Origin of the sequence: Terribacillus sp. DMT04 (assembly GCF_019056395.1) — a bacterium.
GTDB classification, from domain to species: Bacteria; Bacillota; Bacilli; order Bacillales; family Amphibacillaceae; genus Terribacillus; species Terribacillus aidingensis_A.
Genome location: NZ_CP077639.1, coordinates 115,172 through 172,842, shown reverse-complemented (window position 1 = coordinate 172,842; position 57,671 = coordinate 115,172). Strand labels below are relative to the sequence as shown.

Sequence of the window (57,671 nt, the reverse complement as noted above, 5' to 3'; positions counted from 1 at the left end):
ATGCGTACCTTGACGCATAGAAGCACGTTGCATTAGTACAGCTTCGTGTAATACATGTGTGTGTGGCTCAATACCGAAAACGGAATCGTTCAATTCGATATCACCGACTTGAGAACCGCTTTGGTTGAATAGTGCTACTTTAGGCATGATATATCCTCCCTTCGTATTATGAATTAGTTACCTTTTACGGCACCTGATACTTTCACGTAAGATTTTTTCGCGCCAGGCACGTTACCTTTAACAAGGATAAGGTTGCGCTCAGCGTCAACTTTAACGATTTCAAGGTTTTGAACAGTAATTTGCTCTCCGCCCATTTGTCCTGGTAATGCTTTACCTTTGAAAACGCGCATAGGGTCAATTACACCCATAGAACCTGGTCTTCTGTGGTAACGAGAACCGTGTGACATTGGTCCGCGGGATTGGTTGTGGCGCTTGATCGCACCTTGGAATCCTTTACCTTTAGAAGTACCTGTTACATCTACAACGTCTCCTGCAGCGAAAATCTCTACGCTTAGCTCTTGGCCAACTTCATGTTCAGCTAGAGCAGCGTCACGGATTTCACGAATGTAGCGCTTAGGTGTTGTGTTTGCTTTCTCAGCATGGCCCTTCGCAGGTTTGTTAGCGTTGTTTGCTTTCTGATCAGCAAATCCTAGTTGCAATGCATTGTAACCGTCAGTTTCGACAGTTTTCTTTTGAAGAATTACGTTTGGTTCAGCTTGGATAACTGTAACAGCTTGAAGTTCACCATTTTCAGTGAAAAGCTGTGTCATGCCGATCTTGCGTCCCAAGATTCCTTTCGTCATCCGTTACACCTCCTATTTGTTGTTAAATTATAGTTTAATTTCGATGTCCACACCGGACGGTAGGTCAAGTCTCATCAAAGAATCGACTGTTTGCGGTGTAGGACTTACGATATCGATAAGACGTTTGTGAGTACGCATTTCGAACTGCTCACGAGAGTCTTTGTATTTGTGCACCGCACGTAGAACTGTATATACAGATCTTTCTGTAGGAAGCGGAATCGGACCTGATACGTTAGCACCAGAGCGCTTCGCTGTATCTACGATTTTTTCTGCAGACTGATCAAGGATTCTGTGATCGTATGCTTTTAAACGGATTCTGATTTTCTCTTTTGCCATTATTTTCCCTCCTTTATCGCCCTTATTTTTTAGGACATTCTCAGCGGAAATTAACTTGACCACCCTGCCATGGCAAAGGGGCCTGGTGTGCCAACAACCTCCCGCATCATCGCCTTTTAAATGACCAACATTATAATTATATAGAAAAAACGCGGTCAATGCAAGTCTTATCTAGATTTACAGTTTCTAAACAGTAATCTTTCATAAGATGACACTTTATGTATTATACAGAGGCTTCCACCTGTTTTCAAGTGATTTCGGCATTTTTTACAAATCAGCACCGCTGCCAATGTTTGGTTAAGGCAAATAAAAAAAACAGACAGCACGTCTGCTGTCTGTTTTTCTATATTGTTATATCAGCTTACGCTTCGATAACAGATACAACGCCTGATCCAACAGTACGTCCACCCTCACGGATAGAGAAGCGAGTACCATCTTCGATAGCGATTGGAGAAATAAGTTCTACACTCATTTCTGTGTTATCGCCAGGCATGATCATTTCAGTACCTTCTGGAAGGTGAACTACGCCAGTTACGTCAGTTGTACGGAAGTAGAACTGTGGGCGGTAGTTAGTGAAGAATGGAGTGTGACGTCCACCTTCATCTTTAGAAAGAACATAAACTTCAGCTTTGAACTTTGTGTGTGGAGTGATTGTACCTGGCTTAGCAAGTACTTGTCCACGGTTGATGTCTTCACGGGATACACCACGAAGTAGCGCACCAATGTTGTCACCAGCTTCAGCATAGTCAAGAAGCTTACGGAACATTTCAACACCTGTAACAGTTGTTTTCTTGTTCTCTTCAGCAAGACCGATGATGTCAACTTCGTCGCCGACTCTTACTTCACCACGTTCAACACGGCCAGTTGCTACTGTACCACGGCCAGTGATTGAGAATACGTCCTCAACAGGCATCATGAATGGTTTTTCTTTGTCGCGCTCTGGAGTTGGGATGTACTCATCAACTGCATCCATAAGTTCGAAGATTTTCGCTTCGTAGTCAGCGTCGCCTTCAAGAGCTTTAAGAGCAGAACCTTTGATTACTGGTACATCATCACCAGGGAAGTCATATTCGCTTAGAAGATCGCGAACTTCCATTTCAACAAGTTCAAGAAGCTCTTCGTCGTCAACCATGTCACATTTGTTTAGGAATACAACGATCGCAGGTACACCTACGTTACGAGAAAGTAGGATGTGCTCACGAGTTTGTGGCATTGGACCATCAGCAGCAGATACTACTAGAATCGCACCATCCATTTGTGCAGCACCAGTGATCATGTTTTTAACATAGTCAGCGTGACCTGGGCAGTCAACGTGTGCATAGTGACGAGTTTCAGTTTCATATTCTACGTGTGCAGTAGAGATTGTGATTCCACGTTCTCTTTCTTCAGGTGCACCGTCGATTTGATCATAAGCCATAGCTGTACCGTTACCAGACTTCTTGTGAAGTACAGTAGTGATAGCTGCAGTTAGTGTAGTTTTACCATGGTCAACGTGTCCGATAGTACCAACGTTAACGTGGGATTTGGAGCGGTCGAATTTTTCTTTACCCATTAGTAATTCCTCCTTAAATATAGAAAATATCATGTAATAGATAGTATGTTTCTTGTATTGCGGAAGCATACGCACGCGCACGCAGGCTTCCACTACAAGTTATACTTGATTACTGTCAAAAAATCAATTATTGACCAGCGTTTTTCTTAATAATTTCTTCTCCAACGCTTTTCGGAACTTCTTCATAGTGGTCAAATGTCATTGTGTAAGTTCCACGGCCTTGTGTGTTGGAACGCAACGCTGTTGCGTAACCGAACATTTCAGCTAGTGGTACGAATGCATTAACTACTTGAGCAGGTCCGCGTGTATCCATACCTTCTACACGGCCGCGACGGGAAGTGATGTCGCCCATGATGTCTCCCATGTATTCTTCAGGGATAACAACTTCCACTTTTACAAGTGGCTCCAAGATGACAGGCTGACATTTGTTCTTAGCGTTCTTAAGCGCCATAGAAGCAGCAACCTTAAAGGCCATCTCGTTGGAATCGACATCGTGGTAGCTACCATCAAATAGAGATGCTTTTACGTCGATTAGCGGATATCCAGCTAATACACCGTTTTCCATCGATTCTTTGATTCCAGCTTCAACAGATGGGATGTATTCACGAGGAACTACACCACCAACGATTTTGTTTTCGAACTCAAAACCGGCACCTTCTTCGTTTGGCTCGAATTTGATCCAAACGTGACCGAACTGTCCGCGTCCACCAGACTGACGTACGAATTTACCTTCGACTTCAGCAGATGCACGGAATGTTTCGCGGTAAGCAACTTGCGGAGCACCTACGTTCGCTTCTACCTTGAATTCGCGACGCATACGGTCAACGATGATATCCAAGTGAAGCTCACCCATACCAGAGATAATAGTCTGGCCAGTTTCAACGTTTGTTTCCGTTCTGAAAGTAGGATCTTCCTCAGCTAGTTTACCAAGTGCAACAGACATTTTATCTTGGTCTGCTTTTGTTTTCGGTTCAATCGCAACAGAGATAACTGGTTCTGGGAATACCATAGACTCAAGAATTACTAGTGACTTCTCATCACATAGTGTATCTCCAGTTGAAGTATCTTTCAAACCTACTGCTCCGGCGATATCACCAGCGTAAACTGTGGAAATCTCTTCACGAGTGTTAGCATGCATTTGCAGGATACGGCCTACACGCTCACGCTTGTCCTTCGTAGAGTTTTTCACGTATGAACCTGCATCCAATGTACCGGAGTACACACGGAAGAAGGTTAGTTTACCAACGAACGGATCCGTTGCAACTTTAAAGGCAAGTGCACTGAATGGCTCGCTGTCGCTTGATTTACGTACAACTTGTTCTTCAGATCCTGGAACAATACCTTCGATAGCTGGTACGTCAGTTGGTGCTGGCAAGTAATCAACAACACCGTCGATTAGAAGCTGTACACCTTTGTTTTTGAATGCTGAACCACAGAATACTGGGTAGAATTCAACAGAAAGAGTCGCATTACGAACTGCTTGTTTAAGCTCTTCGTTAGTGAACTCTTCCCCTTCAAGGTAGCGTTCCATAAGACTTTCATCTTGTTCCGCTACAGCTTCAATAAGGTTTGTGCGATATTCATCCACAAGATCCTTCATATCAGCAGGGATTTCACGAGTCTCGAATTTTTGTCCAAGATCGTCAAGGTAGAAATGAGCTTCCATTGTGATAAGGTCGATGATTCCTTCGAAATCATCTTCCGCACCGATTGGAAGTTGTACTGGATGCGCATTCGCCCCCAGACGTTCATGCATCGTCTTAACAGAATAAAGGAAGTCTGCACCTGTTTTATCCATTTTGTTGACGAATACGATACGAGGTACACCGTATGTTGTTGCTTGACGCCAAACTGTTTCAGTTTGCGGCTCAACACCGGACTGTGCATCAAGAACAGCTACCGCACCATCAAGTACGCGCAGGGAACGTTCAACTTCAACTGTGAAGTCTACGTGTCCTGGTGTATCGATGATGTTGATACGATGACCTTTCCATGAAGCTGTTGTTGCAGCAGATGTGATTGTGATACCACGTTCTTGCTCCTGCTCCATCCAGTCCATTTGAGAAGCACCTTCATGCGTTTCTCCAATTTTATGGATACGTCCTGTATAGAATAGAATACGCTCTGTAGCAGTTGTTTTACCAGCATCGATGTGAGCCATGATACCGATATTACGCGTATTTTCTAAGGAGAACTCTCTAGCCATGTAGTATATCTCCTTCCTAGAGTGAATTTAAGTTGAATCTTACCAGCGGTAATGAGCAAATGCTTTGTTTGCTTCCGCCATCTTATGCATATCTTCACGCTTCTTAACAGCAGCACCAGTGTTGTTAGACGCATCTAGAATTTCGTTAGCAAGGCGCTCTTCCATTGTTTTCTCGCCGCGTAGACGGGAATAGTTAACAATATAACGAAGACCTAGTGCTTGACGACGCTCTGGGCGTACTTCCACAGGAACTTGGTAGTTAGAACCACCAACACGGCGTGCGCGTACTTCAAGTACAGGCATAACGTTCTTCATGGAATTCTCGAAAACCTCCATTGGATCGTTACCGCTACGTTCTTTAACTAGTTCAAATGCTGCATAAAGAATCTTTTGTGCTTTACCGCGTTGTCCGTCAACCATGATTTGGTTGATCAAACGAGTTACCAATTTAGAGTTGTACAACGGATCTGGTAATACATCGCGTTTCGCAACAGGACCTTTTCTTGGCATATGTTCTCCTCCTTTCCTATAATGTTCATATTATTTTAGTTTTATTTTTTAGGGCGTTTTGTTCCATATTTAGAACGACCTTGAGCACGGCCGTCAACACCTGAAGTATCAAGCGCACCACGTACGATATGGTAACGTACACCCGGTAAATCTTTTACACGTCCGCCGCGGATCAAAACAACACTGTGCTCTTGCAAGTTATGTCCGATACCAGGAATGTAGGCAGTAACCTCAATTCCGTTTGTCAAACGTACACGTGCATATTTACGCAACGCGGAGTTTGGTTTCTTTGGAGTCATTGTACCAACACGAGTACATACACCACGTTTTTGTGGAGAAGACTGATCAGTCAAAGACTTCTTGAAACTGTTGTACCCTTTATTCAATGCTGGAGAGTCAGATTTCTTTGATTTGCTTACGCGACCTTTGCGTACTAATTGGTTAATAGTAGGCATGTTTTTTCCTCCTTTCAAAGCTTTTTGTAATACCACACATCCAGGTGGTTCATTTTTGGGCAAAAAACAAAGCTTTCACGAGCTGAGCTAGCATCAGCTGCGCCAAAACTATCTTTTAATTGCCAAAGTAGCTGTCCCTACATCTATGCCACAAGCTTCTCCTAATCGTTTCATAGAATCGACTTGGATTACTGGTATGCCTAATTCTTCTGCCAGCTTTCTTACCTGGCTGGTAATGTGCTCGGCAGCGTCATTTGCAATGACAACTGTTTCCACTTTAGCCTGCTTCATGGCTTTCAGTGTTTGTTTGGTTCCGATAACGATTCCCGTGTTAGCTTGTGCTACTTTTTCATAAGACATATGCATATCCTCCAAAGTATACAAGGAGAATCGGAAGCACCTTGAATATAGTATCACTCAAGTAAGGTAATTGTCAATCACCTTACGAGAGATTTACAGTGCTTCCGACAATTATTTAGTTTCCTTGCTTATTAAGGGCACCGTTACGGTGTAACAGATTCTAAATCCTGATCTTCTGTCGTTTCTTCAGGTACATCCAGTTTCGCTTTAATCTTACGATACTGCGGCATACCAGTACCTGCTGGAACTAGTTTACCGATGATAACATTCTCTTTCAGGCCGAGAAGCTCATCACGCTTACCTTTAATTGCTGCATCAGTCAAGACACGAGTTGTTTCCTGGAAGGAAGCAGCAGACAAGAAGGAATCAGTTTCCAGGGAAGCTTTCGTAATACCAAGTAATACTGGCTTACCGCTTGCCGGCTGTAAGTCTTCTTGAAGTACAGAACGGTTTGCTTCTCTGAATTGGTGAATCTCAAGAAGAGATCCTGGCAGTACATTCGTTTGCCCGGAATCGACAACACGTACTTTACGAAGCATCTGACGAACCATTACTTCTACGTGCTTATCACCGATTTCTACACCTTGCATACGATATACTTTTTGTACCTCTTTCAATAGATACTGCTGAACGCCAGCTACACCGCGGACACGAAGCAATTCTTTCGGATCGATAGAACCTTCAGTCAGTCCTTCACCCGCTTCAATTGCATCGCCTTCTGCAACACGCAGACGCGCGCCGTATGGAGCTGTGTATGTCTTCGTCTCAACGGTACCTTGAACAACAACTTCTTGTTTTTCTTTGACTTCGTTGATTTCGATGACAGTACCTTTAATTTCAGAGATAACCGCTTGACCTTTCGGATGACGCGCCTCGAACAATTCCTGGATACGCGGCAAACCTTGTGTAATATCATCTCCAGCTACCCCACCTGTGTGGAACGTACGCATTGTAAGCTGTGTTCCTGGTTCACCGATAGATTGTGCTGCGATGATACCAACTGCCTCGCCGACTTCAACGTCGCTGCCAGTTGCAAGGTTACGGCCATAACATTTCTTACAAGCTCCGTGTTTTGTATTACATGTAAACACAGTACGGATTGATACTTCTTCAATCCCTGCTTCAATAATCTGTCTAGCTGTATCTTCATTAATCAATTCATTCTTCGTTACGATGACATCGCCTGTTTCTGGATGTTTCACATTCTCAAATGCTGTACGTCCAACAAGACGGTCATACAATGGTTCAATCATTTCTGTGCCTTCTGTAAGTGCGCGCACTTTCAAGCTGCGATCCGTTCCGCAATCTTCTTCACGGATGATAACATCCTGTGCAACGTCTACTAGACGACGAGTCAAGTAACCAGAATCGGCTGTTTTCAGAGCGGTATCGGCAAGACCTTTACGCGCACCGTGTGTAGAGATGAAGTACTCGAGTACTGTCAGACCTTCACGGAAACTGGACTTGATTGGCAATTCGATGATTCGGCCGGCCGGGTTGGCCATCAGACCACGCATACCAGCAAGCTGCGTAAAGTTAGATGCGTTACCACGGGCACCAGAGTCACTCATCATAAAGATCGGGTTACGGTTGCTCAAGGATTTCATCAGACGTTCTTGAATGTCATCCTTCGCTTTAGACCAGATCGAGATAACGCGGTCGTAACGTTCTTCTTCTGTGATCAAACCACGGCGGAACTGTTTCAATACTTTATCCACACGCGATTGTGCCTCATCAAGAATTTCTGTTTTCTCTTTCAATACAACGATATCAGAGATACCAACCGTAATACCTGCTTTTGTAGAATAGCTGAATCCTAGATCTTTCATGCGGTCAAGCATCTTAGACGTTTCGCTGATTTTGAAACGCTTGAATACTTCAGCGATGATGTCTCCAAGGAAGCCTTTCTTGAACGGTGAGATAACATCGCGCTTAGCGATTTCCTCTTTAATGTTCGCACCCTTCTCTACGAAGTAGTGTGCAGGTGTTTTTTCTTCTAAGTTCTCGCGAGTTGGTTCGTTCATATAAGGGAACGAGCTCGGCAAGATCGTATTAAAGATCAATTTACCTACTGATGTAAGCAAAATCTGTTCATTCTGCTCTGCAGTAAATGTTTCGTTTTTCAGTGAACCTGCATGTACTGCTACACGAGTGTGCAAGTGTACATAGCCGTTCTGATATGCAAGCATCGCTTCGTTAACATCATTGAAAATCTTACCTTCACCGATGGCATCTTCGCGCTCAAGCGTCAAGTAGTAGTTACCTAGTACCATATCCTGAGACGGCGTAACAACTGGTTTACCATCTTTCGGGTTCAAGATGTTCTGCGCTGCAAGCATTAGAATACGAGCTTCTGCTTGCGCTTCTGCAGATAGAGGTACGTGAACGGCCATCTGGTCACCATCAAAGTCAGCGTTATATGCTGTACATACGAGCGGGTGAAGACGGATTGCACGGCCTTCTACTAATGTTGGTTCGAATGCCTGAATACCTAGGCGGTGAAGCGTAGGGGCACGGTTAAGCAATACTGGATGCTCGCGGATAACTTCCTCGAGTACATCCCATACTTCTGGGTGCAAGCGTTCGATTTTACGTTTTGCAGATTTAATATTATGCGCAAGTCCTTTTTCAACCAATTCTTTCATGATGAATGGTTTGAATAGCTCAAGTGCCATTTCTTTCGGAAGACCACACTGATACATCTTCAGATGCGGACCTACAACGATTACGGAACGACCGGAATAGTCTACACGTTTACCTAGTAAGTTCTGACGGAAACGTCCTTGCTTCCCTTTCAGCATATGAGAAAGAGATTTCAACGGGCGGTTACCAGGACCTGTAACTGGACGACCGCGGCGGCCGTTATCGATCAACGCATCAACAGCTTCCTGAAGCATACGTTTTTCGTTTTGTACGATAATGCTAGGAGCACCAAGATCAAGCAAGCGTTTCAGACGGTTGTTCCGGTTGATTACACGGCGGTACAAATCGTTCAAGTCAGACGTAGCAAAACGTCCTCCGTCAAGCTGTACCATCGGACGAAGCTCCGGCGGGATAATTGGAAGTACATCCAATACCATCCATGAAGGATCGTTTCCAGAATTACGGAATGCTTCTAAAACTTCCAAACGTTTGATCGCACGCGTTCTGCGCTGACCTTGTGCTGTTTTTAATTCTTCACGCAGTGTTTCTACTTCTTTTTCTGCATCAATATCAGAAAGAAGTTTACGGATAGCTTCCGCGCCCATTTGAGCTTGGAACGTATTACCGTATTTTTCGCGATAAAGGCGATATTCCTTCTCAGAAAGAAGTTGTTTCTTCTCAAGCGCTGTGTCGCCAGTTTCTGTAACGATGTACGCTGCAAAGTAAATAACTTCTTCAAGCGCGCGAGGGGACATATCTAGTACAAGACCCATACGGCTTGGAATACCTTTAAAGTACCAAATGTGAGACACAGGAGCAGCTAGCTCGATGTGTCCCATACGCTCACGGCGTACTTTTGCTTTGGTAACTTCTACGCCGCATCGATCACATACGACACCTTTATAACGGACGCGTTTGTATTTTCCGCAGTGACATTCCCAGTCTTTTTGAGGACCGAAGATACGTTCACAGAACAAACCGTCTTTCTCGGGTTTCAACGTACGATAGTTGATCGTTTCCGGCTTTTTCACTTCTCCGTAAGACCAAGAACGAATCTTATCAGGTGAAGCCAAACCTATTTTCATAAACTCAAAATTATTTACATCTATCAAGGGGCCTACCTCCCTTTTAGTATCCCGTTACTGCCCTGCAGTTGATGTTACGTCGCTTAACCTTCCTGCACATCAAGATTGATGCGGTCAGGTGCTTGCGTATCGTCTTCATCCTCGAGTTCGCGCAATTCTACTTCTTCTTCATCACCATTGAGGATTTTAACATCCATACCAAGACTCTGAAGCTCTTTGATCAATACTTTGAATGATTCTGGTACACCTGGCTCTGGTACATTGTCACCTTTAACAATAGCTTCATAAGTTTTCACACGTCCGACTACGTCATCGGATTTAACTGTTAGAATCTCTTGCAATGTGTATGCTGCACCATATGCTTCAAGTGCCCATACCTCCATCTCACCGAAACGCTGTCCACCGAACTGTGCTTTACCACCGAGCGGCTGCTGCGTAACAAGAGAGTAAGGACCCGTGGAACGTGCATGCAGCTTGTCATCAACCATGTGGGCAAGCTTGATCATGTACGATACACCAACAGAAACGCGGTTATCAAATGGTTCACCGGATCTTCCGTCGTAAAGGATTGTTTTCGCATCACGCGGCATTCCAGCTTCTTCAAGTGTTTCCCAAACATCTTCTTCACGCGCACCATCAAATACTGGTGTTGCAACGTGGATGCCCAGAGCACGAGCTGCCATTCCTAAATGAAGCTCAAACACCTGACCGATATTCATACGAGATGGTACCCCTAGTGGGTTAAGCATGATATCAACTGGTGTGCCGTCTGGCATGAACGGCATATCCTCTTCTGGAAGGATTTTAGAGATAACACCTTTGTTACCGTGACGTCCGGCCATCTTATCCCCTTCAGAAATCTTACGTTTCTGAACGATGTAAGCACGCACTAGCTGGTTTACACCTGGAGGAAGCTCATCGCCATCTTCACGGTTGAAGATTTTAACATCCAAGACAATACCGCCGGCACCATGTGGTACACGAAGGGAAGTATCACGTACTTCACGAGCCTTTTCACCGAAGATTGCGTGCAATAGACGTTCTTCAGCAGAAAGCTCTGTTACGCCTTTAGGTGTTACTTTACCAACAAGCAAATCACCATCGGAAACCTCAGCACCGACACGGATGATACCGCGCTCGTCAAGATTCTTCAGTGCGTCTTCCCCAACGTTAGGGATATCGCGAGTGATTTCTTCTGGTCCAAGCTTCGTATCACGAGCTTCTGATTCGTACTCCTCGATGTGGATAGATGTATAAACATCATCTTTTACAAGGCGTTCACTCATGATGATCGCATCCTCGTAGTTATAACCTTCCCATGTCATGAAGGCAACTAGTACGTTACGACCAAGTGCAAGCTCTCCATCTTCCATAGAAGGTCCGTCAGCAAGGATTTCTCCTTTTGTGACGCGGTCGCCAACACTTACGATTGGACGCTGGTTATAACAAGTTCCTTGGTTGGAACGTTTAAACTTCTGCAAACGATAACGGTCTGTATCGCCTTTTACTTCACTGCCGCCAACTTCTGTAACGCGGCGTACAAAGATTTCTTTTGCTTCTACACGCTCTACGATACCGTCTTCGCGGCAGATAACAGCTGCACCGGAGTCTTTACCAGATACATATTCCATACCCGTACCAACGATTGGCGCTTCTGGCTGCATCAACGGTACTGCTTGTCGCTGCATGTTCGCACCCATTAGTGCACGGTTGGAGTCATCGTTTTCCAAGAAAGGAATACACGCCGTTGCGGCAGATACAACCTGCTTCGGTGATACGTCCATGTAATCAACGCGATCACGGCCTACGATTGTATTCTCCTCACGGAAACGAGCAACTACTTCTTCGTTCTCGAAGCTTCCGTCTTCTAGTAACGGAGAGTTTGCCTGTGCGATAACATAGTTATCTTGCTCATCAGCAGTTAGGTAGTCGATATGTTCTGTAACACGGTTTGTTTCTGGATCAACGCGGCGGTAAGGCGTTTCGATAAATCCAAATTTATTCACTTTCGCATAAGAGGATAGTGAGTTAATCAAACCAATGTTCGGACCCTCTGGCGTTTCGATCGGACACATTCTTCCATAGTGGGAGTAATGTACGTCACGAACCTCAAAGCCGGCACGTTCCCGCGTAAGTCCACCAGGTCCCAAAGCAGAAAGACGACGTTTATGCGTCAATTCGCCAAGCGGATTCGTTTGGTCCATGAACTGGGAAAGCTGAGAGCTACCAAAGAACTCTTTAATTGATGCAATTACCGGACGAATATTGATCAGCTGCTGCGGTGTGATGGAAGAAGTGTCTTGGATAGACATACGCTCTCTTACCACACGCTCCATACGAGATAGACCGATACGGAACTGGTTCTGAAGCAGCTCACCAACAGAACGCAATCTTCTGTTACCAAGATGGTCAATGTCATCTGTGCCGCCTACTTCATACAATAAGTTAAAGAAGTAGCTGACAGCAGATAAGATATCAGCAGGATCAAGGTTCTTGATGCTGTCATCAACCGTAGCGTTACCAGTGACATTTAATGTGCGCTCACCTTCAGGATCTGTAGGATCGACGATTTTAATTGTCTGCACTACAACTGGCTCTTCTACAACACCATCATGAGGTTCAACAACATTTTCACCGAATTTACTGTTTGTTCCGTCCAAGTAAGGAAGGATCTTATCAAGCAAACGACGGTCTAATTTATCGCCTTTTTGAGCAAGCACTTCGCCTGTCTCTTCATCAACAACTGGCTCAGCCAAAGTTTGGTTGAAAAGACGGTTTGCGATGTTAAGTTTTTTATTCATTTTGTAACGACCTACATGCGCTAGGTCATAACGTTTTGGATCAAAGAAACGAGAAACAAGCAAGCTTTTTGCATTCTCTACTGTTGGCGGCTCACCTGGGCGAAGACGCTCATAAATCTCAAGCAATGCTTTTTCTGTTGTTTCTGTATTGTCTTTCTCCAAAGTGTTACGTAGGTATTCGTTCTCACCAATTAAATCAATGATTTCTTGGTCAGTTCCGAATCCAAGTGCACGAAGCAATACAGTGATTGGCAGTTTACGAGTACGGTCAATACGTACGTGTACAACGTCTTTCGCATCTGTTTCAAATTCCAGCCATGCACCACGGTTAGGAATTACAGTTGCTGTATGACCGCGTTTTCCGTTCTTGTCAACTTTTTCACTGAAATAAACACTAGGGGAGCGAACAAGCTGAGAAACGATAACACGTTCCGCACCATTAATGACGAACGTACCTGTATCAGTCATTAATGGGAAGTCACCCATGAATACTTCTTGTTCTTTCACTTCGCCTGTTTCGTTATTCAACAAACGGACCTTCACACGAAGTGGAGCGTTATAGGTAACGTCTCTTTCTTTCGCTTCATCTACTGGATACTTCGGTTCGCCAAGGCTATAGTCGACAAATTCCAGAGATAGATTACCCGCAAAATCCTCAATCGGGGAAATATCCTGGAACATTTCTCGCAATCCTTCTTCTAAGAACCATTCATAAGAAGCGGTTTGAATCTCGATAAGATTCGGTAACTCTAGCACTTCACTAATACGTGCATAGCTTCTGCGCTGGCGGTGTCGTCCATACTGAACTACTTGACCTGTCAACAGCTTCACCCCTCAAATCAAACATTAGTAATGTATTCAAGCTACAGTCCGTAAACTGCAGTAAATCAACACTTTGCGACAGTTTATTCCCGCTGCCTGCATGAGACATAACGGGCCTTCTTCGGATAAAGGTCTGCCTGAATTGCCGGAAATGCCGATTGACTTTCCAAGCAATAAATTATATATTGTAGCTAACATAAATGAATCGCCACAATATTTACATTGTTCACATCTTCTCTTTTACATAGAAAAGCATTCGCATAAATACGAATGTGATGTGAATGTTGTAATGAAGCGGGCTTCCCTTCCTGTTTAATCAAAAACAAAAAGTGGTATAGTCTCAACAGCAAAATTCTCCCTACTGTTCACTCTGCGCCGCCTGCAAACTAAAAGCGAAAAAGGTTTTTTCATAAAAACCGTTAAAAATTCAGCTTACTAGCTCCCCCGAATGGCGACATACCCTAATCATACATATTAAAATAAAAATCGACGACGGCAAAAAGCATAATAATGATAGCAGTCTTGCCAATCAGCCGACAGTTTAAACACGATGACTGAAGAAAATTATAATTTTCTCCAAGTATCGTTACCTATTGGCATTTTACAATACTATCACAAGCATTTCTTAGAGTCAATCTTTTTTAGCTAGCAGAATATAATAGCCTTTATCTTTTTTCACGATCTCACAAGAACCGAATAGCTGATTCAATTTTTCCTGAGCAGATGGCGCACCCTGTTTCTTCTGGATTACTACCCAGAGCTCACCTTGAGGAAGCAAGGCGTTATAGCTTTCTTCAAATAATTGATGAACTAGCTTCTTGCCTGCCCGGATTGGAGGATTAGTGGCAATTGCTGCAAATTTGCGGTCCGAAAAAGCAGTTAAGCGATCACTCACATAAAAAGACGTATTGTCCGCACCATTCGCCTTTGCATTCTGTCTCGCAAGTGCAACAGCACGTTCATTCACATCACTCATAACAACAGAGCGTTCTTCGTATGTTTTTGCGAACGAAATGCCAATTGGCCCATACCCACAGCCCAGGTCTAGTATATCCCCTTTAATTTCTGGCTCACGGAAAACATCAATTAAGACCCTAGAACCGAAATCCACTTCTTTCTTGGAAAACACACCGCTATCCGAAGTGAATACGAGTGCCTTTCCCTTTAAGCTGAACTGCCATGTAACAGGAGCACTTTCGGAATTTGGCTGGTTAGTATAATAATGATCCGACATAATTGGTCACCTTCTTTTTCAGGATCCATTCACGACTGCCATGGAGAAATGGAGAAATAGATAAAAGGAAAGCTCGCCCGAGGGCGAGCTTTCTTGTTATTACTTAACTTCTACAGAAGCTCCAGCTTCTTCAAGTTTAGCTTTAAGTTCTTCAGCATCTTCTTTAGAAACGCCTTCTTTGATGTTACCAGGAGCGTTATCTACAAGGTCTTTCGCGTCTTTAAGACCTAGACCAGTTGCTTCGCGTACAGCTTTAACAACTTTGATTTTAGAAGCGCCAGCGCTTGTAAGAACAACGTCAAATTCAGTTTGCTCTTCAGCAGCTTCAGCAGCGCCACCAGCAGCAGCAGCTACAGGAGCAGCAGCAGTTACGCCGAATTCTTCTTCGATAGCTTTAACTAGATCGTTCAATTCTAGAACGGACATACCTTTAATCTCTTCAATGATTGTCTCTTTAGACATGTTATTTCCTCCTTGGAAAATGTGTATTTTTGTTTGGAAGTCTCAGGCTGCCTTACGCGCCTTGCTCTTCTTTTTGTTCCGCGATTGCTTTCGCTGCATAAGCGAAGTTGCGAACCGGTGCTTGTAGCACGCTAAGCAACATAGAAAGCAAGCCTTCGTAGTTCGGTAGAGATGCAAGTTCTTGCACTTGTTCTACAGTAGCTACATTGCCTTGGATGACACCAGCTTTGATTTCTAGCGCTTCATGCTTTTTAGCGAACTCGTTCAAGATCTTAGCAGGAGCGATTACATCTTCATTACTGAAGGCAATAGCAGTTGGGCCTGTCAAGTTCTCGTCTAGTTCTGACAAACCAGCTACTTCTGTAGCACGGCGAGTCATTGTGTTTTTGTAAACTTTGAAATCCACGTTAGCTTCACGAAGCTGTTTGCGAAGTTCAGTCACCTCAGAAACAGAAAGACCACGGTAGTCTACGATTACTGTAGATTGGCTCGCTTGGAATTTATCAGCGATTTCCGTAACAACCTGTTTCTTTTGTTCGATGATATTGGACATATGTTCCACCTCCTGTTAGCTTGTTCACCATTATACCTGGAGTTAACATGAAAAATGCCTCCATTCGACATGGAGGCATGATCATATAGGAACAGTCGGAACAGACTGCCTGTTATATCTCACACACCTCGGCAGGAGATTAAGCCCGAAGGCACCTGCTGTCTTAGGTATAACGTTTATTAGGTTTTAACCACAGTTGATTATATAGTGTTTCCAGTTAGATGTCAATAGACGATTAACGGAAAGGAGATACGTCAACTTTGATTCCAGGACCCATAGTAGATGCAATTGCTGCATTCTTCATGTAAAGGCCTTTGGAAGCTTGCGGTTTAACTTTAACTAGCTGTTCGATCAATGCAACAAGGTTTTCTTCCAATTTCTCTTGAGAGAAAGAAGCTTTACCGATTGGTACATGAACGTTAGATTGCTTGTCAACGCGGTACTCAACTTTACCAGCTTTGATTTCCTGGATAGCTTTTGTCACGTCGAAAGTAACTGTGCCAGTTTTCGGGTTAGGCATAAGACCTTTTGGTCCTAGTACACGGCCCAATTTACCAACTTCAGCCATCATGTCCGGAGTTGCAACGATTACGTCAAACTCGAACCAGCCTCCGTTGATTTTTGCGATTAGATCTTGTTCGCCAACGAAGTCAGCTCCAGCAGCTTCTGCTTCTTTTGCTTTATCACCTTTAGCGAATACTAATACGCGCTGAGATTTACCAGTACCATGCGGCAATACCATAGCTCCGCGAATTTGCTGGTCAGCTTTCTTAGGGTCTACTCCCAAACGGAAAGCAGCTTCGATTGTTTCATCAAATTTAGCAGTTGCTGTCTTTTTGACAAGTTCAACAGCTTCTTTTACTTCGTACAGCTGTGTACGATCAACAAGCTTAATTGCTTCTTGTTTCTTTTTGCTTTTTACAGCCATTTCCTTTTCCTCCTCGGATTGTGGTTTTAACGGTAGGACCTCCCACTTGTTAAAGCGGAGCGGACAAAGCCCGCTATTGCCGGAAATGCCGGCTTTTAAAAAGGCTGCGAAATGGTATCCTCCATTCACGCAACCTCGTCATTTTCCTTGATTGAAACAGAATTAGTCTTCGATGACAATTCCCATACTGCGAGCAGTACCTTCAACCATACGCATTGCTGCTTCAACACTTGCAGCATTCAAGTCAGGCATTTTGGATTCAGCGATTTCTTGTACTTTATCGCGTTTAACCGTAGCAACTTTGTTGCGGTTCGGTTCACCTGATCCTGATTCGATACCAGCTGCTTTCTTAAGCAAGACTGCAGCAGGCGGAGTTTTAGTGATGAATGTAAATGAACGGTCTTCGAATACCGTGATTTCAACTGGAATGATCAAGCCAGCTTGCTCTTGCGTGCGGGCGTTAAATTCCTTACAGAATCCCATGATGTTCACACCTGCTTGACCTAATGCCGGTCCTACTGGTGGAGCTGGATTCGCTTTTGCTGCAGGGATCTGCAATTTTACAACTTTGATTACTTTTTTAGCCACGAGACACACCTCCTTAAGTCCGTGATGTGGTAATAGGGCTTGTCACCCTCCCACTCAACATGTCTGTATATAGCTATAGATAGTATAAACTATAGTCATTAACATTAAGATTCTAGCATTTATCCATAAACAATGCAAGAGGCCTTCCAGATAAATTCCGGATAAGGGAATTATAATTTCTCGATCTGCGAGAAGTCAAGTTCAACTGGAGTTTCTCTTCCAAACATATTTACATGAACTTTGACTTTCTGTTTATCCATGTCAATATGCTCGATTGTTCCTGTAAAGTCATTAAATGGACCATCGGTAACACGAACACTTTCTTTCTCTTCGAAATCGAAATCTGTCAGTGCTTCTTCCATACCCATCCGCTTCAGAATAACTTCTACTTCTTCTTCTAATAACGGCGTCGGTTTAGACCCAGAACCAGTTGAGCCAACGAAACCTGTTACTCCAGGTGTATTCCGCACAACATACCATGAGTCATCTGTCATGACCATCTCAGTCAAAACATAACCAGGAAAAACCTTTTTCATCGATGTTTTACGTTTGCCGTTCTTGATCTCTGTTTCTTCATCTTCTGGAACAACGACGCGAAAGATTTTATCCTCCATCCCCATAGAATCGAGTCTCTTCTCCAAGTTGGCTTTTACTTTATTTTCATACCCAGAATAGGTGTGTACAACATACCATCTTTTTTCCATGTGTCAGGACAAACGCTTGTCCTTCCCTCCCTTTAGTTCTTAGTTATTGCAAATGCTGAAGCAAAAAATCCAATTTAAAAAACCCGTATAGAAACGGGTTTTTCGCTGCGAGCAATATTTAATATCATTATAGCATATATTAGTGGGTATTATTCAAAAGAATAAATTTAAGAGCTCCGAGATCCCAAAATCGACCAAACCGAAAAATATAGCTGTGAACGCAACTGTCAGGACAGTTACAATTGTATAACGGAATAATTCCTTGCCGGTTGGCCAGCTGACCTTCTTCATCTCTTTTGATACATTTCTCAAAAACGTAACAGGATTCATGGTACTACCCCCAAACTTTCGCCGACAGGCATTGATGTCTATTTCGTCTCCCGATGGACTGTATGCTTGTCGCATCGTTTACAGAATTTCTTTGTCTCTAATCGCTGTGTTTGATTTGCATTCTTAGCTGTTGAATAATTGCGGCTCAAACATTCTGAACACGCTAATGTAACTGTTTTACGCAGTATTTCCACCCTCTTCGGGTAATTTTGACACAATTTTACTGTAGCACGCTTAAAATGGCTTGTCAACGGCGCTTATAGTGTCACTTCGCTGATTTCTAGATAACGTTCTAACTTCCGCTTTACGCGCTGAAGTGCATTGTCTATTGATTTGACGTGTCGCTTCAATTCCTCAGAAATCTCTTGATAAGATCTGCCATCCAAGTAAAGAGCCAGCACCTGTCTTTCCAATTCACTAAGCAGCTGTGCCATCTTCTCCTCCATATCAAGGAAACGTTCCTGGTTGATAAGGACGTCCTGCGGATCACCCGCTTTGGAACTGACAATGATATCGAGCAATGTCCTGTCCGATTCTTCATCATAAATCGGCTTGTCCAATGATACATATGAATTGAGCGGGATATGCTTCTGTCTTGTTGCTGTCTTAATTGCTGTGATAATCTGTCTTGTCACACACAGTTCAGCAAATGCTTTAAATGAGGCCAGCTTTTCCCCGTTAAAATCACGGATGGCCTTGTACAGACCAATCATACCTTCTTGCACAATGTCTTCCCGGTCGGCTCCAATCAGAAAATACGTACGAGCTTTTGCTCTGACAAAATTTCGATACTTGTTAATCAGAAAATCTAGGGCATCAACGCGTCCTGCTTTAACTAAATCTACAAGTGCACTATCTTCCATCACTGCATAATCCTGGTCTTCCGTCCGCTGTTTGACAATTGTCACTTAAGGATTCCCCCTGACCATATATACCGCGAGTACATTAGGGTCATTATACAGTCGGTCCAAATAACCGTCAATATACTACTTTGGCTATTTCTTCCTTCTGCGCCAAGCTTCGAGGGTATCTCGCACTTCAGGCTTTAAAGGGATTTTTGGCGGAAAATGTCGAGTATTGTATCCTTCTATTTCCTGGTCGATTTCCCGCTCAATCTGCTTGATTTCCAGATATAGTTCTCGAGATGATTTACGAAGTGCACCTTGCCCAAATATAGTACGCTGCTCTGCGTAATCGCTTGTTGCAACGTAGACTTGTGTCTTGACATTTTTCAACGTTTTAATCAGTTTTTCGATACGGTCATCAGCTGTCTCTTTTTCTTTTGTATACACAACTTCTACTTTAAAATTTTCGTATTTTTTCTCCAAACCTCTCACATGGTAAGCATCAAATACGACAATGACTCGCTGACCTGTGTATGCCTGATACTCAGCCAGCTTCTCAATTAAAAGCTGGCGTGATTGTTCAAAGTCCCTATCGCGGAGTGCGTGCAGTTCATCCCATGCACCAATGACGTTATAGCCATCGACCACTAAGATAATCATTTTTATTCTCCTAACGGAAAACGCTGGCGATGAACTTCATACATAAGCAGACTTGCTGCAACACTTGCGTTAAGAGAAGTAACACTGCCTTTCATTGGGAGGGCAACTGTCCAGTCACATTTCTCCCGAACAAGTCGGCTAATGCCTTTTCCTTCATTGCCAATCACAAGACCTATTGCTCCGACAGCATCCAGGCGACGGTAATCAATTGCCCCTTCTGCTGCTGTGCCGGCAATCCATACATTCCGCTCCTTCAGTTCATCAATCGTCTTAGCCAGATTGGTTACCCGTGCGACCGGAATATACTCTATTGCTCCGGCAGAAGTTTTCGCCACTGTAGCTGTTAAGCTGACCGAGCGCCGCTTCGGAATAATAACACCATGCGCTCCGACAGAATCAGCTGTCCGCAATATGGAGCCAAGATTATGCGGGTCCTCCATCTCATCCAGGATAATGAAGAATGGTTCCTCTCCTCTTTCCTCTGCTACACGGAATAAATCGTCCACCGTGCTGTATTCGTATGCGGCTACAGATGCAACGATTCCTTGATGACTTCCCTCAATAAGCTGATCTAATTTCCGTTTCGGTACTTTTTGCACAATTGTGCCGCTCGCTTTAGCAAGTTCTTGTATTGACTGCCATGTTTTTGGCTGCAAGTGCTCTGAAACCATAATCTTGTTAATAGATCGGCCTGATCGCAACGCTTCTGTTACGGGATTCTTCCCGATTATCCATTCATCTGCCATGCTGCTGTCTCCTCTCTTCTACGTGTGTAATTGCTGCTTGTACAAGAAATTCCAGACGATCGGTATCTTCCAGCAAATAGTGATAGCCGATTAACGCCTCAAATCCTGTACTATATCGATATGTCTGAACGTCCGTATTTTTTGGAACCGTACCGGATTTGGCATTACGCCCTCTTCGAACGACACCCTGTTCATCCTCTGAAAGCATATCCTGCTCGAGCCAATCCCGAATCACCCTCGCTTGCGACTTAGCGGAAACGAAGGTGACAGCTGCGTGATGCAGCTGATTCGGCTTGACCTCTCCTTTCTGAAGAAGATGGCGGCGGACATAGATTTCATATACAGCGTCTCCCATATAGGCGAGCGCTAGACTTTTCGTTTGCTTCACGTTCATGCCTTACCCTCTTTTCCAGCGCGTACCTTGCGACGTATCCTCGAGGATGATGTTTTTCTCCTTTAGCAGGTCGCGAATTCGATCTGCTTCCTGAAAGTCCCGATTCTTACGCGCTTCCACTCGCTGCGTGAGCAAGCCTTCGATTTCATCATCTAGTAATTCTTCTTCTGCAGTGAATACAATTCCAAGCACTCCACCAAGTTCCTCGAATGCTTTTGTGAATGCATCAATTACCTGCTCAGATGTTTGATCTTGCTGTAAGTACACATTTGCTTCTTTAGCAAGATCAAACAGAACAGAAACAGCATTGGCTGTATTGAAATCATCATCCATCTCTTGTTCAAATCGAGTTACAAGCTGCTGTACCAGCTCCAAAATACGCGCTTCATTGCTATCATGATTTGTGCTTGCAGCTTTACGATGCTGCAGATTGTCATATGCATTCTTAATTCGCGCCAATCCTGTTTTTGCACTTTCCAATAGTTCATCTGTGAAGTTGATTGGATTGCGGTAGTGCACACTCAGCATGAAGAAACGCAGCACTTGCGGATCATGCTTCTTAATCAGGTCATGCGCAAGAATGAAGTTGCCAAGTGATTTAGACATTTTTTCGTTGTCAATATTTATGTGCCCGTTATGCATCCAGTAGTTCGCAAATGATTTCCCATTGAGTGCCTCTGATTGAGCAATCTCGTTCTCATGGTGCGGAAAAGTTAGATCCTGACCGCCTGCGTGAATATCAATAGTATCACCTAGGTGTTTCTTCACCATAGCCGAGCATTCAATATGCCAGCCAGGACGTCCGTGTCCCCATGGTGTTTCCCAGGAAACTTCTCCAGGCTTTGCATTCTTCCATAATGCAAAATCAAGCGGATCATCTTTTTGTTCGCCAACACGAATACGTGCACCAGAGCGAAGTTCATCAATAGGTTGGTGAGACAGTTTGCCGTAGCCGTCGAAGCTTCGTGTGCGGAAGTATACATCCCCTTCCGAAACATACGCATGCCCATTATCAATCAAGCCTTGAACAAAATCGATAATCTCTTCCATGCTTTCCGTAACACGCGGATGCAGTGCACCTTCTTTCACGCCTAACGCCGATGTATCCTCTTTGTAAGCTTGAATGAATTTCTCTGCTACCGCGTAAACATCTTCGCCCATTTCCTTAGCTGCGTTAATAATCTTATCGTCAACATCCGTGAAATTCATAACATATTTGACTTCATAACCGCGATATTCCAAATAACGGCGGACTGTATCAAATACAATTGGCGGCCTGGCATTTCCAATGTGAATGTAGTTGTAAACCGTAGGCCCGCATACATACATACTCACTTTTCCTTCTTCCATTGGAACAAACGGTTCTTTCTTCCGGCTTAACGTATTATAAATCTTTACCGACATGCTGCTTCTCTCCTTTTGCTGCAGCTAATTCCCGCTGCAATTCTTTTATGTCCTGGTCCATTTGTTTTAGTTTCTCCGCAATTGGATCTGGTAAGTCCTGATGGTCCAAATCTCTTCTGACCCGCTCCCCATCTTTAATGACGACACGGCCAGGAATGCCGACTACGGTTGAACAGTCTGGGACATCATGCAGGACAACAGATCCTGCTCCTATTTTTGAATTGGCTCCAATTGTAATGGAACCAAGTACTTTTGCACCCGTCGCAATAAGTGCATTATCTTTCACTGTTGGATGGCGTTTGCCTTTTTCCTTACCGGTACCTCCCAGTGTCACACCTTGAAATATCGTCACATCATTACCTATCTCACAGGTTTCTCCGATGACGACACCCATTCCGTGATCAATAAAGAATCGGTGGCCGATTGTTGCTCCAGGATGGATCTCAATACCAGTGAAAAGACGACTTACTTGTGAAACAACGCGGGCAAGGAAATAGAATTTATGCTTATACAATTGGTGCGCAAATCTATGAAACCAGATGGCATGCAGACCAGAGTACGTTAGGATAACTTCCAGATAAGAACGTGCCGCTGGATCTTGGTCAAAAACAACCGTAACATCCTCTTTCAGCATTTTGAAAAATCCCATTTTCCCCTTCCTTTCCGCTTCCTTCGTTCCACAAAAAAAGCGCCTCTGTACAATGACAGAGACGCTTTTTGCGCGGTTCCACTCTATTTGGGCGAGTCTGACAGACTTCCCCAGCTTGACTCAGATAACGGTGAGAACCGCTTTGGCCTACTATTAGTTCGGCAAAAGACTCCGAGGTGCATTTCCGCAAAAGCTTTCCAAAGCCGCTCGCAGCATTTGCGGCTCTCTCTGCATGGAAAGACAGATACGTACTTTTCCTCTTCTACGTTCGAATGTGTAGTATTACTATATTATATTTCTGACAAAAAGTGAATGTTTTACTTTGTCAGCTGATCAATCGCAGTACGAAGGCGGTTTTGGACCACCGTTTCACCAAGCAGGTGAATGGAGTTCGGAAGCTCTGGTCCATGTGTGAAGCCTGTCGTTGCAACACGAATAGGCATGAATAGTTTCTTACCCTTTTGACCTGTCTGTTTTTGGGTTGCTTTGATTGCACCTTTAATCGCATCTGGCTCGAATGCTTCCAAAGCTGTCAATTGCTCAGAGAAGGCTTGCAATACCTCTGGTACTTGTTCATCCTTCAAAACTGCCATTGCTTCTTCATCATAAGAAATCTCTTCTTGGAAGAATAGCTCTGTCAATTCAACGATTTCCGAACCATAGTTCAACTGATCTTTATATAACGCAATAAGCTCTGCAGCCCAGTCACGACGAGAATCCTCCATGTTTTCCGGTAGCTTGCCTGCCTGAATCAAATGCGGCAAAGTCAGTTTCTCAATTCGGCCTGCATCTTCAGACTTGATGTATTGGTTGTTCATCCATTTTAGCTTCTGCGGATCGAAAATTGCTGCAGAAGTAGAAAGACGGTTCGGGTCAAAGATCTTGATAATCTCTTCTTTAGAGAAAATCTCTTCCTCACCGACTGGAGACCAGCCAAGCAAACTAATAAAGTTAAACATTGCCTCTGGCAAGTAGCCTAAGTTCTTATATTGCTCGATAAACTGAAGGATATGTTCATCTCGCTTGGATAGCTTTTTGCGGTTTTCATTCAGAATTAATGTCATATGACCAAACTGCGGCGGCTCCCAGCCAAATGCATCATAGATCATCAGCTGCTTCGGTGTGTTGGAAATATGCTCTTCTCCGCGAAGGATATGTGAAATTTCCATTAAATGGTCATCAACTGCTACAGCGAAGTTATACGTTGGAATACCATTCTTTTTTACGATAACCCAATCACCAAAATCACTAGACTCAAAGCTAATCTCATCGCGTACGATGTCTTGGAACTTATACGTTTTATTTTCCGGCACTCGGAAACGAATACTCGGCTGTCTTCCTTCTTCTACAAATGCCGCTTCCTGCTCCGGTGTCAAATCACGGTGTGCACCTGAATATTTCGGCACTTGTCCGTTTGCCTTTTGCTCTTCACGCTCTTTTTCCAATTCCTCTTCTGTTACATAACATTTATAAGCAAGTCCGCGATCGAGCAGCTCATCTACATATTTTTGATAAATATCCAGACGCTCTAATTGGCGGTATGGACCGTATTCCCCACCGATATCCGCACCTTCATCCCATTTAATTCCGAGCCATTTCAAATAGCTGAACTGACTTTCTTCGCCGCCTTCTACATTACGCTTTTGATCGGTATCTTCTGTGCGGACGATGAATTTCCCATCATGATGGCGTGCATATAAATAATTGAATAGTGCAGTTCGTGCATTACCAATATGCAAATGGCCAGTCGGGCTTGGCGCATATCTTACACGTACAGGTCTTGTCATTAGAATTACTCCCTTTTGTTTTAAGTTAGGCTTGCTGAAGAAGGACAACAGCTTGCGCAGCGATTCCTTCTTTTCGTCCAGTAAATCCTAGTTTTTCTGTTGTTGTTGCTTTTACATTAATTTGATCAGGATCTGCTTCAAGCATGCTTGCTACATTTTCACGAATCTGGTCAATGTACGGCGCCATTTTCGGTGCCTGCGCAATAACTGTACAGTCCAGGTTCCCCAGTTTAAACCCTTTCTCTTTTACAAGCTGCCACACATGGCGCAGCAATACTTCAGAATCCGCATCTTTGAAAGCCGGATCGGTATCCGGAAAATGTTTGCCGATATCACCTAGCGCCAATGCACCTAGGCAAGCATCCGCTATTGTATGTAATAGTACATCTGCATCTGAATGGCCAAGCAGTCCTAATTCGTACGGAATCGTAATTCCGCCGATAATACACGGTCTGTCTTCTGCAAATGCATGTACATCAAATCCTTGTCCAATTCGAAACATTATGTGACCCTCGCTTTATTTACCATTTAAGTAAGCTTCTGCTTTATATAAATCTTCAGGCGTTGTCAGCTTTATATTATCATAGCTGCCTTCTACGATGAATACATCACGCTCGAGACGTTCTACCAGTGAAGCATCATCTGTTCCAAGTACACCATCTGCTTTTGCCGTTACGTGCGCATCATAAATCAACTGATAATCAAAGGCTTGCGGTGTTTGTGCAGCCCACAATAACCCACGGTCCATCGTCTCTAGTCGGTTTCCCCTTCGAACTTTAATCGTATCCGTCACTGGTACTGCCAGCAAGGCAGCTTGATGCTGCTGACAAGCCTCAGCGAGTGCATGGAGCCTTTCAACTGTGACAAACGGACGCGCACCATCGTGTATGAAAACCATACCATTATTTTTAGGCAGAGCTTCCAGCCCCATTAAGACACTCTCTTGTCGCTCACTTCCGCCATAAGTCATATGGATAGCTGTGGCCCATTTCTGCGATGTAAGCACCTCTGCCATCAACTCCTTATCAGCTTTACTGACAACAAGTGTAATTGATTCACACCAAGGATCCTTGTCGAAAACCGTCAGCGTGTGCACAATGAGCGGCTTCTGCCCAATTGAGAGGAATTGTTTATTATGGCCTGCCTGCATACGTTTTCCTTGCCCGGCAGCTAACACGATAGCTTGATAATACATCTACTTTACCGCCTTATATTATGTCGAATCCAAACAAAAGCGATAACATCCCATGTTATCACTTTTGTCTACTTCTATCATGTTATACTTTTTTACAATGCTTTTTCAAGTAATTTCGGCTTCGCAAAGATCATTCTGCCCGCAGATGTCTGCAAGACACTCGTAATTAGCACTTCAATTGTCTTGCCGATATAATTCTTACCTTCTTCGACAACAATCATCGTACCATCATCCAAGTACGCAACACCTTGATTATGCTCTTTACCATCCTTAATTACTTGGACTGTCAGTTCCTCACCCGGAATGACTACCGGCTTCACCGCATTGGCCAAGTCATTAATATTCAGTACCGGAACATTTTGGAACTCACACACTTTATTCAAGTTAAAATCATTTGTCACGACAATACCATTTAGTACTTTAGCCAATTTCACTAGCTTAGAATCTACTTCGGGGATATCCTCGAAATCACCTTCGTAAAATTCCACCTGCACGCCCGGCATTTCTTTTTGGATTCGATTCAAGACATCCAATCCGCGGCGGCCGCGGTTTCGTTTCAATGCATCAGACGAATCTGCAATATGCTGCAGTTCATTCAGAACAAACTGTGGGATGACAATTGTACCTTCCAAGAAATTCGTTTCACAAATATCCGCGATACGACCGTCAATGATAACACTTGTATCCAGCAATTTAGATTTAGGCTGGATTGCTGCCTCTTTATCATCCCGCTCGTCTATCTCATCCGCTGCCTTCTTCCTATCTTTCTTCGGCAAAGTCATCATATTGAGGAACTCATCCCGGCGTTTGAAACCGACTTGGAACCCAATATAGCCAAGGAATATTGTAACGAATAGCGGCAATACTTCCGAAACCAGTACAAAATTAATACCTCGAATAGGTATTGTAATTAGGTACGCGACGACCAATCCAATGATGAGACCAACGCTGCCAAAGAACAAATCAGCTGCCGGCGTTTTAACGAGTGAGTCCTCCACCCAATGGATGAATCCGACAATATAGTCAACCACCCAGAACAGTAATAAGAATAATAGAATAGCTCCGCCAATTAAACCTACAATCGGAGAATCAAGCCAACCGATATTGGCTGTGTTCACTAAATCCATAAGATTAGGGATATAGATGAATCCGATCATACCACCTGCAACGATAATAAATAATTGCACGATACGCTTTAACATTACTGTCACCTCCTAACAGAAAGTATTACCTGAAATAAAATATATTAGACGTAAAAATAAATAATTGCAGTTTAACGGTAGCATGTTTTAGCGTTTCCGTCAATTTAGGAAACATTACATAGTAGCATAGTTATAGCGAATATGTCAAAAAAATATTTCAGAATAAGGAGAGGTTAATCCTCTCCCAGGACAATTCGCAATGCTTCACTTACAGAGTTCACACCGACAACTTTAATCCCTGACGGTGTTGTCCAGCCATCCAAATTCTTCTTAGGCACTATAGCACGCTTAAACCCAAGCTTAGCTGCTTCTTGCACACGCTGTTCAATTCGGGAAACACGCCTAACCTCTCCAGTCAAACCTACTTCTCCAATCATTACATCATCCGGCTTAGTTGGCTTGTCCTTAAAACTGGATGCAATGCTCGCCGCCACAGCTAAATCAATAGCAGGTTCATCCAGACGCATTCCGCCGGCAACTTTCACATAAGCATCTTGATTTTGAAGCATAAGACCAACCCGCTTCTCAAGCACCGCCATTAGCAATGGCACACGGTTATGATCGGTACCGGTAGCCATTCGGCGAGGGTTACCAAAACTAGTAGGTGAGATGAGTGCCTGAATCTCAACAAGGACAGGTCGCGTTCCTTCCATCGATGCTACAACAGTAGAACCCGCCGCTCCTTGCGACCGCTCTTCTAAGAAGATCTCAGAAGGATTCGTAACTTCACGAAGGCCCTCTTCTTTCATCTCGAAGATACCCATTTCATTCGTGCTTCCAAACCTGTTTTTTACACTGCGCAATATCCGGAATGTATGGTGACGCTCTCCTTCGAAGTAAAGTACTGCATCTACCATATGCTCTAGCAGTCTCGGACCTGCAATAGCACCTTCCTTGGTCACATGGCCAACAAGAAAGATTGGTATACCGTTCGTTTTCGCGACGCGCATCAGCTCACTCGTTGATTCCCGCACTTGAGACACACTTCCCGGTGCACTTGTCACTTCTTCTCGATACACCGTTTGGATAGAATCGACAACAACGAAAGCAGGCTTTATCTCCTCAATATGCCGAACAATATCCTGAAGGTTTGTCTCAGACAGAACATACAGCTCATCCGCCTTCACCCCAAGCCGATCGGCCCGCAGCTTCGTCTGGCGAGCCGATTCCTCACCCGATATATACAGAACACGCAATTCCTTCTCCGCCAGCTGTGCACTCACTTGCAGAAGCAATGTGGATTTTCCGATACCAGGATCTCCGCCGACTAACACAAGTGACCCTGGAACAATTCCGCCTCCAAGGACCCGGTTAAATTCCGGCAAGTTTGTCGTAACTCGCGGTTCCTTTTCGGAATGAATTGCTGTAATAGATTGCGGCTTTGCCGCTGTAGATGACGCAGCGGAATGCCGAAATGCACCGCCGCCCGCTGGAGTTACAACTTCCTCGGTAAATGTATTCCAATTCCCGCAGCTCGGACATTTACCCATCCATTTCGCTGATTCATATCCACATTCCTGACATACATACTTTGTCTTACGTTTTGCCAAGCCTATCAAATCCTTCTTCATCATTTTATACGATAATTACGGCACAAAAGTTACAGAAATATATCAATCAAATTATATATTATAGAAATAATTACACAATAAAATAAAAAAGGGAGGCGAAAAACACCTCCCTATTCATTATTTGCCTGTTACGACATACTTACCGTCTTTATCTACATCAATATTCACTTGTTGACCCATGCTGATATTCTCACGCAGCAACTCTTCCGATAACAGATCCTCTATATGCTTTTGGATTGCCCGGCGGAGCGGTCTGGCGCCATATTCCGGATCAAACCCTTCATTAGCAATCTTCTCGATAACAGCATCAGTGAGTGTGAATTCAATCTCCTGCTGCGCCAGACGTTTCTTAAGCTGCTCTGTCATCAATGTCACAATGTCCTTCATGTGCTTCTTCTCAAGCGGATGGAACACGATTGTTTCATCAATACGGTTAAGAAACTCTGGACGGAAAGCTTTTTTCAGTTCCTCTGTAACTTTAGCTTTCATATCTTTAAAGTTTGAATCTGCTTCGTCCATTGCGAATCCAAGTGATCTGCTGCGTTTCAATTCACTTGCACCAACATTGGATGTCATGATCAATACCGTATTACGGAAATCTACCAGACGCCCTTTGGAATCAGTCAATCGACCATCTTCCAGCACTTGAAGCAGGATATTGAATACTTCTGGATGTGCTTTTTCAACTTCATCAAGCAAAACAACAGAATAAGGTTTACGGCGTACCTTCTCAGTAAGCTGTCCGCCTTCTTCATAGCCTACATAGCCTGGAGGAGAACCAACCAAACGTGCAGTGGAATGACGCTCCATATACTCAGACATGTCGATACGAATCATAGCATCTTCATCACCGAACATTGTATCTGCCAGTGCACGTGCCAATTCCGTTTTCCCGACACCCGTTGGGCCAAGGAAGATAAAGGAACCGATAGGACGTTTCGGATCTTTCAGTCCAGCTCTTGCACGGCGAATTGCTTTAGAAATTGCCAAGACAGCTTCTTCCTGGCCAATTACACGTCCATGGAGTGTTTGCTCCATATTAAGCAATCGCTCTGATTCATCCTTCGTCAGCCTTGCTACAGGAACACCTGTCCAGATAGAAACAACAGAAGCGATATCTTCCACTGTGACTTCACTGCTTTCCTGTCCTTGCTTTTCTTTCCATTGATCCTTTGTCTCATCCAGCTGATCACGTAGACGCTGCTCTGTATCACGCAAGGAAGCAGCTTTTTCAAATTCCTGGCTTTGTACAGCTGCATCTTTCTCTTTGCGAACCTCTTCTAACTTCTGCTCAAGCTCTTTCAAATTCGGCGGTGCTGTATAAGAACGAAGGCGTACTTTCGAACCTGCTTCATCAATTAAGTCAATTGCTTTATCCGGAAGGAAACGATCTGTAATATAACGATCGGAAAATTCTGCTGCTGCTCGAATGGCCTCATCTGTAATTGTTACACGGTGATGCGCTTCATAGCGGTCACGTAAGCCAGTTAAAATCTGAATGGATTCTTCAACAGATGGCTCATCTACTTGAATCGGCTGGAAGCGTCGTTCCAACGCAGCATCTTTTTCGATATATTTACGGTACTCATCTAAAGTAGTAGCACCAATACACTGCAATTCTCCGCGAGCCAAGGAAGGCTTCAGGATGTTGGAAGCATCAATCGCTCCTTCTGCCCCGCCTGCTCCAATTAGTGTATGCAGTTCATCGATGAAGAGGATAATATTCCCCGCTTGGCGGATCTCCTCCATTACTTTCTTCAAGCGATCCTCGAATTCTCCGCGATATTTAGTACCTGCTACAACCGTACCCATATCAAGCGTCATTACACGCTTGTCTCGGAGAATCTCTGGTACTTCGTTATTAATGATTTGCTGTGCCAGTCCTTCAGCAACGGCTGTTTTACCGACACCTGGCTCTCCGATTAAAACAGGATTATTTTTTGTCCGGCGGCTAAGAACTTGGATAACACGCTCAATTTCTTTTTCGCGGCCGATAACCGGATCGATATTGCCTTCTTTTGCAATTGCAGTAAGGTCTCGTGCCAAAGAATCAAGTGTAGGCGTATTCGCTCTTGCAGACTGACCACCGCGCTGCTTGCCAGCAGATGATTCATTACTTCCTAAGAGCTGCAACACTTGCTGACGGGCTTTATTCAAGCTGACACCTAGGTTATTCAATACACGAGCCGCAACACCTTCACCCTCACGAATCAAACCGAGAAGGATATGTTCTGTTCCGACATAGGAATGTCCTAGTTTTCTAGCCTCATCTAAGGAAAGTTCAATTACCTTCTTTGCCCGCGGCGTGTAGTAAGGTGTACCCGTAATCTTCTGGCCGCGGCCGATTAGCTGCTCCACCTCTTCTTGAATACGCTCTGTTTCTAATCCTAAAGTAGACAGTGCCTTAGCAGCGATTCCTTCTCCTTCGCTTACTAGCCCTAATAAGATGTGCTCTGTCCCGATATTGTTATGTCCTAGGCGCACTGCTTCTTCTTGTGCCAGCGCAAGGACTTTCTGTGCTCTTTCAGTGAAGCGTCCAAACATCATAGGAAATTTCCTCCTTGGTCACTCAGTTATTTTCTAAGTGCATCCTTTCCCTAATAAGGGATGCACGTAATACATCTCTTTCTCTGCCAGATAAGCTTCTCTTCGCATAACGCTGCAGGAAGCCTGGCTGAATCAAAACCATTAATTCATTAAGTATAGATTGCGGCATATCTTCTATATACCCAAGATCGATACCTAATCTAACATCCGATAAACACGTTGCAGCTTCCTTCGATTCAATAATCCGGCTGTACTGCAATGTACCATAGGAACGAAAGATACGATCCTCCAGCTGAATGCTCAGTTCCTCCGTTAATGTCTCGCGTGCCTGCCGCTCTTGTTCAATCAGCTGACTAACTACGCTCTCCAAATCTTCTACAATATCTTGTTCTGATTTGCCTAGCGTAATTTGGTTAGAAATCTGATAGATATTGCCTTGTGCTTCGCTTCCTTCCCCATAGATACCGCGAACAACTAAACCAAGCTGGTTAATAGCTGGGGTCAAGCGGTTCATTTGGTGCGTCATCGTAAGAGCAGGCAGGTGCATCATAACCGAAGCTCTAAGGCCCGTGCCAACATTTGTTGGACAGGTAGTCAGGTAACCTCTTTCTTCATCGAAAGCATAGGTTATTTTCTGCTCAAGCCAATCATCAACTTCAAATGCTTTATTCAATGCTTTTTGCAGTTGAAAGCCTGGCAAGTACAGCTGAATACGCAGATGGTCTTCCTCATTTACCATAATAGAGACTTGTTCGCTCTCAGAAAGCAAAACTCCTGCCTCTTCCGCATGTTCTGCTAAATGCGGACTAATCAGATGCTTTTCGACAAGTACTTTCTTTTCTATCGGAGAGAGATCTGCTATACGAATGAACTGCAGTGATCCCTGATGGTCAAAAGCAGTATCTTGATAATTCTCCTGAAAGAACTCGAGTACGTCATCTAACTCCTCTGCTTTGGCGATGAGCGGAAAGGAACGATTCTCGAAATTACGAGCAAGACGGATTCGGCTGCTCATGACAATATCGCAGTCAGGTCCATTTTCTTTCATCCACGGACTAATTGCATCACTCATAAAATTCTCAAGCGACATCAGCTTTCCTCCTCTTCTTGCTGTTCCAGAAGGCGGATTTTATCGCGGATTTCTGCTGCCTTCTCAAATTCTTCCGCCTGAATGTATTCCTGCATGGATTCCCGGTAAGCTGCAATCTTGCGTTTTTTCTCAATACCGCTTCCCATTCGCTTTGGTATCTTGCCTTCATGCTTTGTGTTTCCGCTGTGTACGCGTCTAAATATCGGATTTAAGTTATCCTCGAAAGTTTCATAGCAGGAAGCACAACCAAATTTCCCTACGCGAGTGAACTCATGATAAGTCAGCCCGCATTTCGGACAAGCAAGAGCTGTTGCCGATTGGGAGAACTGTTTATGATCTTGAATAGTAGAAGGATTCATATGAAATAGGCCGGATAATAGGTTATGCAAAGAATATCCTTCTTGACCATACGATACATATCCATTCTCTTTTGCACATTGTTCGCATACGTGCATCTCCGTTTTCTGACCGTTAATGACATTTGTCAAATGCAAGGTTGCCGGTCTTATATGACATTCTTGGCACTCCATCAAGACGTCCTCCTTATCTGACTAATACTTGATAGCAGTCAGCATTGATACCAAGATACGAGACCTGACCTCATCGCGAAGCGGTAACGGAAAGGCTAATGTATCCCGGCTTGTTGCTCGTAACATAATCTTCGCTTCTCGCTCTGTCAGAATTTTCTCTTCTGCTAGCCTTTCAATCACACTGTTGGCCGTTTGCTGTGCTACGCGTGGTTGGACCATAGCAATTACTTCGTCTATCAAACTTGCTGCTGTATGGTGTTTTACCCGAATAATACGTATATAACCACCGCCGCCGCGCTTACTTTCAACTAAATAGCCCTTTTCAACAGTGAATCTTGTTTTGATAACATAATTAATTTGGGATGGCACACACTGAAAACGATTAGCTACTTCACTCCGCTTAATCTCCACTTCCTGTTCATCTGCAGATTGCAGAATGTTCTTTAAGTATGCTTCGATTATGTCAGATATGTTGCTCACTCATGCCGCCTCCCTTCTTTTGACTTTGACTATCTTTGACTTTATTATATACGCTTTGCAGAAGGAATGCAAAACTCTTCCTTTCTAGCATAGCCTCGAATAACAGAAAAAAACCCTCAAAAGGGTTTTAACTTTTCGCAGTACTAACTGTGCGGATATTAGGTATGTCTGTTAATTCCTCAAAGAGCTTCATTTCATTTAATGCTTGCCGCGTTTCCAGCCCCACATATAACATTTTACGACCATCATGCTGCTTTTTCATTTTCATATCTGCAAGCGCTAAATGATGGCTTTCCAATACTTCCATAATTGGTGTAACCGTTTCGTCTTTATCTAACTCAATCTCAAGCTGGTATGCTTTCTGTTTTTTATTCGCCAGAAACATCTTTTCAAAGTTATTTAGAAAGATTAAGATCAATAAAATGAGAACAGTTGTAAAGACGGCTTCCATATACATACCGGCCCCAATAACTAACCCCAGTCCAGCTACCGTCCAGACAGATGCTGCTGTTGTGAGCCCCTTAACCGTTGAACCGTTTACAATAATTGTACCTGCACCTAAGAACCCTATCCCGCTAATAACATAGGAAGGTATCCGAGCAGGATCAAATTGTACATAACCATGTTCCTCGCTAAAGGCTGTAAAGCCATATAAGGAAAGAATCATCATGAGGCAGGATCCTACTCCAACCAAGATATGCGTACGCAAACCAGCATGGTGATTTCCCATTCCTCGCTCCATGCCAATTGCACCAGAGAGAAACACTGCTATGATAATTTTCATCATTACTGTTAGTGATTGATCATTAAATAAATGTTCCATTCCCGATTCCCTTCTTTCTCTATGAAGTATATGAAATTTAACTAATAAGTATGAGCATATGTTACAGGAAGTATAGAAGCAACACAAAAAAGCTCCCGATAAGTTAGTCACTAACTCATCGGGAGCTTTTCATCTTGCCTGGCAGCGTCCTACTCTCGCAGGGCGAACCCAACTACCATCGGCGCTGAAGAGCTTAACTGCTGTGTTCGGCATGGGAACAGGTGTGACCTCTTCGCTATTACCACCAGACAATTCAAAGATTCAATTGAATGAACCCTCAAAACTAGATAAGAAACTTCATGCTTTTACATCTCATGCGCTGCCAAGCACCGGAGTGCTTGGTCTTTGGCGTTGACTTACTAACGTCTAGCTGCGTTGAGCTAGATCCAGCTCCAAAGGCCAGAAACTCCAGTATAAGCAATAGCCCTCCAAGGGAAAATTCCCCTTTACGGCCTCTTGCTTATCCTTACGTTTCTAAACGGCCTTTTCCGCTTTTCGTTTTTAGTTAAGTCCTCGATCGATTAGTATTCGTCAGCTGCACGTGTCACCACGCTTCCACCTCGAACCTATCTACCTCATCGTCTCTGAGGGATCTTACTCATTTAAAATGATGGGAAGTCTCATCTTGAGGGGGGCTTCATGCTTAGATGCTTTCAGCACTTATCCCTTCCGCACGTAGCTACCCAGCTATGCTCCTGGCGGAACAACTGGTGCACCAGCGGTGCGTCCATCCCGGTCCTCTCGTACTAAGGACAGCTCCTCTCAAACTTCCAACGCCCACGACGGATAGGGACCGAACTGTCTCACGACGTTCTGAACCCAGCTCGCGTACCGCTTTAATGGGCGAACAGCCCAACCCTTGGGACCGACTACAGCCCCAGGATGCGATGAGCCGACATCGAGGTGCCAAACCTCCCCGTCGATGTGGACTCTTGGGGGAGATAAGCCTGTTATCCCCGGGGTAGCTTTTATCCGTTGAGCGACGGCCCTTCCATACGGCACCGCCGGATCACTAAGCCCGACTTTCGTCCCTGCTCGACTTGTAGGTCTCGCAGTCAAGCTCCCTTCTGCCTTTGCACGCTACGAATGATTTCCAACCATTCTGAGGGAACCTTTGGGCGCCTCCGTTACTCTTTGGGAGGCGACCGCCCCAGTCAAACTGCCCACCTGACACTGTCTCCGAACCGGATAACGGTTCTGGGTTAGAATGTCAATACAGCCAGGGTGGTATCCCACGGATGCCTCCACCGAAGCTAGCGCTCCGGTTTCTAAGGCTCCCACCTATCCTGTACAAGCTGTACCAACATTCCATATCAGGCTACAGTAAAGCTCCACGGGGTCTTTCCGTCCTGTCGCGGGTAATGCGCATCTTCACGCATAGTATAATTTCACCGGGTCTCTCGTTGAGACAGTGCCCAAGTCGTTGCACCTTTCGTGCGGGTCGGAACTTACCCGACAAGGAATTTCGCTACCTTAGGACCGTTATAGTTACGGCCGCCGTTTACTGGGGCTTCGGTTCACAGCTTCGGGACGAAGTCCCTAACCATTCCCCTTAACCTTCCAGCACCGGGCAGGTGTCAGCCCCTATACTTCGCCTTACGGCTTTGCAGAGACCTGTGTTTTTGCTAAACAGTCGCTTGGGCCTTTTCACTGCGGCTTCTCCTAAAAAGAAGCACCCCTTCTCCCGAAGTTACGGGGTCATTTTGCCGAGTTCCTTAACGAGAGTTCTCCCGATCATCTTCGGTTACTCACCGTGCCTACCTGTGTCGGTTTGCGGTACGGGCACCTATTTCCTCACTAGAGGCTTTTCTTGGCAGTGTGAAATCAGGAACTTCGGTACTAAATTTCCCTCCCCATAACCGCCTGGAATATTGTTGAGTGGATTTGCCTGCTCAACTTCCTCACGGCTTGGACGCGCATAACCAGCAGCGCGCTTTCCTTATCCTCCTGCGTCCCCCCATCGTTCAAGCGGATTTAGGTGGTACAGGAATATCAACCTGTTGTCCATCGCCTACGCCTTTCGGCCTCGGCTTAGGCCCCGACTAACCCTGAGCGGACGAGCCTTCCTCAGGAAACCTTGGGCTTTCGATGAAAGAGATTCTCACTCTTTTTTCGCTACTCATACCGGCATTCTCACTTCTAAGCGCTCCAGCCGTCCTCACGATCGACCTTCACCGCCCTTAGAACGCTCTCCTACCACTGACATCGTAGATGTCAATCCGCAGCTTCGGTGGTGTGTTTAGCCCCGGTATATTTTCGGCGCAGCGTCACTCGACCAGTGAGCTATTACGCACTCTTTAAATGATGGCTGCTTCTAAGCCAACATCCTGGTTGTCTAAGCAACGCCACATCCTTTTCCACTTAACACACACTTTGGGACCTTAGCTGGCGGTCTGGGCTGTTTCCCTTTCGACCATGAACCTTATCACCCATGGTCTGACTCCCAAAGTAGATTGATTGGCATTCGGAGTTTGACTGAATTCGGTAACCCGATGAGGGCCCCTAGTCCAATCAGTGCTCTACCTCCAACCATCATCCTTTGAGGCTAGCCCTAAAGCTATTTCGGAGAGAACCAGCTATCTCCGTGTTCGATTGGCATTTCACCCCTACCCACACCTCATCCCCGCACTTTTCAACGTGCGTGGGTTCGGGCCTCCAGTCAGTGTTACCTGACCTTCACCCTGGACATGGGTAGATCACACGGTTTCGGGTCTACGACCACCTACTATATCGCCCTATTCAGACTCGCTTTCGCTGCGGCTCCGTCTATACAACTTAACCTTGCAGGGGATCGTAACTCGCCGGTCCATTCTACAAAAGGTACGCCGTCACCCATTAACGGGCTTCGACTACTTGTAGGCACACGGTTTCAGGTTCTATTTCACTCCCCTTCCGGGGTGCTTTTCACCTTTCCCTCACGGTACTGGTTCACTATCGGTCACTAGGGAGTATTTAGCCTTGGGAGATGGTCCTCCCGGATTCCGACGGAATTTCACGTGTTCCGCCGTACTCAGGATACACTCCGGAGGAAACCACATTTCAAATACAGGGCTCTTACCTTCTATGGCGGGCCATTCCAAGCCGCTTCATTTACATGGTTTCTTTGTAACTCCAAAGGAGTGTCCTACAACCCCAGAAGGCAAGCCTTCTGGTTTGGGCTAATTCCGTTTCGCTCGCCGCTACTCAGGAAATCGATTTTTCTTTCTCTTCCTCCGGGTAATGAGATGTTTCAGTTCCCCGGGTCTGCCTCATATCACCTATGTATTCAGTGATACGTACTATCCAATAACGAATAGTGGGTTCCCCCATTCGGAAATCTCCGGATCAAAGCTTACTTACAGCTCCCCGAAGCATATCGGTGTTAGTCCCGTCCTTCATCGGCTCCTAGTGCCAAGGCATCCACCGTGCGCCCTTCTTCACTTAACTAATTAAACGCATGATGCTAAAAATTCGCGACAATAAAAATTGTCTTTGCTTTAAAGTTTGATGTTCTGGCATGTTGTTTCTTATCTAGTTTTCAAGGTTCACAAGAGAGATTGATCTCTCAAAACTGAACAAACAACCAATTACGACTTGTCTACTACGAAGTAGTAGTTCCAATTATCCTTAGAAAGGAGGTGATCCAGCCGCACCTTCCGATACGGCTACCTTGTTACGACTTCACCCCAATCATTGATCCCACCTTCGGCGGCTGGCTCCAAAAGGTTACCTCACCGACTTCGGGTGTTACCAACTCTCGTGGTGTGACGGGCGGTGTGTACAAGGCCCGGGAACGTATTCACCGCGGCATGCTGATCCGCGATTACTAGCGATTCCGGCTTCATGCAGGCGAGTTGCAGCCTGCAATCCGAACTGAGAATGGTTTTATGGGATTTGCTTAACCTCGCGGTCTTGCTGCCCTTTGTACCATCCATTGTAGCACGTGTGTAGCCCAGGTCATAAGGGGCATGATGATTTGACGTCATCCCCACCTTCCTCCGGTTTGTCACCGGCAGTCACTCTAGAGTGCCCAACTGAATGCTGGCAACTAGAATCAAGGGTTGCGCTCGTTGCGGGACTTAACCCAACATCTCACGACACGAGCTGACGACAACCATGCACCACCTGTCACGCTGTCCCCGAAGGGAATGCCTTGTCTCCAAGGTTATCAGCGGATGTCAAGACCTGGTAAGGTTCTTCGCGTTGCTTCGAATTAAACCACATGCTCCACCGCTTGTGCGGGCCCCCGTCAATTCTTTTGAGTTTCAGCCTTGCGGCCGTACTCCCCAGGCGGAGTGCTTAATGCGTTAACTTCAGCACTAAGGGGCGGAAACCCCCTAACACCTAGCACTCATCGTTTACGGCGTGGACTACCAGGGTATCTAATCCTGTTTGCTCCCCACGCTTTCGCGCCTCAGCGTCAGTTACAGACCAGAGAGTCGCCTTCGCCACTGGTGTTCCTCCACATATCTACGCATTTCACCGCTACACGTGGAATTCCACTCTCCTCTTCTGCACTCAAGTTCCCCAGTTTCCAATGACCCTCCACAGTTAAGCTGTGGGCTTTCACATCAGACTTAAGAAACCGCCTACACGCCCTTTACGCCCAATAATTCCGGACAACGCTTGCCCCCTACGTATTACCGCGGCTGCTGGCACGTAGTTAGCCGGGGCTTTCTGGTCAGGTACCGTCAAGGTACGAGCAGTTACTCTCGTACTTGTTCTTCCCTGACAACAGAGCTTTACGACCCGAAGGCCTTCATCGCTCACGCGGCGTTGCTCCGTCAGACTTTCGTCCATTGCGGAAGATTCCCTACTGCTGCCTCCCGTAGGAGTCTGGGCCGTGTCTCAGTCCCAGTGTGGCCGATCACCCTCTCAGGTCGGCTATGCATCGTCGCCTTGGTGGGCCATTACCCCACCAACTAGCTAATGCACCGCGGGCCCATCTGTAAGTGACAGCCGAAACCGTCTTTCCATTTTCAATCAGGAGAAAGAAAATACTATCCGGTATTAGCCCCGGTTTCCCGGAGTTATCCCAGTCTTACAGGCAGGTTGCCCACGTGTTACTCACCCGTCCGCCGCTCATTCCACTAGAATCACCCCGAAGGGGTCATCTAGCTTCCTGCGCTCGACTTGCATGTATTAGGCACGCCGCCAGCGTTCGTCCTGAGCCAAGATCAAACTCTCCATGAAAGTGTGATACTTTGCTTCTTGCGCTGACGTTGATCTTATAAAAGACCATGTCGTTTAGTTCGTAATTGGTTGTTTTGTTCAGTTTTCAAAGATCAATATAATGGTGGAGCCTAGCGGGATCGAACCGCTGACCTCCTGCGTGCAAAGCAGGCGCTCTCCCAGCTGAGCTAAGGCCCCGTAATTAAAGTGAAAGTGGTCGGGAAGACAGGATTTGAACCTGCGACCCCTTGGTCCCAAACCAAGTGCTCTACCAAGCTGAGCTACTTCCCGTAATGGCGCGCCCGAGAGGAGTCGAACCCCTAACCTCTTGATCCGTAGTCAAACGCTCTATCCAATTGAGCTACGGGCGCATTATTAAAGTGCCGAGGGCCGGACTCGAACCGGCACGGAGGAACCCTCCGCAGGATTTTAAGTCCTGTGCGTCTGCCAATTCCGCCACCCCGGCAAGCTGAATTAGTCTTTTAAGTAGTTATGGAGCGGAAGACGGGATTCGAACCCGCGACCCCCACCTTGGCAAGGTGATGTTCTACCACTGAACTACTTCCGCGTTTAATCTAAATGGTGCGGGTGAAGGGACTTGAACCCCCACGTCATAAAGACACTAGATCCTAAGTCTAGCGCGTCTGCCAATTCCGCCACACCCGCATAGATTAAATACGCACAGTATTGAATTAAATGGTGAGCCATGAAGGACTCGAACCTTCGACCCTCTGATTAAAAGTCAGATGCTCTACCAACTGAGCTAATGGCTCCCAATGGTGCCGGCCAGAGGACTTGAACCCCCAACCTACTGATTACAAGTCAGTTGCTCTACCAATTGAGCTAGACCGGCTAATGGTGGAGGATGACGGGCTCGAACCGCCGACCCTCTGCTTGTAAGGCAGATGCTCTCCCAGCTGAGCTAATCCTCCGGATTATATATCCACCTGGCAGCGTCCTACTCTCGCAGGGCGAACCCAACTACCATCGGCGCTGAAGAGCTTAACTACTGTGTTCGGCATGGGAACAGGTGTGACCTCTTCGCTATTACCACCAGATCGGATATTAATGTTTGTCCTTTTCTTAAGGACAAGATATATTATACCTTGTTTCTGAAGAAAAAGCAACACTTTTTTTGAGGAAAACCCTCAAAACTAGATAAGAAACTTCATGCTGTTACATCTCATGCGCTGCCAAGCACCGAAGTGCTTGGTCTTTGGCGTTGACTTACTAACGTCTAGCTGCGTTGAGCTAGATCCAGCTCCAAAGGCCAGAAACTCCAGTATAAGCAATAGCCCTCCAAGGGAAAATTCCCCTTTACGGCCTCTTGCTTATCCTTACGTTTCTAAACGGCCTTTTCCGCTTTTCGTTTTTAGTTAAGTCCTCGATCGATTAGTATTCGTCAGCTGCACGTGTCACCACGCTTCCACCTCGAACCTATCTACCTCATCGTCTCTGAGGGATCTTACTCATTTAAAATGATGGGAAGTCTCATCTTGAGGGGGGCTTCATGCTTAGATGCTTTCAGCACTTATCCCTTCCGCACGTAGCTACCCAGCTATGCTCCTGGCGGAACAACTGGTGCACCAGCGGTGCGTCCATCCCGGTCCTCTCGTACTAAGGACAGCTCCTCTCAAACTTCCAACGCCCACGACGGATAGGGACCGAACTGTCTCACGACGTTCTGAACCCAGCTCGCGTACCGCTTTAATGGGCGAACAGCCCAACCCTTGGGACCGACTACAGCCCCAGGATGCGATGAGCCGACATCGAGGTGCCAAACCTCCCCGTCGATGTGGACTCTTGGGGGAGATAAGCCTGTTATCCCCGGGGTAGCTTTTATCCGTTGAGCGACGGCCCTTCCATACGGCACCGCCGGATCACTAAGCCCGACTTTCGTCCCTGCTCGACTTGTAGGTCTCGCAGTCAAGCTCCCTTCTGCCTTTGCACGCTACGAATGATTTCCAACCATTCTGAGGGAACCTTTGGGCGCCTCCGTTACTCTTTGGGAGGCGACCGCCCCAGTCAAACTGCCCACCTGACACTGTCTCCGAACCGGATAACGGTTCTGGGTTAGAATGTCAATACAGCCAGGGTGGTATCCCACGGATGCCTCCACCGAAGCTAGCGCTCCGGTTTCTAAGGCTCCCACCTATCCTGTACAAGCTGTACCAACATTCCATATCAGGCTACAGTAAAGCTCCACGGGGTCTTTCCGTCCTGTCGCGGGTAATGCGCATCTTCACGCATAGTATAATTTCACCGGGTCTCTCGTTGAGACAGTGCCCAAGTCGTTGCACCTTTCGTGCGGGTCGGAACTTACCCGACAAGGAATTTCGCTACCTTAGGACCGTTATAGTTACGGCCGCCGTTTACTGGGGCTTCGGTTCACAGCTTCGGGACGAAGTCCCTAACCATTCCCCTTAACCTTCCAGCACCGGGCAGGTGTCAGCCCCTATACTTCGCCTTACGGCTTTGCAGAGACCTGTGTTTTTGCTAAACAGTCGCTTGGGCCTTTTCACTGCGGCTTCTCCTAAAAAGAAGCACCCCTTCTCCCGAAGTTACGGGGTCATTTTGCCGAGTTCCTTAACGAGAGTTCTCCCGATCATCTTCGGTTACTCACCGTGCCTACCTGTGTCGGTTTGCGGTACGGGCACCTATTTCCTCACTAGAGGCTTTTCTTGGCAGTGTGAAATCAGGAACTTCGGTACTAAATTTCCCTCCCCATAACCGCCTGGAATATTGTTGAGTGGATTTGCCTGCTCAACTTCCTCACGGCTTGGACGCGCATGACCAGCAGCGCGCTTTCCTTATCCTCCTGCGTCCCCCCATCGTTCAAGCGGATTTAGGTGGTACAGGAATATCAACCTGTTGTCCATCGCCTACGCCTTTCGGCCTCGGCTTAGGCCCCGACTAACCCTGAGCGGACGAGCCTTCCTCAGGAAACCTTGGGCTTTCGATGAAAGAGATTCTCACTCTTTTTTCGCTACTCATACCGGCATTCTCACTTCTAAGCGCTCCAGCCGTCCTCACGATCGACCTTCACCGCCCTTAGAACGCTCTCCTACCACTGACATCGTAGATGTCAATCCGCAGCTTCGGTGGTGTGTTTAGCCCCGGTATATTTTCGGCGCAGCGTCACTCGACCAGTGAGCTATTACGCACTCTTTAAATGATGGCTGCTTCTAAGCCAACATCCTGGTTGTCTAAGCAACGCCACATCCTTTTCCACTTAACACACACTTTGGGACCTTAGCTGGCGGTCTGGGCTGTTTCCCTTTCGACCATGAACCTTATCACCCATGGTCTGACTCCCAAAGTAGATTGATTGGCATTCGGAGTTTGACTGAATTCGGTAACCCGATGAGGGCCCCTAGTCCAATCAGTGCTCTACCTCCAACCATCATCCTTTGAGGCTAGCCCTAAAGCTATTTCGGAGAGAACCAGCTATCTCCGTGTTCGATTGGCATTTCACCCCTACCCACACCTCATCCCCGCACTTTTCAACGTGCGTGGGTTCGGGCCTCCAGTCAGTGTTACCTGACCTTCACCCTGGACATGGGTAGATCACACGGTTTCGGGTCTACGACCACCTACTATATCGCCCTATTCAGACTCGCTTTCGCTGCGGCTCCGTCTATACAACTTAACCTTGCAGGGGATCGTAACTCGCCGGTCCATTCTACAAAAGGTACGCCGTCACCCATTAACGGGCTTCGACTACTTGTAGGCACACGGTTTCAGGTTCTATTTCACTCCCCTTTCGGGGTGCTTTTCACCTTTCCCTCACGGTACTGGTTCACTATCGGTCACTAGGGAGTATTTAGCCTTGGGAGATGGTCCTCCCGGATTCCGACGGAATTTCACGTGTTCCGCCGTACTCAGGATACACTCCGGAGGAAACCACATTTCAAATACAGGGCTCTTACCTTCTATGGCGGGCCATTCCAAGCCGCTTCATTTACATGGTTTCTTTGTAACTCCAAAGGAGTGTCCTACAACCCCAGAAGGCAAGCCTTCTGGTTTGGGCTAATTCCGTTTCGCTCGCCGCTACTCAGGAAATCGATTTTTCTTTCTCTTCCTCCGGGTAATGAGATGTTTCAGTTCCCCGGGTCTGCCTCATATCACCTATGTATTCAGTGATACGTACTATCCAATAACGAATAGTGGGTTCCCCCATTCGGAAATCTCCGGATCAAAGCTTACTTACAGCTCCCCGAAGCATATCGGTGTTAGTCCCGTCCTTCATCGGCTCCTAGTGCCAAGGCATCCACCGTGCGCCCTTCTTCACTTAACTAATTAAACGCATGATGCTAAAAATTCGCGACAATAAAAATTGTCATTGCTTTAAAGTTTGATGTTCTGGCATGTTGTTTCTTATCTAGTTTTCAAGGTTCACAAGAGAGATTGATCTCTCAAAACTGAACAAACAACCAATTACGACTTGTCTACTACGAAGTAGTAGTTCCAATTATCCTTAGAAAGGAGGTGATCCAGCCGCACCTTCCGATACGGCTACCTTGTTACGACTTCACCCCAATCATTGATCCCACCTTCGGCGGCTGGCTCCAAAAGGTTACCTCACCGACTTCGGGTGTTACCAACTCTCGTGGTGTGACGGGCGGTGTGTACAAGGCCCGGGAACGTATTCACCGCGGCATGCTGATCCGCGATTACTAGCGATTCCGGCTTCATGCAGGCGAGTTGCAGCCTGCAATCCGAACTGAGAATGGTTTTATGGGATTTGCTTAACCTCGCGGTCTTGCTGCCCTTTGTACCATCCATTGTAGCACGTGTGTAGCCCAGGTCATAAGGGGCATGATGATTTGACGTCATCCCCACCTTCCTCCGGTTTGTCACCGGCAGTCACTCTAGAGTGCCCAACTGAATGCTGGCAACTAGAATCAAGGGTTGCGCTCGTTGCGGGACTTAACCCAACATCTCACGACACGAGCTGACGACAACCATGCACCACCTGTCACGCTGTCCCCGAAGGGAATGCCTTGTCTCCAAGGTTATCAGCGGATGTCAAGACCTGGTAAGGTTCTTCGCGTTGCTTCGAATTAAACCACATGCTCCACCGCTTGTGCGGGCCCCCGTCAATTCTTTTGAGTTTCAGCCTTGCGGCCGTACTCCCCAGGCGGAGTGCTTAATGCGTTAACTTCAGCACTAAGGGGCGGAAACCCCCTAACACCTAGCACTCATCGTTTACGGCGTGGACTACCAGGGTATCTAATCCTGTTTGCTCCCCACGCTTTCGCGCCTCAGCGTCAGTTACAGACCAGAGAGTCGCCTTCGCCACTGGTGTTCCTCCACATATCTACGCATTTCACCGCTACACGTGGAATTCCACTCTCCTCTTCTGCACTCAAGTTCCCCAGTTTCCAATGACCCTCCACAGTTAAGCTGTGGGCTTTCACATCAGACTTAAGAAACCGCCTACACGCCCTTTACGCCCAATAATTCCGGACAACGCTTGCCCCCTACGTATTACCGCGGCTGCTGGCACGTAGTTAGCCGGGGCTTTCTGGTCAGGTACCGTCAAGGTACGAGCAGTTACTCTCGTACTTGTTCTTCCCTGACAACAGAGCTTTACGACCCGAAGGCCTTCATCGCTCACGCGGCGTTGCTCCGTCAGACTTTCGTCCATTGCGGAAGATTCCCTACTGCTGCCTCCCGTAGGAGTCTGGGCCGTGTCTCAGTCCCAGTGTGGCCGATCACCCTCTCAGGTCGGCTATGCATCGTCGCCTTGGTGGGCCATTACCCCACCAACTAGCTAATGCACCGCGGGCCCATCTGTAAGTGACAGCCGAAACCGTCTTTCCATTTTCAATCAGGAGAAAGAAAATACTATCCGGTATTAGCCCCGGTTTCCCGGAGTTATCCCAGTCTTACAGGCAGGTTGCCCACGTGTTACTCACCCGTCCGCCGCTCATTCCACTAGAATCACCCCGAAGGGGTCATCTAGCTTCCTGCGCTCGACTTGCATGTATTAGGCACGCCGCCAGCGTTCGTCCTGAGCCAAGATCAAACTCTCCATGAAAGTGTGATGCTTTGCTTCTTGCGCTGACGTTGATCTTATAAAAGACCATGTCGTTTAGTTCGTAATTGGTTGTTTTGTTCAGTTTTCAAAGATCAATTTTGTTCTGCCGCTCAATTGGCGACTAGAACATCTTATCATGTTTTAACTTTCGTTGTCAACATGTTTTTTTATTTTGTTTCTTGCGTTTGTCGCTCCGTTCGAAGCAACTCTAATAATTTACCACGTATATAGAACCATTGCAATAGTTTTTTTACAAAAACATAATGTTTCTGTAAAACCTTTTACGAAATAGCTTTCTCGTTTTCTCTGCATTCTATGCAAATGCCTATAAAAAGTGAAAGAAGAAGAGCAAGATGCTCTCCTTCTTCTTATTAAGAACGGTTACGCATTTGCGGGAATAGCAGTACGTCCCGGATAGACGGCGCATTTGTTAGCAGCATGATCAAGCGATCAATCCCGATACCTAACCCACCAGTTGGCGGCATACCGTATTCAAGAGATTCTAAGAAGTCCTCATCCATTTCATGAGCTTCGTCGTTACCTTGTTCTTTTTCTTTTAACTGCGCTTCAAATCGTTCACGCTGATCAATCGGATCATTTAATTCGGAGAATGCATTTCCATGCTCTCTCCCTACAATAAATACTTCAAAACGGTCTGTGAAACGCTCATCCTCTGGATTTTTCTTCGCCAATGGAGAAATCTCTACTGGATGTCCGTAAATGAATGTAGGCTGAATCAGCTTCTCCTCTACACGCTGCTCGAAGAATTCATTCAAGATATGACCGAATGTCATTGTATCTTTTATTTCAATACCATGCTCTTTTGCCAAAGCTTTTGCTTCATCGTCACTCATGTGCTTCCAGAAGTCTGCACCTGTGTGTTCTTTTACTGCATCTGCCATGTGAAGTCGTTTCCACTCCGGCTCTAGGTTGATTTCATGCTCCCCATAAGGAATGACTGTTTTGCCAAGTACATCTTTTGCTACATGGGCAATCAGATTCTCTGTTAACTCCATGATTGTATCCATATCACCATAAGCTTCATATAGCTCCAGCATTGTAAATTCCGGGTTATGGCGCGTAGACACACCTTCATTACGGAATACACGTCCGATTTCATAGACTTTTTCTAATCCGCCAACAATCAAACGTTTTAGATGCAGCTCTATAGCTATACGCATGTATAGTGGAATATCGAGTGCATTGTGATGTGTGATGAACGGACGAGCTGCCGCTCCGCCTGGAATGCTGTGCATAAGTGGCGTTTCGACTTCTAAGTATCCGATATCATCCAAATAACGACGGATGCTTTGAATGATTTTACTGCGAGTGATGAATGTCTGCTTTGATTCCGGGTTAACAATCAAATCCAGATAACGCTGGCGGTAGCGCTGTTCAATGTCTGTCAGACCATGGAACTTGTCCGGAAGCGGGCGAAGTGCTTTAGACAAAAGATCGAAGGATGTTGCCTTAACAGAAAGCTCTCCTACATTTGTCTTGAACATAACACCAGTTACTCCTACGATATCACCTAGGTCAGCACTGCTGAATAGCTCGTACGCTTCTTCTCCAACCTGATCTTTACGTATATAAAGCTGAATCTGTCCACTCAAGTCCTGTAAGTGAGCAAAGCCCGCTTTCCCTTTTCCTCGTTTCGTCATCAGACGGCCGGCAATTGTTACTTCTGCCTTCTTCTCTTCTAGTTCTTCCTTACTGAAAGAATCATAAGCTGCTACGAGTTCTTCAGATTGATGCGTGCGCTCGAACCTGGCACCGAACGGATTATAACCTTGGTTCATGAGCTGTTCCATCTTTTCACGACGCACCTGCATCTGATCGTTTAATTCTTCACTCATCCTGTTCACTCCCATTTCTATATTCAGTCTCTAACATGCTAAAAAAACTGCCAGCATGGGCTGGCAGTATCCTTCGTCCTCGTAAAATGCGAGGCTTATCGCATTGCTACCTCGTATTAGTATAGAAAAGCAGCACTGCTGTGTCAACAAAGCACACCCTATTATGACATTGCCATAGAAGCTTCTACTTGGTCAGCATAATCATACAGCAAATCGAGCATACCTTCTTTTGTATTTGTCTCATTGATTAACTTACGCACTTTCCCGTTTCCGTCTAAACCTTTTAGATACCAAGCAGCGTGTTTACGCATTTCCAGAACCGCAACTTTCTCCCCTTTTAGACGAATCAAGCGCTCCATGTGCAAGAGACAAACATCTATCTTCTCCCTTGGTCTAGGCTCATCTAATAACTCTCCCGTTTCCAAGTAATGTACCGTACGATAAATCATCCATGGATCTCCAAGTGCGGCACGGCCAATCATAACTGCATCTACGCCAGTTTCGTCCAAACGCTGCTTCGCAATTTGCGGAGTTGTAACATCACCGTTCCCGATAACCGGAATGGATACAGACTCTTTCACTTGGCGGATAATATCCCAATTAGCCAATCCTTCATAATGCTGCTCACGCGTTCGGCCATGCAGGGCAACCGCCGCTGCTCCCGCCTCTTCTAAAGCTTGTGCATTTTCTATAGCATAGATGGTGCTGTCGTCCCAGCCTGTTCGCATCTTTACAGTGACCGGTTTGTTGACTTCTTTCACAACAGCCGAAACCATTTCATAAATTTTCTCCGGCTGCAGCAGCCAGCGGGATCCTGCCATATTCTTCGTGATTTTCGGTGCCGGGCATCCCATATTAATATCAATAATATCTGCTGTTGTATTTTGATCAACGAACTTAGCTGCCTCTACCAACGTTTCTGGATTTGATCCAAAAATCTGTAAGCTCATTGGCTTTTCCTGCTCATCTATATAAAGCATGTTCATCGTTTTTGCATTACGAGTCACGATTCCATTATCACTAATCATTTCTGCGCACACGACGCCTGCACCGAATTCTTTTACAGTTAAACGGAATGCAGAGTTACTGATACCAGCCATCGGCGCCAATATTACACGGTTCTTAATGGTGATATCACCTATATTGAACAACTTCACTACCTCCTGTATGTCTCTATCTATGCAAAGAACCCCAAACCCTTACGCCTTGCACCTCTTCCGCAGTCATTGTTTCCAGCCATTCCTTCACTTCTCTCCCATTGAGGCGGAGGCGCGGAACTATTTCAGCTAATGGCACTAAAACAAAGGCTCGTTCGTGCATGCGCGGGTGCGGGAGAATAAGTTCTTCAATGTCCATATTCTCATTACTATACAGCAAAATGTCAAGGTCTACTGTTCGAGGCCCCCATCTGATGACGCGCTCTCTTCCCAGTTCTTGCTCAATATGCTGACACGCCCGCAGCAGTTCCTTGGGAGTCAAGCTCGTATCCACTTCTACCACAAGATTAAGAAACTGATCTTGTTCTTCATAGCCGACTGGTTCTGTCTCGTAAACTGTTGATATTTGTTTAAGCACAATACCCTGACTATCTGCCAGCTTTTGGACTGCCTGCTGCAAATATAATTCTTTTGGCTGTATGTTCGATCCTAAAGCAATCCACGCCGGCTTCATGAGCGCTCCCGCCTAATTTCAACTGCCACTGATTCATAATGTCCTGCAATTGGCGGATTAGGTTTAATTACCTTGATTGTGCATGCCTCCAGAAGAGAAAAAGCATGGAATAGCTGCTTGGCAAGCTCTTCTGCCACTGCTTCAATAAGATTTTTCGCCCGACCTTCAACCACTGTTTTAATAATATCGTATGCTTGTCCATAATGTATCGACTGCGTCATGTCATCCGTTTCACCGGCTTTACGAAGATCTAATTCTAAAACAGCATCGACTGTAAACCGCTGTCCAAGCTTGTTTTCCTCTGGAAACAGACCATGATAGCCGTAGAACTGCAGTTGATTTAAATGTATTTTATCCATTATTTATTCCTCCTGAACTAAAGCATCCATCATTTTCGCAATTCGTGCTGTTCGCTTCACTTCATGTACTCGAACCATATGCACACCTTTTGTGATACCATATGCTACCGTAGCGGCAGTGCCTTCATCTCGTTCATCCGCTGGTAAATCAAGTATTGTGCCGATAAACCTTTTTCTCGAAGTACCGAGCAGCACCGGGTAACCCATAGCCGACAGCTTGTCTAACTGACGCATGGCCGTCATATTTTCCTCCAAGTTCTTCGCAAACCCTATACCCGGATCCAGCCATATGTTTTCCTTGTTTACGCCTGCGTCTAGGGCAATTTGTATACATCCCTCCAGATCAGCTATCATATCCGAAAGCAAATCCTTATACTGCATGTGTTCTCGATTATGCATCAAGATGATTGGCACGTCGTAGCGCGCCGCTACCTTCGCCATGTCCGGGTCGTATTTCGCTCCCCAAATATCATTGATGATTGTCGCTCCTGCATTTATAGCAGCTTCTGCTGTTTTTGCTTTGTATGTATCAATAGAGATTGGCACATCTACCGCTTCTTTGATAGCTTCTATGGCCGGTACAATACGAGCAATTTCTTCTTCTGCAGCAACAGGTTCAAAGCCAGGACGTGTTGACTCACCACCAATGTCCAATACATGCGCCCCTTCCTCAACAAGCTTTCGAGCCTGTTGAACCGCAGCTTCCACATCTGTATAGCTGCCTCCATCTGAAAAGGAATCAGGTGTCACATTGAGTATACCCATTACAAGCGTCTGCTTCGTCAGGTCATATTCTTTTTTTCCTATCTTTCGTTTCATGGCACGTCAACCTCTCGTTCGATCTATTTTACTAGTGTACACGATTTATCACACAAAAAAACACCCCCGCCAATGTTAGCAAGGATGTTTTTACTATTAATCTTCGAATTGGTAAAGCGGTGTTGATAGGTAACGTTCGCCATTACTTGGCACGATTGCTAACACCTTTTTGCCAGGCCCTAATTCCTTCGCTACCTTCTTCGCCGCAAAGATTGCCGCTCCGGTAGAAACACCGCCAAGCAAACCTTCATTAGCCGCCGTTTCTCTAGCTGTGTCATACGCTTCATCATTCTCAACTTGAATGATTTCCGTATAGATGTCTGTATCCAAGATAGATGGAACAAATCCTGCCCCAATACCTTGTATCTTATGAGGTCCCGGCTGCCCGCCAGACAGAACTGGCGAACTTGTCGGTTCCACCGCGACAATACGAATGTCTTTGTTCAGATCTTTTAATACTTTACCTGCACCTGTAATTGTTCCGCCTGTGCCAATACCAGCGACAAAGGCATCTAAATCGCCGCCAAATTCAGATGCAATTTCTTTACCAGTAGTACGTGCGTGAATAGCAGGATTGGCTTCGTTATTAAACTGTTGCGGCATGAAATAACCATGTTCTTTTTGCAATTCTTCTGCTTTCTGAATGGCACCTTTCATTCCTTCAGCACCAGGTGTAAGCACAAGTTCCGCCCCATAAGCTCGCAGCAGATTGCGCCTTTCCATACTCATTGTATCCGGCATAACCAGAATTGCTTTATAGCCTTTTATTGCCGCCACTAATGCAAGTCCGATACCCGTGTTTCCACTTGTCGGTTCAATGATTGTATCACCAGCATTGAGTTTGCCACTTTCTTCTGCATCCTCAATCATTGCAAGCGCAATCCGATCTTTAACAGAGCCGCCCGGATTCTGGAATTCAAGCTTCACGTAAATCTCAGCACTGTCTGCGTCCGCCGTGCGATTAAGTTTGACGATAGGTGTGTTACCGATCAATTCAGAAATAGATGATGCAATTGCCATGATTATTCCCCCTAATTCCCACTATTTTGATTGGATTTACTTTACTGTAAGCAATATATGCTGAAAAGTCAATCCAAATGGGCTTTAACGGAGCAGTTCTGTTAGTTCTTCTTCAGAGAAAGTGTATGTCTCATTACAGAAGTGACAGCTCGCCTTCGCGCCATGATCTTCGTCAATCATCGCTTGAATTTCATCATTTCCAAGACTTGTGATTGCATTTTGAATGCGCTCACGAGAACACTGACAAGTAAAGCTGACAGGCATGGTTTCCAAGAAGTGAAGATTTTCTTCCCCAATCAGCTTCTCAAGAATTTGCTCAGGTGTATTCCCTTCTCTAATTAACGTAGAGATTGGTGCGATGGTACTGATTCTCTCTTCTAGCTGCGAAATGATTTCATCACTCGCTCCAGGAAGCACTTGGAGAATAAACCCGCCAGCCGCAAGGATAGTGTGGTCTGGGTTAACTAAGACACCCGCACCGACTGCGGAAGGCACCTGTTCTGAATTAGCGAAGTAATAGGTAAAGTCGTCTCCAATCTCACCAGACACAATCGGTACTTGACCAGTAAACATATCTTTTAATCCAAGGTCTTTTGCTACACTTAATGTTCCAACTGTACCGACTGCACGTGATACATCAAGTTTCCCAAGAGAGTTCAGCTCAAAATCAACATGAGGATTGGTAATATACCCTCTTACCTCTCCTTTCGCATTACTGTCTACAATAATCGGTCCGACTGGCCCGTCTCCTTCTATCTTAACTGTCAGCTTGTCCTGACCTTTTAACATTGTTCCCATCATCGCACTGATCGTCAGTGTACGTCCTAATGCTGCTGAAGCTGTTGCATACGTATCATGACGACGTCGCGCTTCTTCCACTAATTCTGTTGATTGAATCGCATAAGCACGAATATTACCGTTAAATCCTGTAGCTTTAATTAAATAATCACCCATGACAGTAAAGTCACTCCTTTTATATATCAACCTTTAATGGTTTTATGTCTTTAAGGTATTGTATATCTTAACATAAACCTTTAGCTAAATCCTTTTATATGTTTACTATACCCAAACAGAGAAAAAGGCCTCCTTGAAGGAGACCTTTTCTTTTATGATCTTGGACGATCATCCGAACCATTATCTTGGCTCGGTTCATCTTCTGGAATTCCTGATTGTTCCCGAGGAGCAGGAGTATTTTCATCGATGGCATTGTCATCGACTGTTACTTCCTTGTCTTCCTGCGGCTGGATGGTAACAGTTACGTCGTCATCCTCATCTTTCATCAGGCTTGTTTTTTTATTCGACTTGCTGCGCTCTTCAGCAAGCTCTTCCTCTGTTGGAAGACGCCCTTTATCGAATAGCGTTTGGATTTGCAGTGCATCCAATGTTTCAATATCAAGCAATGTTTGTGCAATAAGTTCCAGCTTCGCTTTATTCTCTGTGAGAATATCCTTCGCTCTTGCATAACACTGATTGATGAAGCTTTGTACTTCTTGATCAATTTCATAAGCGATTGCATCACTGTATGTTTGTTCGTTCTGAATATCACGGCCAAGGAAGACATTTCCGCCGCTGCTTGTAAACTGAAGCGGTCCAATCTTATCACTCATACCGTACTCTGTGACCATCTTACGAGCAATGTTTGTTGCTCGCTGGAAGTCATTATGTGCTCCAGTACTTACTTCACCGAAGATAACTTCCTCCGCGACGCGCCCTCCAAGTAATCCAGTAATCTTATCAAGCAATTCTGGCTTCGTCATAAAGTAGCGATCTTCTCTCGGCAGCATAACAGCATATCCGCCTGCTTGGCCGCGAGGGACGATGGTAACTTTATGCACCATATCTGCATCATCAAGCACCATACCGATAATAGTATGTCCGCTCTCATGATAAGCAACAATATTGCGCTCTTTCTTAGAAATAACGCGGCTCTTCTTCGCCGGACCTGCAATGACGCGATCGATTGCTTCATCGACGTCATCCATTATAATTTCTTTGCGGTCATTACGAGCAGCTACAAGTGCAGCTTCATTCAGCAAGTTCTCCAAATCTGCTCCGGAGAAACCTGGTGTACGCATCGCAATCGTACGCAGATTAACCGACTCATCAAGCGGTTTATTACGGGCATGTACTTGCAATACCGCTTCACGTCCGCCTAGATCAGGTCTGTCAACTGTAATCTGACGATCAAAACGTCCTGGACGAAGCAAGGCTGGATCCAAGATATCAGCACGGTTTGTTGCCGCAATGATGATGATTCCTTCATTAGCACCGAAACCATCCATTTCAACTAGAAGCTGGTTTAATGTCTGTTCACGCTCATCATGTCCGCCGCCTAATCCAGCGCCACGCTGACGTCCAACTGCATCAATCTCATCGATGAAAATGATACATGGTGCATTTTTCTTCGCATTTTCAAACAAATCACGAACACGGGATGCACCGACACCCACAAACATCTCTACGAAGTCCGAACCACTTATAGAGAAGAATGGAACGCCAGCTTCCCCTGCTACTGCACGGGCTAGCAATGTTTTACCTGTACCCGGAGGTCCTACAAGAAGAACACCCTTCGGTATACGGGCACCAACTGCGGAGAATTTACGCGGATCTTTAAGGAAATCAACTACTTCCACAAGCTCCTGCTTCTCTTCATCAGCACCTGCTACATCACGGAATTTCACTTTCTTCTTCTCTTCGCTGTACATTTTGGCTTTGCTCTTACCGAAGTTCATTACTCGGCTGCCTCCGCCTTGTGCTTGGCTCATGAAGAATAGGAATACCAAGATGATCAGCAATACAGGGAATAGTGTAGACAGCAGCGTCTGCCAGAAGCTTGGCTGCGGCTCTTCATCTGCATTAAATTCACCAATATTTTGTTCCTGAGCTGCGTTAATGATTTCACCCATCAGCTGCTCATTCTGAGGAACCTCAGTTTGGAACTGCGTATTGTCTTCCGTCTCACCTGTAATCGTAATGATATTATTAGTAGGCTGGACGGTCATACTTTTTATGTCACCACTCTCAAGCGTGGTTCTGAACTGATTAATATCATACTGTTCGGTTTCATTAGACTGGTTCTGGAATAAGTTGATCACACCGATAATGACTACAAATATAATTATAACCATTAGGATATTACGAAACACTTTGCTCATTGCCTACCTCCTCCCAAACGAGAAAACTATAGTAAATACTACCATACGCAAAACGTGCTGCACAACTAAATACCCTTTACCTTATGTAAAAGGCAGATAATCCATACCGTAACTGTTTATTCAGCACGGACACCGCCATATACTTCTGGTTTTAAAACACCGATATATGGCAAGTTACGATATTTCTCTTGATAATCTAATCCGTAACCTACTACAAATTCATTTGGTACATGGAATCCAACCAAGTCCGCTTGAATTTTTGCCGTGCGGCCCGAAGGTTTGTCAAGCAATGTTACAATCTTGATCGATTTTGCTTTTCGGTATTTGAACAGATCCACCAGATAGCTCAATGTAAGTCCGCTATCGATGATATCCTCAATAATCAGAAGGTCTCTGCCTTCTACTTTTGTGTCCAAATCCTTGACGATTTTCACTTCACCAGAAGATGTCATGCCGCCTCCATAGCTGGATACGTCCATAAAGTCCATTTCCAAGTGCGTGTCCATGTGACGGATTACGTCAGACATAAATGGAAGAGCGCCTTTTAATACGCCGATTGCCAACGGGAAGGAATCCTTGTACTCCTCGGTAAGCTGCTTTCCGATTTCCGCACATTTCGCGTCAATCTCTTCCTTAGATATCAGTACTTTCTCAATCTCATCATGCATTGCCTGGTCCTCCTGTTTGTTCCCCATTTTTCGCTTGGTAACACAGACATAAATAATTGCCTGTCTTTCCTGTTGTTCTGCATGTTTCCCCTTTTCTCAAACCGATAAGCCACAAAATAGTGCCAGTCGCATCCTCCACAATCGGCCAATCCTGCCTTTGGAGCGCAGGAATTTTTCCATCAATGAAAATATCTTTTACTTTTTTGGTCCCTCTCATTCCGCGCAGCTTCATTTTATCGCCATTTTTCCTTGTCCGTACTTTTAAAGGCAGTGTAATGTCTTCAAGCGGAACCACAAAGGTATAGGGATTTTCTTCTGTTTGGTGAGGGGTAAAAGCAGCCGTTATTAATGATCCATCAGGTAACGTGACGCATCCGGGAGTGTGTAATGTATAGTGGAATAAATCTTTCGCCTCATCTCGAAAAGAAATCGATAATCGGCTGTAAGACTTTGTCAGTTGTAATCCTGCCGGAAAATCTAAAGAGCTATTTGCTTTAGAGCTAGCTATCAGTTCAAAAAACTGCGCTTCGTGCCGATGGTGTAAGTCCACCGGAAGCGCTTGATACAGATAATTTAATATTAGATGAAACACTCTTCTTTGTAAAGCAATCGGGTATGTACAAAAACGAGCAATCTCAAAGGCTGCCGCCCGTTTCTCTGGGTCGAACGCTACTGCTTCCCGGAACATCTCAGCAGCTTGTTCAGCAAGATATGCTTCGTCCGCTTTAAGCGCTTCACTAAAGCGTTGAGCATGCTGATGGAAGCTTGGATAAACTTCCTTGATGGGTTGAAGAACACGGTGCCGGAAATAGTTTCGTGTGTAATCCACACTTGCATTGGAAGGGTCAATTCGAAAAGGAACTTCGTATCGTTCACAATATTGTTGAATTTGTTCCTTACTGCAAGCTAGCATTGGGCGAATCAGTTCACCGCTGGCAAAGTTTCGTCTGACAGCCATTCCGCTGACAGCAGCAGGATTTGCTCCCCGTGCCATACGCATCATGATTGTTTCTGCTTGATCATCACCATGATGGGCCAAAAACAAGCTGTCTGCTTGATAGTGTCTCATTTGCTCCTCAAAATACCGATAACGCACTTCCCTTGCTGCAACCTGTGTGCTCTGCTGGTGTGCTATCTTCCAAGCCGGAACATCCACTGTAACGATGTGAGACAAAACGCCCCATGTTTCACACACTTCCCTTACGAATTCAGCATCAGCTCTCGATTCTGTCCCCCTCAGTCCGTGATCGACACTTAAAGCTACTATCTTCCATCCTCTGCGTTTCTTTTGTTCCTTCAAGAAATGAAGCAGCGCCATTGAGTCAGGTCCTCCAGAAACACCTACCAAAATTGTTGTGTTCTCTTTCCACAACCCATGTTTATCCATAAATGCTGTCATCGTTTGTTCCATTACTGTCATCCTTATGTAGTTGCTGCTATTATCGTACCATTTATACGGTTATACCTAAAGTTTATTGCAGCAAGTAAAGCACATAACAAACAAAGCCGTAACCACTTAATAACAAACATTCCCCAATTCCCACTTTGCGTCTGGATCGCCTTGCAGGCGGCACTTGGTTTGATACCGCTGCGGGAATATTTTGCTTCATAAGTAATTTCATCATATCTTGCTTCATTGCGATACTGGATGGGTACTTTCCTGCCAAGGCTTTTTCAAGTATTGGCCGCAAATGACCAGCGCGGGTTAAAGCCTTCTTCAATGTCACTTTTGGCGTTTCCCCTTTTTTAAATCTGCTTCCGTGTATTATTTCTAATGCTGTCATCGCAAGTGCAAATAAATCATAGCTTGGTTCTGCTTTTCTGCTTCCCATCCCCCAGTGACCGCGATCGTAGAATTCCGTATATTCCTTAATCGCACGCCCCACTTGGGTAGTGCCTCCTACATCGACCCATCGAAGCCGAATTGGGTTATCGCTCACAACTAGGTTATCCAATTTCAAATCGCCAAATACCCAGCCTGCATGGTGAAGATGGCCGAGATCCTCGAGCAGTCCAAGCAAGAGCACCGGCAGCCATTCCGATCCTTTCTTTTTAACGTAGTCATCTAATCTGCTTCCTTGTATATATTCCATAACATAAAAAGTATATAGTTTCCCGCTAGGACTGCTATAGTCATCTGTTTCAAGCAAACAAGGTCCGAGGAAATGACCCTGGACCTTTTTCAGTGATTGCAGCACATTCACTTCCATTGTTATTGAGGTTCGCTTATCACTGATCTTCAAGGCAGCTGGATCACCATTTCTCTCTGTAAGGTAGACAGATCCAATCGCCCCACTTCCGAGTTTGCGGATAAGCGGATAAGTCCCATTATGCCACTTGCCTGTTAAGCGAATACCAGATCGCAAATCAGTTGCCGAACTCTTCATATTCGGAGATTCTGTCATTGGCTGTGCTCCTTTGCAGCGATTGACGGCTGAATTCATGTAGTGCTTCCCGAAGCGCTGGACCAGTCGGTGTCACGCCGCCCGTTGCCAGCTTAGGAAACACAGATGAAACATTCTCCAGCCGTTCGGTCCAGTCCATAATTTTTACAGCTGCTTCTCTTTTCCCAGGGAAACCGAAGATAGCAAATTTATTTTGCCCTTGCCGCGCGTTCATACTTATCGAAAGATC

46 protein-coding genes, 9 tRNA genes, 6 rRNA genes and 2 other annotated features (2 of these 63 running past the window's edge) are annotated in these 57,671 nt (G+C 45.5%); all 61 genes read right to left on the bottom strand.

The features are described 5' to 3' along the window. Positions 1 to 147: the 5' end (the start) of a 50S ribosomal protein L4 gene (gene rplD / locus KS242_RS00895; protein WP_097043546.1), read on the bottom strand. 477 nt of this gene lie to the left of the window's left edge; the window shows 147 of its 624 coding nt (coding positions 1–147); the start codon lies at positions 145 to 147; its stop codon lies beyond the left edge, outside the window. Positions 148 to 173: 26 nt separating this feature from the next. Then, positions 174 to 803 carry a 50S ribosomal protein L3 gene (rplC, locus tag KS242_RS00890; RefSeq protein WP_077304097.1) on the bottom strand — a complete coding sequence of 210 codons (630 nt, stop codon included), beginning with the start codon at positions 801 to 803 and terminating at the stop codon, positions 174 to 176. A gap of 27 nt (positions 804 to 830) precedes the next feature. Beyond that, positions 831 to 1,139 carry a 30S ribosomal protein S10 gene (gene rpsJ / locus KS242_RS00885; RefSeq protein WP_077304095.1) on the bottom strand — a complete coding sequence of 103 codons (309 nt, stop codon included), beginning with the start codon at positions 1,137 to 1,139 and terminating at the stop codon, positions 831 to 833. A 361-nt stretch (positions 1,140 to 1,500) separates the two neighbouring features. After that, entirely contained in the window at positions 1,501 to 2,691 is a 1,191-nt protein-coding gene (gene tuf, locus KS242_RS00880; RefSeq protein WP_077304093.1) for an elongation factor Tu, read from the bottom strand. 127 nt (positions 2,692 to 2,818) lie between these two features. Then, the gene (gene fusA, locus KS242_RS00875; protein WP_217322614.1) at positions 2,819 to 4,897 is read right to left on the bottom strand and encodes an elongation factor G; all 2,079 of its coding nucleotides are present in this window, start codon (positions 4,895 to 4,897) and stop codon (positions 2,819 to 2,821) included. A gap of 39 nt (positions 4,898 to 4,936) precedes the next feature. After that, a complete protein-coding gene (rpsG, locus tag KS242_RS00870) occupies positions 4,937 to 5,407 on the bottom strand; it encodes a 30S ribosomal protein S7 (protein WP_217322613.1) in 471 nt (156 codons plus the stop codon). 41 nt (positions 5,408 to 5,448) lie between these two features. Next, positions 5,449 to 5,862: a 30S ribosomal protein S12 gene (gene rpsL, locus KS242_RS00865; RefSeq protein ID WP_077304085.1), complete on the bottom strand. Its 414-nt coding sequence runs from the start codon at positions 5,860 to 5,862 to the stop codon at positions 5,449 to 5,451. A 108-nt stretch (positions 5,863 to 5,970) separates the two neighbouring features. Continuing rightward, positions 5,971 to 6,222 (bottom strand): 50S ribosomal protein L7ae-like protein, encoded by a 252-nt coding sequence (locus tag KS242_RS00860; protein WP_097043542.1) that lies wholly within the window; start codon positions 6,220 to 6,222, stop codon positions 5,971 to 5,973. 143 nt (positions 6,223 to 6,365) lie between these two features. Then, positions 6,366 to 9,977 (bottom strand): DNA-directed RNA polymerase subunit beta', encoded by a 3,612-nt coding sequence (gene rpoC, locus KS242_RS00855; protein WP_217322612.1) that lies wholly within the window; start codon positions 9,975 to 9,977, stop codon positions 6,366 to 6,368. Between the two features lie 56 nt (positions 9,978 to 10,033). Continuing rightward, positions 10,034 to 13,573 (bottom strand): DNA-directed RNA polymerase subunit beta, encoded by a 3,540-nt coding sequence (rpoB, locus tag KS242_RS00850; RefSeq protein ID WP_217322611.1) that lies wholly within the window; start codon positions 13,571 to 13,573, stop codon positions 10,034 to 10,036. Positions 13,574 to 14,204: 631 nt separating this feature from the next. Next, the gene (locus tag KS242_RS00845; RefSeq protein ID WP_217322610.1) at positions 14,205 to 14,807 is read right to left on the bottom strand and encodes a class I SAM-dependent methyltransferase; all 603 of its coding nucleotides are present in this window, start codon (positions 14,805 to 14,807) and stop codon (positions 14,205 to 14,207) included. 99 nt (positions 14,808 to 14,906) lie between these two features. Continuing rightward, the gene (gene rplL, locus KS242_RS00840; protein WP_217322609.1) at positions 14,907 to 15,269 is read right to left on the bottom strand and encodes a 50S ribosomal protein L7/L12; all 363 of its coding nucleotides are present in this window, start codon (positions 15,267 to 15,269) and stop codon (positions 14,907 to 14,909) included. 52 nt (positions 15,270 to 15,321) lie between these two features. Beyond that, positions 15,322 to 15,822, bottom strand: coding sequence for a 50S ribosomal protein L10 (gene rplJ, locus KS242_RS00835; RefSeq protein ID WP_217322608.1), 501 nt, complete (start codon positions 15,820 to 15,822; stop codon positions 15,322 to 15,324). Between the two features lie 41 nt (positions 15,823 to 15,863). Further along, positions 15,864 to 16,008, bottom strand: a sequence feature (ribosomal protein L10 leader region). A 49-nt stretch (positions 16,009 to 16,057) separates the two neighbouring features. Next, positions 16,058 to 16,750 carry a 50S ribosomal protein L1 gene (rplA, locus tag KS242_RS00830; protein WP_097043536.1) on the bottom strand — a complete coding sequence of 231 codons (693 nt, stop codon included), beginning with the start codon at positions 16,748 to 16,750 and terminating at the stop codon, positions 16,058 to 16,060. A 162-nt stretch (positions 16,751 to 16,912) separates the two neighbouring features. Continuing rightward, positions 16,913 to 17,338, bottom strand: a complete 426-nt coding sequence (rplK, locus tag KS242_RS00825) for a 50S ribosomal protein L11 (protein WP_143588801.1) — start codon at positions 17,336 to 17,338, stop codon at positions 16,913 to 16,915. 170 nt (positions 17,339 to 17,508) lie between these two features. Continuing rightward, the gene (nusG, locus tag KS242_RS00820; protein ID WP_097043535.1) at positions 17,509 to 18,042 is read right to left on the bottom strand and encodes a transcription termination/antitermination protein NusG; all 534 of its coding nucleotides are present in this window, start codon (positions 18,040 to 18,042) and stop codon (positions 17,509 to 17,511) included. Between the two features lie 153 nt (positions 18,043 to 18,195). After that, a complete protein-coding gene (gene secE, locus KS242_RS00815; protein WP_077304056.1) occupies positions 18,196 to 18,372 on the bottom strand; it encodes a preprotein translocase subunit SecE in 177 nt (58 codons plus the stop codon). A gap of 38 nt (positions 18,373 to 18,410) precedes the next feature. Further along, a complete protein-coding gene (gene rpmG, locus KS242_RS00810) occupies positions 18,411 to 18,557 on the bottom strand; it encodes a 50S ribosomal protein L33 (protein WP_217324016.1) in 147 nt (48 codons plus the stop codon). A gap of 72 nt (positions 18,558 to 18,629) precedes the next feature. After that, on the bottom strand, positions 18,630 to 19,280 hold the full coding sequence (gene sigH, locus KS242_RS00805; RefSeq protein WP_217322607.1) for an RNA polymerase sporulation sigma factor SigH: 651 nt from the start codon (positions 19,278 to 19,280) through the stop codon (positions 18,630 to 18,632). Between the two features lie 87 nt (positions 19,281 to 19,367). Then, complete coding sequence (locus KS242_RS00800; protein ID WP_217322606.1) at positions 19,368 to 19,877, bottom strand: NYN domain-containing protein; 510 nt, start codon at positions 19,875 to 19,877, stop codon at positions 19,368 to 19,370. Positions 19,878 to 19,879: 2 nt separating this feature from the next. Then, positions 19,880 to 20,623 carry a 23S rRNA (guanosine(2251)-2'-O)-methyltransferase RlmB gene (gene rlmB, locus KS242_RS00795; protein ID WP_217322605.1) on the bottom strand — a complete coding sequence of 248 codons (744 nt, stop codon included), beginning with the start codon at positions 20,621 to 20,623 and terminating at the stop codon, positions 19,880 to 19,882. Further along, the gene (locus KS242_RS00790; protein ID WP_217322604.1) at positions 20,613 to 21,017 is read right to left on the bottom strand and encodes a Mini-ribonuclease 3; all 405 of its coding nucleotides are present in this window, start codon (positions 21,015 to 21,017) and stop codon (positions 20,613 to 20,615) included. The genes rlmB and KS242_RS00790 overlap by 11 nt, the downstream gene beginning before the upstream one ends. A gap of 3 nt (positions 21,018 to 21,020) precedes the next feature. After that, positions 21,021 to 22,421 carry a cysteine--tRNA ligase gene (gene cysS, locus KS242_RS00785; protein WP_217322603.1) on the bottom strand — a complete coding sequence of 467 codons (1,401 nt, stop codon included), beginning with the start codon at positions 22,419 to 22,421 and terminating at the stop codon, positions 21,021 to 21,023. After that, positions 22,402 to 23,070, bottom strand: coding sequence for a serine O-acetyltransferase (gene cysE, locus KS242_RS00780; RefSeq protein WP_217322602.1), 669 nt, complete (start codon positions 23,068 to 23,070; stop codon positions 22,402 to 22,404). The genes cysS and cysE overlap by 20 nt, the downstream gene beginning before the upstream one ends. Before the next feature lie 54 nt (positions 23,071 to 23,124). Next, positions 23,125 to 23,344: a binding site (T-box leader), on the bottom strand. A 43-nt stretch (positions 23,345 to 23,387) separates the two neighbouring features. Further along, on the bottom strand, positions 23,388 to 24,857 hold the full coding sequence (gltX, locus tag KS242_RS00775; RefSeq protein ID WP_217322601.1) for a glutamate--tRNA ligase: 1,470 nt from the start codon (positions 24,855 to 24,857) through the stop codon (positions 23,388 to 23,390). Positions 24,858 to 24,882: 25 nt separating this feature from the next. After that, entirely contained in the window at positions 24,883 to 25,359 is a 477-nt protein-coding gene (gene ispF, locus KS242_RS00770; protein ID WP_217322600.1) for a 2-C-methyl-D-erythritol 2,4-cyclodiphosphate synthase, read from the bottom strand. A 15-nt stretch (positions 25,360 to 25,374) separates the two neighbouring features. Then, on the bottom strand, positions 25,375 to 26,052 hold the full coding sequence (ispD, locus tag KS242_RS00765) for a 2-C-methyl-D-erythritol 4-phosphate cytidylyltransferase (protein WP_217322599.1): 678 nt from the start codon (positions 26,050 to 26,052) through the stop codon (positions 25,375 to 25,377). Positions 26,053 to 26,144: 92 nt separating this feature from the next. Further along, positions 26,145 to 27,254, bottom strand: a complete 1,110-nt coding sequence (locus KS242_RS00760; protein ID WP_217322598.1) for a PIN/TRAM domain-containing protein — start codon at positions 27,252 to 27,254, stop codon at positions 26,145 to 26,147. Between the two features lie 173 nt (positions 27,255 to 27,427). Next, positions 27,428 to 28,804: a DNA repair protein RadA gene (gene radA / locus KS242_RS00755; protein WP_217322597.1), complete on the bottom strand. Its 1,377-nt coding sequence runs from the start codon at positions 28,802 to 28,804 to the stop codon at positions 27,428 to 27,430. A 138-nt stretch (positions 28,805 to 28,942) separates the two neighbouring features. Further along, positions 28,943 to 31,372 carry an ATP-dependent protease ATP-binding subunit ClpC gene (clpC, locus tag KS242_RS00750; protein ID WP_217322596.1) on the bottom strand — a complete coding sequence of 810 codons (2,430 nt, stop codon included), beginning with the start codon at positions 31,370 to 31,372 and terminating at the stop codon, positions 28,943 to 28,945. Between the two features lie 22 nt (positions 31,373 to 31,394). Then, on the bottom strand, positions 31,395 to 32,462 hold the full coding sequence (locus tag KS242_RS00745) for a protein-arginine kinase McsB (RefSeq protein WP_217322595.1): 1,068 nt from the start codon (positions 32,460 to 32,462) through the stop codon (positions 31,395 to 31,397). Continuing rightward, entirely contained in the window at positions 32,462 to 32,992 is a 531-nt protein-coding gene (locus KS242_RS00740) for a protein-arginine kinase activator protein McsA (protein WP_217322594.1), read from the bottom strand. Before KS242_RS00740 ends, KS242_RS00745 begins: the two co-directional genes overlap by 1 nt. Positions 32,993 to 33,013: 21 nt before the next feature. Next, positions 33,014 to 33,472 carry a CtsR family transcriptional regulator gene (locus KS242_RS00735; protein ID WP_077304012.1) on the bottom strand — a complete coding sequence of 153 codons (459 nt, stop codon included), beginning with the start codon at positions 33,470 to 33,472 and terminating at the stop codon, positions 33,014 to 33,016. A 127-nt stretch (positions 33,473 to 33,599) separates the two neighbouring features. Then, positions 33,600 to 34,295: an MgtC/SapB family protein gene (locus KS242_RS00730; protein ID WP_217322593.1), complete on the bottom strand. Its 696-nt coding sequence runs from the start codon at positions 34,293 to 34,295 to the stop codon at positions 33,600 to 33,602. A 136-nt stretch (positions 34,296 to 34,431) separates the two neighbouring features. Next, positions 34,432 to 34,544, bottom strand: a 5S ribosomal RNA gene (rrf, locus tag KS242_RS00725). 252 nt (positions 34,545 to 34,796) lie between these two features. After that, positions 34,797 to 37,721 (bottom strand): 23S ribosomal RNA (locus tag KS242_RS00720). Between the two features lie 184 nt (positions 37,722 to 37,905). Beyond that, a 16S ribosomal RNA gene (locus KS242_RS00715) occupies positions 37,906 to 39,467 on the bottom strand. Positions 39,468 to 39,568: 101 nt separating this feature from the next. Then, positions 39,569 to 39,644 (bottom strand) — tRNA-Ala (locus tag KS242_RS00710). A 16-nt stretch (positions 39,645 to 39,660) separates the two neighbouring features. Beyond that, positions 39,661 to 39,737, bottom strand: a tRNA-Pro gene (locus KS242_RS00705). Positions 39,738 to 39,740: 3 nt separating this feature from the next. Next, positions 39,741 to 39,817: transfer RNA gene (locus KS242_RS00700), tRNA-Arg, on the bottom strand. A 10-nt stretch (positions 39,818 to 39,827) separates the two neighbouring features. Next, positions 39,828 to 39,912, bottom strand: a tRNA-Leu gene (locus tag KS242_RS00695). Positions 39,913 to 39,939: 27 nt separating this feature from the next. Beyond that, a tRNA-Gly gene (locus KS242_RS00690) sits at positions 39,940 to 40,014 on the bottom strand. Positions 40,015 to 40,026: 12 nt separating this feature from the next. After that, a tRNA-Leu gene (locus KS242_RS00685) sits at positions 40,027 to 40,112 on the bottom strand. Between the two features lie 31 nt (positions 40,113 to 40,143). Next, positions 40,144 to 40,219, bottom strand: a tRNA-Lys gene (locus KS242_RS00680). 4 nt (positions 40,220 to 40,223) lie between these two features. Next, a tRNA-Thr gene (locus tag KS242_RS00675) sits at positions 40,224 to 40,299 on the bottom strand. Between the two features lie 3 nt (positions 40,300 to 40,302). Continuing rightward, positions 40,303 to 40,378, bottom strand: a tRNA-Val gene (locus KS242_RS00670). A 13-nt stretch (positions 40,379 to 40,391) separates the two neighbouring features. After that, positions 40,392 to 40,504, bottom strand: a 5S ribosomal RNA gene (gene rrf / locus KS242_RS00665). A gap of 314 nt (positions 40,505 to 40,818) precedes the next feature. Next, positions 40,819 to 43,743, bottom strand: a 23S ribosomal RNA gene (locus KS242_RS00660). 184 nt (positions 43,744 to 43,927) lie between these two features. Next, positions 43,928 to 45,489 (bottom strand): 16S ribosomal RNA (locus KS242_RS00655). Together the 16S, 23S and 5S rRNA genes with 9 tRNA genes alongside form the textbook arrangement of a ribosomal RNA operon. A 371-nt stretch (positions 45,490 to 45,860) precedes the next feature. Next, the gene (gene lysS / locus KS242_RS00650; protein ID WP_371747578.1) at positions 45,861 to 47,345 is read right to left on the bottom strand and encodes a lysine--tRNA ligase; all 1,485 of its coding nucleotides are present in this window, start codon (positions 47,343 to 47,345) and stop codon (positions 45,861 to 45,863) included. A 161-nt stretch (positions 47,346 to 47,506) separates the two neighbouring features. Beyond that, the gene (gene dusB, locus KS242_RS00645) at positions 47,507 to 48,496 is read right to left on the bottom strand and encodes a tRNA dihydrouridine synthase DusB (protein WP_217322591.1); all 990 of its coding nucleotides are present in this window, start codon (positions 48,494 to 48,496) and stop codon (positions 47,507 to 47,509) included. A gap of 22 nt (positions 48,497 to 48,518) precedes the next feature. Then, positions 48,519 to 49,016: a 2-amino-4-hydroxy-6-hydroxymethyldihydropteridine diphosphokinase gene (folK, locus tag KS242_RS00640; RefSeq protein WP_217322590.1), complete on the bottom strand. Its 498-nt coding sequence runs from the start codon at positions 49,014 to 49,016 to the stop codon at positions 48,519 to 48,521. Further along, positions 49,013 to 49,375: a dihydroneopterin aldolase gene (gene folB / locus KS242_RS00635; RefSeq protein ID WP_217322589.1), complete on the bottom strand. Its 363-nt coding sequence runs from the start codon at positions 49,373 to 49,375 to the stop codon at positions 49,013 to 49,015. Before folB ends, folK begins: the two co-directional genes overlap by 4 nt. A 3-nt stretch (positions 49,376 to 49,378) precedes the next feature. After that, positions 49,379 to 50,194 (bottom strand): dihydropteroate synthase, encoded by an 816-nt coding sequence (gene folP / locus KS242_RS00630; RefSeq protein WP_217322588.1) that lies wholly within the window; start codon positions 50,192 to 50,194, stop codon positions 49,379 to 49,381. A 96-nt stretch (positions 50,195 to 50,290) separates the two neighbouring features. After that, the gene (gene cysK / locus KS242_RS00625) at positions 50,291 to 51,214 is read right to left on the bottom strand and encodes a cysteine synthase A (protein WP_371747577.1); all 924 of its coding nucleotides are present in this window, start codon (positions 51,212 to 51,214) and stop codon (positions 50,291 to 50,293) included. Between the two features lie 84 nt (positions 51,215 to 51,298). Next, positions 51,299 to 52,168 carry an Hsp33 family molecular chaperone HslO gene (hslO, locus tag KS242_RS00620; RefSeq protein WP_217322587.1) on the bottom strand — a complete coding sequence of 290 codons (870 nt, stop codon included), beginning with the start codon at positions 52,166 to 52,168 and terminating at the stop codon, positions 51,299 to 51,301. Between the two features lie 152 nt (positions 52,169 to 52,320). Beyond that, a complete protein-coding gene (ftsH, locus tag KS242_RS00615; RefSeq protein ID WP_217322586.1) occupies positions 52,321 to 54,369 on the bottom strand; it encodes an ATP-dependent zinc metalloprotease FtsH in 2,049 nt (682 codons plus the stop codon). A 116-nt stretch (positions 54,370 to 54,485) separates the two neighbouring features. Then, positions 54,486 to 55,037 (bottom strand): hypoxanthine phosphoribosyltransferase, encoded by a 552-nt coding sequence (gene hpt / locus KS242_RS00610; RefSeq protein ID WP_077303781.1) that lies wholly within the window; start codon positions 55,035 to 55,037, stop codon positions 54,486 to 54,488. After that, the gene (gene tilS, locus KS242_RS00605; RefSeq protein WP_217322585.1) at positions 55,030 to 56,448 is read right to left on the bottom strand and encodes a tRNA lysidine(34) synthetase TilS; all 1,419 of its coding nucleotides are present in this window, start codon (positions 56,446 to 56,448) and stop codon (positions 55,030 to 55,032) included. The genes hpt and tilS overlap by 8 nt, the downstream gene beginning before the upstream one ends. Before the next feature lie 61 nt (positions 56,449 to 56,509). Then, a complete protein-coding gene (locus KS242_RS00600; RefSeq protein ID WP_217322584.1) occupies positions 56,510 to 57,442 on the bottom strand; it encodes a protein kinase domain-containing protein in 933 nt (310 codons plus the stop codon). Beyond that, positions 57,405 to 57,671: the end of a vWA domain-containing protein gene (locus tag KS242_RS00595; RefSeq protein ID WP_217322583.1), read on the bottom strand. The gene runs 474 nt beyond the window's last position; only the last 267 of its 741 coding nucleotides appear in the window; its start codon lies off the right edge, out of view; its stop codon occupies positions 57,405 to 57,407. Before KS242_RS00595 ends, KS242_RS00600 begins: the two co-directional genes overlap by 38 nt.

What these genes read in the sequence shown, in the direction of transcription:
- rplC (WP_077304097.1), bottom strand. Translation starts at nt 803, where the DNA reads ATGACGAAAGGAATCTTGGGACGCAAGATCGGCATGACACAGCTTTTC.
- rpsJ (WP_077304095.1), bottom strand. Translation starts at nt 1,139, where the DNA reads ATGGCAAAAGAGAAAATCAGAATCCGTTTAAAAGCATACGATCACAGA.
- tuf (WP_077304093.1), bottom strand. Translation starts at nt 2,691, where the DNA reads ATGGGTAAAGAAAAATTCGACCGCTCCAAATCCCACGTTAACGTTGGT.
- fusA (WP_217322614.1), bottom strand. Translation starts at nt 4,897, where the DNA reads ATGGCTAGAGAGTTCTCCTTAGAAAATACGCGTAATATCGGTATCATG.
- rpsG (WP_217322613.1), bottom strand. Translation starts at nt 5,407, where the DNA reads ATGCCAAGAAAAGGTCCTGTTGCGAAACGCGATGTATTACCAGATCCG.
- rpsL (WP_077304085.1), bottom strand. Translation starts at nt 5,862, where the DNA reads ATGCCTACTATTAACCAATTAGTACGCAAAGGTCGCGTAAGCAAATCA.
- KS242_RS00860 (WP_097043542.1), bottom strand. Translation starts at nt 6,222, where the DNA reads ATGTCTTATGAAAAAGTAGCACAAGCTAACACGGGAATCGTTATCGGA.
- KS242_RS00845 (WP_217322610.1), bottom strand. Translation starts at nt 14,807, where the DNA reads ATGTCGGATCATTATTATACTAACCAGCCAAATTCCGAAAGTGCTCCT.
- rplL (WP_217322609.1), bottom strand. Translation starts at nt 15,269, where the DNA reads ATGTCTAAAGAGACAATCATTGAAGAGATTAAAGGTATGTCCGTTCTA.
- rplJ (WP_217322608.1), bottom strand. Translation starts at nt 15,822, where the DNA reads ATGTCCAATATCATCGAACAAAAGAAACAGGTTGTTACGGAAATCGCT.
- rplA (WP_097043536.1), bottom strand. Translation starts at nt 16,750, where the DNA reads ATGGCTGTAAAAAGCAAAAAGAAACAAGAAGCAATTAAGCTTGTTGAT.
- nusG (WP_097043535.1), bottom strand. Translation starts at nt 18,042, where the DNA reads ATGGAAAAAAGATGGTATGTTGTACACACCTATTCTGGGTATGAAAAT.
- secE (WP_077304056.1), bottom strand. Translation starts at nt 18,372, where the DNA reads ATGAATCCTGTTACGTTTTTGAGAAATGTATCAAAAGAGATGAAGAAG.
- KS242_RS00800 (WP_217322606.1), bottom strand. Translation starts at nt 19,877, where the DNA reads ATGATTATCTTAGTGGTCGATGGCTATAACGTCATTGGTGCATGGGAT.
- rlmB (WP_217322605.1), bottom strand. Translation starts at nt 20,623, where the DNA reads ATGGCAGATGAATGGATAATCGGGAAGAATCCCGTAACAGAAGCGTTG.
- KS242_RS00790 (WP_217322604.1), bottom strand. Translation starts at nt 21,017, where the DNA reads ATGAACGTGAAGCAAACGAAAAGTCTAGCGCTCGCCTATATGGGAGAC.
- cysS (WP_217322603.1), bottom strand. Translation starts at nt 22,421, where the DNA reads ATGTCGGTAAAGATTTATAATACGTTAAGCCGGAAGAAAGAACCGTTT.
- cysE (WP_217322602.1), bottom strand. Translation starts at nt 23,070, where the DNA reads ATGGGATTTTTCAAAATGCTGAAAGAGGATGTTACGGTTGTTTTTGAC.
- gltX (WP_217322601.1), bottom strand. Translation starts at nt 24,857, where the DNA reads ATGACAAGACCTGTACGTGTAAGATATGCGCCAAGCCCGACTGGCCAT.
- ispF (WP_217322600.1), bottom strand. Translation starts at nt 25,359, where the DNA reads ATGTTTCGAATTGGACAAGGATTTGATGTACATGCATTTGCAGAAGAC.
- ispD (WP_217322599.1), bottom strand. Translation starts at nt 26,052, where the DNA reads ATGTATTATCAAGCTATCGTGTTAGCTGCCGGGCAAGGAAAACGTATG.
- KS242_RS00760 (WP_217322598.1), bottom strand. Translation starts at nt 27,254, where the DNA reads ATGTTAAAGCGTATCGTGCAATTATTTATTATCGTTGCAGGTGGTATG.
- clpC (WP_217322596.1), bottom strand. Translation starts at nt 31,372, where the DNA reads ATGATGTTTGGACGCTTCACTGAAAGAGCACAGAAAGTCCTTGCGCTG.
- KS242_RS00745 (WP_217322595.1), bottom strand. Translation starts at nt 32,462, where the DNA reads ATGTCGCTTGAGAATTTTATGAGTGATGCAATTAGTCCGTGGATGAAA.
- KS242_RS00740 (WP_217322594.1), bottom strand. Translation starts at nt 32,992, where the DNA reads ATGGAGTGCCAAGAATGTCATATAAGACCGGCAACCTTGCATTTGACA.
- KS242_RS00730 (WP_217322593.1), bottom strand. Translation starts at nt 34,295, where the DNA reads ATGGAACATTTATTTAATGATCAATCACTAACAGTAATGATGAAAATT.
- lysS (WP_371747578.1), bottom strand. Translation starts at nt 47,345, where the DNA reads ATGAGTGAAGAATTAAACGATCAGATGCAGGTGCGTCGTGAAAAGATG.
- folK (WP_217322590.1), bottom strand. Translation starts at nt 49,016, where the DNA reads ATGAAGCCGGCGTGGATTGCTTTAGGATCGAACATACAGCCAAAAGAA.
- folB (WP_217322589.1), bottom strand. Translation starts at nt 49,375, where the DNA reads ATGGATAAAATACATTTAAATCAACTGCAGTTCTACGGCTATCATGGT.
- folP (WP_217322588.1), bottom strand. Translation starts at nt 50,194, where the DNA reads ATGAAACGAAAGATAGGAAAAAAAGAATATGACCTGACGAAGCAGACG.
- cysK (WP_371747577.1), bottom strand. Translation starts at nt 51,214, where the DNA reads ATGGCAATTGCATCATCTATTTCTGAATTGATCGGTAACACACCTATC.
- hslO (WP_217322587.1), bottom strand. Translation starts at nt 52,168, where the DNA reads ATGGGTGATTATTTAATTAAAGCTACAGGATTTAACGGTAATATTCGT.
- ftsH (WP_217322586.1), bottom strand. Translation starts at nt 54,369, where the DNA reads ATGAGCAAAGTGTTTCGTAATATCCTAATGGTTATAATTATATTTGTA.
- hpt (WP_077303781.1), bottom strand. Translation starts at nt 55,037, where the DNA reads ATGCATGATGAGATTGAGAAAGTACTGATATCTAAGGAAGAGATTGAC.
- tilS (WP_217322585.1), bottom strand. Translation starts at nt 56,448, where the DNA reads ATGGAACAAACGATGACAGCATTTATGGATAAACATGGGTTGTGGAAA.
- KS242_RS00600 (WP_217322584.1), bottom strand. Translation starts at nt 57,442, where the DNA reads ATGACAGAATCTCCGAATATGAAGAGTTCGGCAACTGATTTGCGATCT.